A 57,671-nucleotide genomic window follows, 5' to 3' on the forward strand; every position below is an offset into this window, starting at 1 on the left:
ATCAGGTTTCATTAGCAATCGTATTTGGTATGATAAAGCTAATGTAGCGGAAATATGATGTGAACAGGAGAAGATATCGGTAAAGACAAGAGGGAAATTACGAAAACGATGTCGGAGATGAGCAGCGTATTTGCTCCGCAGATACGCTATTAGTCATCTTAGGTATCGTTGCAAAATCCGCTTTGCAGGTGGGCTGATGGCAGCATGAAAGGGACAAAGAATTGGCCATTGAACAGAGGTGTTTTTGCCACAGATGACACAGATTAGCACGGTTGATTTCTACATTGGTTGAGATCGGCGTGATCTGCAGCAGAGATCCCGCTATCCGCCGAAGGTGCGTATCATCACCCTCGGCGCCTCTGCGTTTGCTTTATTGATACGGAAGCTGAAGCTAAGCATGAAATACCTGTTAAGCACATTGAAACGGCTGTCTTCGATATAGTTCTGGTTGCCGCTGCTGCTGATACCGATATTCTGGTTCAGCAGGTCAAATGCGCTGAATTTGATCTCTCCGCGGTTATTCTTCAGGAAACTTTTTGCCAATGAAGCGTTCCAGTAGGCCGCTTTCGTATTGAATCCTGCCGATCTGCCGGTGTTGATGGTATAATTGAAGGTATTGTTCAGCACGATACCGGCGGGCAGGTAATTGGTCATATCCAGTCCGTATACCTGCTGCTGGTAATTGGTATTCAATACAGGCTGCAGTGTATATTTTATTTTGCTGAAATTTACCCTGGCAGTAGCCATGATATCCAGTTTGCCATCGAGCGAAAAGTTATAGCTCAGGTTAGGGCTGAAACTGAAATTGTTGATCTCATTCCTGTTGCCATTAACGAAACTGATATTGTGCAGCAGGTTGGATCCGATACCCGCATCCACCCGAGATTTTAGTTTCCTGATCGGAAATCCCGCATTTATATTCGAGAAGACCGTATAGTTGCCATTGACATTCACCGGCGAAGAAGACCGCGAACTGTTGGCATTGATCACATCCGAATTCACGATCGCATTATTGGTTTTGGTAAGCGCAACAAAAGCAAATACATTCCGCTGGGTATAGATATTCGTTGAGAAATAATTCAGACTTACCGAATGCTGGTAGCTGCGTTTCAGGTTGGGATTACCGGTATAGGTGTTCAATGGATCGCTTACATCCGCCACAGGCTGCAACTGGTAAGTGCTGGGCTGGTTCGTGGTGGTTGTATAGTTCACACTCAGCGAGCGCGTCTGGTTCATCCGGTATTGGATATTGGCGTTAGGTAACCAATCTGTAAATGTCTGTGCGATCCTGTTACCATTGGTATTATTGGTGCTGTATAAACTGGCAGATTGCAAAGCACTGCCGAATGTAAAGCTCATTTTTTTTCGGTTGGTGCGCAAACTGATGCTTCCGCCTGTATAGTTGTACCCGCTTTTGAAATCATTGCTGAGTTTTGCATTCGGTCTATCGTGTTTACCGGAACTGCCGTTGTAGTCGTAGGTATCCCGCTTGCTGTCACCCACGCTGGTATTGTAGAAAGCGCTGAACTCGAGCAGCGACCGTTTACCGAGGGGTTCCGTATAAATAATATTGCCGCCAAGACTGCGTGTAACCGCCTCACGGCTGTTGCGCTGGTTCTGTACAGAGTCCGGCAGGGGTATGCCTGCGTTGTAAAATGTGTTGCGTGTATACAACATACCGTTCTGCTTACTGTCGTTATAGGTAAGACTGAGATTGGATGAAATGGTTCTTCCCTTCCTGGCAAGCCGCTTACGGAACTGCGCATTACCGCCAAAATTGAACGCATCTGAATGCGAGCTGCTGCTGGTATTACCATCGCTCAGTTTCAATTCTTTTGCATCGACGGACTGGTAATCGCTGACAGATTTTGAATCGGATTGCTGAAAAGTGATCTGTGGAACAAATTTCAGTGAAGTAAGGCTGTCGAACCTATGGTCTAAGGTGACATTGAAACGTTGCTGGTCATTCTTTCTTGCAGAATTGCTGTTAGACTGATAGATAAAGTTATTGCCCGGCAACACATTTCTCCGGTTGGTGCTTCTGTCGGTGCGCAGGTCTACATCGCTCGCCATGGCACTCGCATTGAAATCGGTTTTTTTATTGTTCCAGAGATCGTTGAAATTAAGTCCGCCTGCGATCGTTGTGGCAACGCCCGGCTGCCCCGGTCCCTGTCCCGTAACCGGCAATCCCAGATCATCCTGTCCACCCGTTCTGATGGTAATCCCACCGCCGTTGCGCATGCCTCTTGCCAGTTCGCCCGTAAAGTTCATTACATCGCTTATCGAGAATCCCTGTTTGTTCGTGTTATTTGCCATCGCAATAAGCGAGGTTTGCTGATCGCCACGGAATTTATTAAGATTGGTCTGGCCATCATACCGCTCATTGGTACCGCCTCCAGCGGTGAGCCTCCCGAACAGGGCATTGTTCCGGTCCTTTTTCAGTTTCAGGTTGATTGCTTTTTCACTTTGGCCATCGTCTACCCCGGTAAATTCGGATCGGTCGCTTTTTTTATCAAATACCTGCACTTTGTCGACTGCATCGGCATCAAGGTTTTTGGTGGCCATACGCGCATCTCCGGTAAAGAATTCCCTCCCGTTCACCAGCACACGGTTAATACGCTGACCATTCATGCGTACGGCGCCATCGTTGTCTACCGTAACACCGGGCAGCTTCTTCAACAGGTCCTCGACTACCGCGTTGGGCTGTGTTTTAAAATTCTCCGTGTTAAATTCCACCGTATCGTTGTTGATCGTAACAGGTGCCCGCCTGGCGATAACGGTTACATCGCCCGAATGCACGATATCTGTCATGGTGATATTGCCCAGCGAGAGCTCCACTCCTTCTGTCAGTTCTATGGTCTTCCAGACAGGCACGTATCCCACATAAGATGCAGACAGCAGGTATTTACCTTCACTTATCGACGGTATTCTAAACCGGCCGGCAGAATCAGCGCGCGCAAAAGTGATCAGTGTGGAATCCTTTGCATTGACAACAGAAATAGTGGCGTATGACAGACCTCTCCGGGACAGGCTGTCGAAAACAACGCCTTTTACACTGGCGGGCGTTCTCTGTGCCTGTAGAAAAAAGGGTGCATTGATCAGTAAAAGCAGTGCAACGATCCGGTACATGGTTTGGTTTTTAGGCAATCGAAATTATACCGGTGTCACGCCGAAAGCGGTTAATGAACTTTGGGGAAAGGTTAATAAAGGTTAAAGAATGGGAGGGATTGGTGGATTGCGGATTACGGATCGGTCGTATTGCTCTGCGAAACTCCGCCCCTTCTGCGTCTCCGCGGCGAAACAGAACTTACTCCCAAACAAAAGCCCCGCAGTTGCGGGGCTTTTGTAAAATAATTTGACTGACTACTCCTTGATATCCAGCAGTTCCACCTCGAACACAAGCAGTGAACCGGGCTGGATAATTCCGGGAGGAGGGTTGTCGCCATAACCCAGGTCTGCCGGAATCCAAATCCTCCATTTACTGCCTACGGTCATTTGGGTGATCGCCTGCTGCCAGCCAACGATCACGCGTTTGAGCGGGAACGTAGCAGCACCGCCATGATCCTCCGAAGCATCGAATTTTTCGCCGCTGAGCAATGTGCCTTTGTAATTGCATTTTACGGTGCTGTCCAGGGTCGGTTTCAGGTCACTGGTTCCTTTTTGCAAAACCTCGTACTGAATACCGCTTGGCAATGTTGTCACACCGGCGCGTTTGCCATTGGTGGCAAGAAATGCCTCGGCTTCTTTACGATTGACAGCGGCTTTGGCCGCGTTGGCCGCATTGGCTTTTTCCGATTCCGCATTTTTTGCCTCGCCCAGCTTCTGCTGCAAAACACCCAAACAGGCGCCGATGGCAGCATCATCCAATGCCGGTTTTTTCTTCTGCTGCATATCGGCAAGGGCTTTGTGCAAAAGCGCAATATTGATATTGCCCAAACCGTCTCTCTCAAAATTTCGGTAAAGACTTACGCCGATGGCATAACTGGCGCTGTCGATATTATTTTTGAATACAGTAGTAGCGGGTTTTGCCGCCGCTGATTTGGCAGCCGCAGGCTTTGTTGCCGTTGCCGGTTTCTTTGTTTGCGCACCGGCGGCTATTACCGCGGTACAAAGACCTATTGACAGGATCGTCTTTTTCATGAAAGTATTTATTTGAGGGGCCAAAGAAACGATATTTTGAGGTTGAGGAATCTAAAATAGGGTTAAAATCGGTGCGCCTGTTTACCTGTAAAAGGTGAACGGCCGACCCGCCTGCTATTTTCCCAGTAATGCATTCAGCGCAACATCCGTTTTTCCGAATGAAAAACCATCCAGTGCCTTTTGCATCATTTCCCCGATTGCCTGGGTTTGCAGGTTGCCGATGCTTCCTTCATGGGTATGCTGCAGTTTTGTATCGTAGGTAAACTGTCCCGCTTCGATAGCCATACCCACCTGCCTGTATGCATCGCGGAATGGAATGCCCTGCAGCACCAGTTTATTTACTTCCTCCACGCTAAAGAGGTACTGGTATTTTTTATCGGACAGCAGGTCTTCCTTAATATTTATATTCGACAGCATCAGCGATGCCATCGACAGGCAGTCTTTCAACGCCTGGAACGCCGGGAATAAGTGTTCTTTTAACAATTGCAGATCGCGGTGATAACCCGAGGACAGGTTGGTGGTCATCAGCATGATCTCATTGGGCAATGCCTTGATACGGTTGCTATGCGAACGGATAAGTTCGAATACATCGGGGTTCTTTTTATGCGGCATAATACTTGAACCTGTTGTCAGTTCTGCGGGAAAACTGATAAAATCGAAATTCTGATTCAGGTACAGACAGGCATCCATGCTGAGCTTTGCCAGTGTATCTGCTATATTGGCCAGGGCCATTGCCGTGATGCGTTCTGCCTTGCCGCGTCCCATCTGCGCATAAACCACATTATAATTCAGGTTGCCAAAACCCAACAGCGCCGTTGTCATGGTTCGGTTGATCGGAAAAGAAGAGCCATATCCCGCAGCTGATCCCAGCGGGTTTTTATTAACCACCTGGTAAGCCCCCTGTAAGGTGATCATATCATCCACCAGGCTTTCTGCATAGGCGCCGAACCAAAGACCGAATGAGGATGGCATGGCCAGTTGCAGGTGTGTGTAGCCGGGAAACAGGTGGGCTTTGTATTTCTCACTTTGCTGCTGCAGCAATCCGAAAAAGGGCTGCACCGCTTCGGCAAGCTCCCTGATTTCGTTACGGAGAAAAAGCTTGATATCTACCAGCACCTGGTCGTTGCGGCTGCGGGCAGAATGTATTTTCTTACCGGTATCACCCAGTTTCTGTGTAAGCAGCAGCTCTACCTGGGAATGTATGTCCTCTACATTTTCATCGATGGTAAACGGGCCTTTTTCGATCTGCGTATATATTGTACGCAATTCCGCTACGAGCGAGCTGCATTCATTTTCTGTCAGCAACCCCACCGAAGCCAGCATTTTTGCATGTGCGATGGAACCCAGCACATCAAAGGGTGCCAGCATCAGGTCAAACTCCCGGTCCCTGCCCACTGTGAACTGTTCTACCGCTGAAGAAACCGTCGTATTTTTTTGCCAGAGTTTCATGTTGCTTATCGGCGCCGCTACAGCAGCTGGTTTAATAGTTGAATATACAAATCAATCCCGTCCCGGATCTCACCGAGGTGGATGTATTCATCGGCTGTATGACTCCTGGCGCTGTCGCCGGGACCCATTTTCAGTGTGGGAAAAGGCATCAATGCCTTATCGCTGGTTGTGGGTGAGCCGTAATAGGTACGATTCAGCGCCAGTCCGGCTTTCACCAGCGGGTGATCCATCGGTATGGAGGTTGAACGCAGCCGGGTGCTCCTCGGCGTCACTTCGCCGGCAACATGCGATTGAATGGTACTTAACACTTCTTCGAATGTATACAGTTCATTCACCCGTGTATCCACTACAAAATGACATTGAGACGGCACCACGTTATGCGCTTTATTCTCCGTATCGATCACCGTTACGGTCATTTTCACTTCGCCGAGTAATGGCGATACTTTTTCAAACCGATGATTCCGGAACCATTCGATATCGGACAGTGCTTTGTACAGTGCGTTCTCGCCCTCTTCGCGTGCCGCATGACCGGCTTTGCCTGTTGCCGTTACATCCAGTACCAGTAACCCTCTTTCGGCAATAGCCATCTGCATAAGGGTAGGTTCGCCAACAATGCCGCAGGCGATGGCAGGCAGTTCATGCACCAGTTTTTCAATGCCATTCAAACCGGATATCTCTTCTTCCGCTGTAGCTGCGAGCACCACGTTATAGGCAAGATCGTTCCGGTTGTAATAATGCAGGAAAACGGCAATCAATGAAACCAGGCAGCCACCGGCATCGTTGCTGCCAAGGCCGAATAATTTGTCGTCCTTCTCTATCGGTGAGAACGGATCGAGCGTATAGGCTTTGTTGGGTTTAACGGTATCGTGGTGCGAATTCAGCAGCAAAGACGGCTTGCTTTCGTCAAAATACCTGTTAACCGCCCATACATTGTTCAGGTACCTTTGTGCAGTAACACCTTTTTCCGCCAGGTATGTCTGCAATATCGTGGCGGTTGCATCTTCCTCTTTACTGAAAGAAGGCGTGCTGATGAGTTTATGCAGCAATGTAAGCGCTTCCTTCTTCAGTATGGTCAGTTGGTCATTCATTGGGTTATGGTTGTGCCGGTTGTACCCGCGATCAGTTCGTGTAATTCTTCCGCCTTGCCGATTATCACTTTATCAACACCGTTCTGCAATGCCGAAAAAGCGTTATCGAGTTTGGGTATCATACCCGCAAAAATGCGCTGCTGCTGTTTGAGCGCAGCGTAGGCGTCAGGGTCTATCCGGGATACGACAGAGTTATCGTCTTCCACATCCAGCAGCACGCCTTTTTTCTCGAAGGAATAAATCAGCTGTACGCGGTAGCTCGTACTCATCGCTTTTGCGATCTCCTGTGCAATGGTATCTGCATTTGTATTCAGCAAAATTCCGTTGCCATCATGTGTAATAGGTGCCGCTACCACTACCAGGTCCTGCTCGAGAACGCTGCGAAGAAATTTTTCGTTCACGGTATCAATATCGCCCACAAAACCGTAGTCGATCGAGGGATGCTGGCGTTTGTGTGCCCTGATCAGGTTGGCATCTGCACCGGAAAGACCGATGGCGTTTGCGCCGTTTGCCTGTAAACGGGCTACGATATTTTTATTGATGTACCCGGCGTAAACCATCGTTACGATCCGGAGGGTTTCGGCATCGGTGATCCTTCTTCCATCCACCATCTGCTGTTCAACACCCATTTTCTGCGCAAGCTGTGTGGCCAGTTTGCCGCCGCCGTGCACCAGTATTTTTTTGCCGGGCAGACTGGCAAACGAGGCAAGGAATGCATGCAAAGCCTCTTCCCTGTCAATGATGTTGCCGCCGATCTTTATAATATACAGTGTTTCCAAGTTTGCTTATTTATGTTTCAGTATTTCGCTCAATACCGCCTGCGCCGCCCATACGCGGTTGCCTGCCTGTTTGGTTACCAGGCTGTGCGCACTGTCCAGCACCTCATCGCTTAATTCCACATTTCGCCTTACGGGCAGACAATGCATGACTTTTGCGTTGTTGGTGAGTTTCAGTTTTTCTTCTGTCAGCATCCATTCCGGGTCGTTCTCGTACACTTTACCATAATCGGTAAAGGTGCTCCAGTTCTTTACATAGATAAAATCAGCATCTTTCAATGCAGCGTCCTGATCGTGTGTAATGAAAGCCCCTTTGGTAAACACTTCCGAGAGTTCATAGTCCTGCGGGTGGGTGATCACAAAATCCGCTTCGCCCCAGGCGTTGATCCATTGTGCAAAGCTGTTGGCAACGCATTGCGGCAATGCTTTTATATGCGGCGCCCAGGTAAGAACGATCTTCGGTTTCGATTTGCCCCTAAGCGTTCTCTGCTGCAGCGCTTCGGTGATGGTAACAATATCCGTAAGGGACTGCAGGGGATGCAGTGTAGCGCTTTCGAGGCTCACCACCGGCACTCCTGCATACCTGATAAACTGGTTAATAAACATTTCGCTGTAGTCGTCTTCCTTATTCTTTAACGAGGGGAATGTACGTATGCAGAGAATGTCGAAATACTGACCCAGTATCGGCGCTGCATCTTTTACGTGTTCCACGGTATTGCCGCTCATAATGGCGCCTTCCTCGAATTCCAGCGCCCATCCCTCTTTGTCCACGTTGAAAACGATGGCTTCCATACCCAGGTTCTTCGCCGCCACCTGCGTGCTCAGACGCGTGCGCAGACTGGGGTTCAGGAACAGCAACCCGATCCGCTTATCGGCGCCAAGCTGCCTGTCTGCAAAGGGGTTGGCCTTATACATCAATGCCTTCTTTGCGAGCGCATTGATATCGGTAACGTCTTTTACGGAGATAAACTGGTTCATGGTAATGTAACATTCAAAAGTAAAAATTCAAAAAACAGTTGATAAACTATTCCAGCTGCGGTTCCGGTCGCTGTGTCCATTGCTGCAACCACTGCCGTTTTTTTTAGACATCGTCTTCCGTAGCTGCTCAGGTGTTGGCATTAAGCCCTACACTTTCTGCCCTGAGCGACACAATGGCTTCCTGCAATGCCTCGAGGAAACTGTCTATCTGCTCGCGGGTGACGGCAAGTGATGGCAGCAGCCGGATAACATTGGGTTTGGCTTCGCCTGTGAATATCCTGTATTCGGTCAGCAGTGTTTTTCTCAGGTTCTTCAATTCCTCGGTGGTATCGAACCCGATCATCAGGCCTTTGCCGCGCACGTTCTGAATACCGTCTATATGTCTCAGGCTTTCCATAAGGTAGTTACCCAGTTCTTTTGCCGTTTCTATCAGTTTTTCATCTTCGATCACTTCCAGTACAGCAAGCGCGGCCGCACAGGCGAGCTGGTTACCGCCGAATGTAGTGCCAAGCATACCGAATTTTGGTTTGATATGCGGAGCGATCAGTATGCCTGCAACAGGAAACCCGTTACCCATACCTTTTGCCATGGTATAAATGTCTGCATTCACGCCGGCATGATCGTGCGAAAAGAATTCACCGCTCCTGCCATAACCGCATTGCACGCTGTCGGCAATAAATACCGCGCCATGCTGGTCGCATAGCTGCCTGATCAGCTTCAGGAATGAGTCAGCGGCAACATTGATGCCGCCCACGCCCTGTATGCCTTCAATGATCACAGATGAAATCCCATTGCCCTGCTTCTCAAAACATTCCTGCAATGCCTGTTCATCATTAAAGGGAAGGAAGATTATATTATCCGTTTGGTTAACGGGCGCCACTATCGCGGGATTATCGGTTGCAGCCACTGCGAGGGAAGTTCTTCCGTGAAAAGACTTACTGAATGCAATGATCTTTTTTCTTCCGTTGCAGAAAGAAGCCAGTTTCAGTGCGTTTTCATTGGCTTCTGCGCCGCTGTTGCATAGAAAAAGCTGGTAATCGGCTTTGCCGCTTACTTTGCCGAGTTTGTCGGCCAGTTCTTTCTGTATCGGTATGATCACCGAATTGGAATAGAATGCGATCTTCTCCAGCTGGTCTTCGATGCGTTTTACCCATCGCGGATGTGTATGGCCGATACTGATCACTGCGTGACCGCCATACATATCCAGGTACTGCGTACCATTTTCATCCCATACATAAGAGCCTTTGGCCTTTGTGATGGCGATGTTGTTGAGTGGATAAACGTCGAAGAGTTTCATGTTCGCTATTATTGGTGTTTGTTATTTTTTATTGCCGCTGTTGGTCGCCCGACCAACAGCTATGCCGCATAAATCTTTTCAAATTCTGTTCGCTTGCCGACGCATCCAGGTTGTTGGTCCGGCGACCAACAGCTATGCCGATAACCCTTTTCAAATTCAGTTGGCTTACCGCCGCACCCTGGTTTGCTGGTCGGGCGACCAGCAACGGCAGCGACCAACAACGGCGGGACTGCCTCTAAAAAGCGGCCGGTTTCAAACGCAATCCCGTGGTCTCATCAAAGCCAAACAGGAGATTCATGTTCTGCACGGCCTGGCCGCTGGCTCCTTTCAGCAGGTTGTCTATCGCCGAATGAATTGCCAGTTTATCGCCCTGTTTTTCTATATGAATCAGGCATTTGTTGGTATTCACCACCTGTTTCAGGTCGATCATTTTATCAAGTACATGGGTAAATGCCTGACCTGCATAAAACAGTTCATACATACTTTGCAGTTCGGCCACATCCAATGCACAATGCACGATAGAGGTAACATAAATACCGCGTGCAAAATCTCCTCTCCAGGGCACAAAATGCACATGCGCCTTTGTATCCTCCTGCAACTGCCGCAGGCTCTGGTGTATCTCGTTGATGTGCTGATGCTGCAGTGTTTTGTATGCCTGTACATTGTTGGCTCGCCAGCTGAAATGAGATGTGGCGTTCAATCCCTGTCCCGCACCTGTTGAACCGGTAATGCCTGTTGTGTACACTTCGCCCAGGATGCCTCTTTTGGCAAGCGGTAACAGCCCAAGCTGGATTGCGGTGGCAAAACAACCGGGATTGGCAATATTTTTTGCGTCCCTGATGGCTTCCCGGTTCAGTTCGGGCAGACCGTATACAAATTTTCTGTTTTCACCCGAGGTATCGCGGCTCTTCAGGCGAAAATCCTGCGAAAGATCGATCACTTTCACATTGTCTGCCACAGGGTTCTGGTCAAGGAATTTTTTTGCATCGCCATGACCAACACAGAGGAACAGCACATCGATATCATTACTGAGTTTGTCGGTGAACAGCATATCCGTATCGCCGGCAAGATCTGCATGTATCCTGGTCACAGGATTGCCTGCGTTACTGCTGCTGTTGATGAATGCGATCTCTGCCTGCGGGTGATTGATCAGTAACCTGATCATTTCTCCGCCCGTATAACCTGCACCGCCTACAATACCTGCTTTGATCTTTTTCATCTTTTGTCTTTTTTGCATTTGCCGCCGGAATCGCTTCCGGTGAACTTAGCTTCTCAAGCGATTCTTATAACTATATATTGTATCTGTCACCAGCAGCCGAAGGCTGCGATGCCAGTATGAATTCAATATCCGTTTGTGTATGATTGATGATCCGGTGTTTTGTGCCGGGTTCTATGTGCAAGCCTTCGTTTTCCTTAACCAGGATATGTTTTTCTTCCACTTCAAAACTGGCTTCCCCTTTCAGCAGAAAGAAGAACTGCTGCGCGTGCCGGTGATAATGCAATGCTTCCGCCGTGCCGGCTGGCATTCTCTCCTGTTTTACCGATAAGGCCGGACTGTCTACAAAGTTCCACCCGTCGCAACCATTACCCCATTGGTAATGCTTCAGCGGCTGATCTTTGGAAACAGTTATCATTTTTCCGTTTCTTTAATGTTGTGATAGATCGATGTCTGGTTACCGAATATCTTGGAGAATCCTCTCACATCCTCACCGCTCCAGCCACTGTTCATTTCGCCGTATTTTCCGAATTTGCTGCTCATCAGGTCAAATTTCGATTCGATGCCGATTACCTGGAAACGGTAGGGATAGAGCTGTACAAATACCTCGCCGGTTACGTTTTCCTGCGAGTTGGCAAGGAATGCTTCGATGTCGCGCATTACCGGGTCGAGTATCTGTCCTTCGTGCAGCCAGTTACCGTAGAACTGCGCCAGCTGGTCCTTCCAGCCCAGCTGCCATTTGGTGAGCACATGTTTTTCCAATGCATGGTGTGCCTTCAGTATCACCATCGGCGCCGCAGCTTCAAAACCTACCCGGCCTTTGATACCGATGATCGTATCGCCCACATGAATATCCCTGCCGATGCCATAAGGGCCTGCAATGGTCTGGAGGTGCTGGATCGCTTTGGCAGGGTGATCAAAGGACTGGTCGTTTACCGATACCAGTTCTCCTTTATGAAACCCGAGTTTCAGTTCTTCCGTTCCTGTTTTGGTTACCTGCGTAGGCCATGCTTCTTCGGGCAGCATGCCTTTGGACTGCAATGTTTCCCTTCCGCCAACGCTGGTGCCCCAGAGCCCCTTATTGATGGAATAGGCCGCTTTTGCGAAGTTCATATCCACTCCTTTTTTCTTCAGGTACTCGATCTCCGCTTCGCGGCTCAGTTTCAGATCGCGTATGGGAGTAATGATCTCCACGCCCGGTATCATGATATGAAAAATCATATCGAACCTTACTTGGTCGTTACCTGCACCGGTGCTGCCGTGCGCCACGGCGATGGCGTTCAGTTTTTTGGCGTGTTCTGCAATATGCAGCGCCTGGCTCAGTCTTTCAGCGCTTACGCTTAGCGGGTAGGTATTGTTCTTAAGTACATTGCCGTATACCAGGTATTTGATGATACTGTCGTAATACGACTGTACCGCGTTAACGGTGGTATGTGTTTTTACGCCCAGTGCATAGGCATGTTTCTCCACCTGCACCAGTTCTTCCTCGCTGAAACCGCCGGTATTGACGATCACGCTATGCACTTCATAGCCTTTATCTTCTGTCAGGTATTTTACACAAAATGAAGTATCCAGTCCGCCGCTGAACCCCAGCACTACCACACCGCCCTGTTTGTTGTCCGCCATAAATAGTCAGTTTATCAAAAATGAAAAATGGAATGAAACAATGATTTTTTTCCGCTGCCGTTGCCACCGTTGCCTTCTGCATCTTTTTTAAAAAACCATTTCAGCAGTTTGCTCTGCTTCGCTTTCATGAAACGTTCATACAGTTTTGAATTCTGCTTGAATTCCGCAGAAGTCTCATGCGGCTCGTAATGATCCGCAGGGTCGTACAGCATCGCCGTACACATACAGTTCTTCCTCTCTTTGCTCATCAGTATATCGTAATTCACGCAGCTTTTACAGCCTGCCCAGAACTCGTCGTCATCTGTGAGCTGGCTGTAGGTAACCGGTTCATAGCCCAGGTCGCTGTTGATCTTCATCACGGCGAGCCCTGTTGTTAACCCGAATATTTTTGCGCTGGGGTATTTCTGACGTGAAAGATTGAAGATGGTCTGTTTGATTTTTTTCGCGATACCGCTTTTACGGAACGGGGGAGATACGATCAAACCGCTGTTAGCCACGAACTCTTCATGTCCCCACACCTCGATATAACAAAAGCCAACCCAGGTTCCATCGGGCATATGGGCTATCACCGCTTTGCCTTCATTCATTTTCTGCGCCACGTAATCCGGACTGCGTTTGGCAATGCCTGTGCCACGGGCCTTGGCTGAAGACTCCATTTCATCGGTTATGGTCTGTGCATAATGGGCGTCGCCACTATTCGCTACACGAACAATAATCTGATCTTCCAACTTGTAATGATTAATAAATGTGTGAAAAGAATAACACCAGCGTGTTTGTACCGATCCGGGAGAATTTCCACTGATAGGGGCAATTGCCAGTTGCTCGTCCTATCAGAACCCGCGTCGAGGTCGCGGCAAACTATTAGCCATCACTTCTTCTGCAGTTTGAGAAGCGCTAAACCTTTGATTGATATGGACGAATGTCTGTTTCACTGTACAGTTCATCTGTAAATGGGATGTAAAATTATCATTCTTTATACTATTTCGCGGTTTTTTTTATAAATTTTTCGTTAACGACTGTTAGCTATGCACATAAAAAAGCCGTTTTACCTCTGTAAAACGGCTTTTTTGTGCACGGTTATTTCTGCCGGCATTATCCCCCGCCGCCCCTTCTGAACTCGCCGCCGCCAAAGTTTCCGCCGCCCATGCGCATACCGGGCATCATTCCCGGAGGCATGTTACCGCGCTGTTGCTGGCCACCCAGCAGCGAACGCAGGTTATACGTAAACGTGAGCAGGAAATAACGGGTAAGCGTGTTGGTTCTTGTATTGATGTTCTGCGTACCGCTGATGCTGCTGCTGATCGATGTGTTCTGTTTGAAGATGTCGAAACAGGTCAGGCGCAGCTCTCCGGCCTTGTTCTTCAGGAACTGCTTTGCGATGGAGGGCGTTACCAGGAAGGCAGTTGTGTTGTATCCCGGGGCGCGGTTGCCATAATGGGTATAATCAAAATCGCTTGCCAGCAGCCAGCCATTGTTCGAATACAGGGTGAAATCGGCACCCAGGGTCTGCGTGGTATAGTTTGAATTCTGTGTTGGCGTCAGCGTGTTCCTCACGGGGTTATACATGAAAGTATAATTCAGGTTCATATCAAAATGATTGGCCAGGTTGGTGGTCCATTTGATGCTTTCCGATACCTGTGTGCTGCGGGAGTAACTGCTGGCGCTGTTGTACTTGGCATTGGTAAGCAGCGACTGCTGCTGCGAATACGACAGGTTGGTGGTGAACTGCAGGTTTGATTTTGGCGACTTGATCGGGAACCCGTACATAAAAGTGCCCTGCAGGTTGTAGGTGCCGTTCAGGTTCACATAGGTGGTTGTTTTGCCGCCGTTTGCCGCCTGTACAACGGAAGACTGTATATCGTTCTGCACCATGCTGGCATTTACCGTGGCAAAGATGATGCGCTGGGTAAACGGATCGAACGAGTTATACAGCACGCGGAGGGAGTGGGTGAACTGCGGTTTCAGGTTGGGATTACCCTGCTGGAAATTGATGGAATCCGATGTGGTCAGTATCGGCTGCAATTGCGCGGTACTGGGCTGACCGGTACGGCCGTTGTAGAACACGCGCAGCGCATGCGTACGGCTGAAATTATACATAAAATTAACCGTAGGCGTAAAGTTCACAAAGCTGCGGTCTACAATCACATGCTTCGTGGTATTGTTGCTTAACAGGCTCATAAACTGCAGGCCCGTGCCTATGTTGAAATTGAATTTCGTTCCCTGCAAACGGTAACTCAGGTTTGCATTATTGGAGTTGGCTGTATAATCGTACGAATTGCTGAACAGGCTGTCGAAACGCGAGAACTTACCGGATGTGTTGTCGAAACGGTATGTTTTGTTGATGGAATTGTTCTCATTATAGGAATAGGAATACCTGAATTCAAGCATCGAGTTTCTTGAGAGCGGTTCGGTATAGGACAGCGTTGGGTTAAATGCAAACGACCGGGATGAATCAACATAGAACTGGTTGATGGTATCGGTTTTTACAAAGGGCTGGTAAAATGAGTTGATGGCATAGTTATACCCTTCGCCATTGGTATGGCCTGCTGAGAAACCGAGATCGAGTGAAATGGTGCGCCCTCTTTTTGCAAACCGGTGACGCAACTGCAGGTTGGCGCCATTGATATTGAAGCCGTTTGACCTGCTCTGCGTATTGTTAACCGATCGGTTGATCGCTACACCGTTCTTGCCGCCGATCATAGAGGTGGAAGAACTGGATGCGGGCGTACTGTTCTGCAGGGTAAGATTGGGACGGAAGATCAGCGAGTTCATCGAATCGAACCTGGCCTCCATGTTGAAATTGAACGTATGCGTTTCTGTTCTGTTTAGCGATGAAGACAGCTGGTCGTTGACCGTGCTGGAATCGGGAGTGACCGTATTCACGATATTGCTTCTTGTTTCAATGGCGGCATGTGGCTTTTCATATTTGTAACTGCCGTATACCTCTACATTTTTGCCCCATACATCGCGGTAGTTCACAGCGCCCGCCCAGTTTTCGGTGATGCCCGAGCTGCTGGCGCCGCCACCACCAAAACCACCGCCGCCGCGGTTACCGCCGCCGAAGCCACCGCCGGCAAAATTACCGCCGCGTGCACCTCCTCCGAGGATATCACGTCCGCTGAAATTGGTTTTGTTGATATTGTTCCCCTGCCCCACCAGCGTGATCTGCTGATCGCCGTTCATATTGGTCAGGTTCATGCTTTCGTCGTACACACCATCCGTGCCCGCACCCGCTACAAATTTGCCGAAACGGCCTTTGCGCACATCCCTTCTGGTGGTGATATTGATCGTCTTTACCCGGTTTCCGTCGTCAAACCCGGAAAATTTGGACTGGTCGCTGAGGTCATCAAACACCTGTATCTTATCGATCACATCCGGCGGCAGGTTGCGCGTGGCCAGTTTGGGATCATCGCCCATAAAACGTTTTCCGTTAACCAGTATCCGCTGTACTGCTTCGCCACCCGATTTGATGGAACCATCTTTGGCCACTTCCATGCCCGGCATTTTTTTCAGCAGGTCTTCCGCAACCGCATTGGGCTTTGTCTTGAACGCGGAAGCGGACATCTCCAGCGTATCTTTTTTCATCTGTATCACCGACTGCCTGACCGTAACATTGCCCAGGTCTTCTGCTTCCGGTGTCATATAAATAGCCCCGAGGTCGAGACTGGCATTGGTCTTTGAAAAACTGATCTTACGTGAGATCAATGCATAACCCTGGAATTTTATCTGCAGAAGGCGTTCGCCAAAAGATATATTACTGATAGAGAAACTGCCGTCGGCCTTGGCCAGGCCAAATACTTCCAGCGTTGAATCCTGCGCATCAAGTACGGTTACCGTTGCATCTTTCAGCGATTGTTTGCTCGTAGAATCGATTAACTTTCCTTTAACAGTGGCGGTATTTTGCGCAGCAACGGAACCGCCGAGAAAAATGACTGTTAAAAGAGCAAAAATTTTTGTCATAAAGGGCCATATATGTGTTTACGAAAGTATCGGGCCTTCGCTTTGGGATTCAGTGTTTTGAAGACAAACGGAAAGCTAATATGATAGCTGGGCTTGTTCATTTTTTAATCGGTGAATATCTACGGCTCATAGGTAGGGTTTTGCGTATTCGGTGAACACTGGTTTTCTCCGGATTATTGGGGATTATTAACAAACCCTATTGTTATACGCTAAGCGATTCCATTAATTTTGGGCAACTAATTATATCCTAGCTTATGAAACATTTTTCAACCCACCCCGCTTTATTGATCGCTGCCGTATTTGGCACTGCCGTGTTTATCGCATGTTCTTCGGCCCGGCCAAAAGAAGAAGAAAAGCCGGTAAAAGACACCCTGACCATGAAAACAGACACCATCCTTTTCGATCACCTGCTGGTTGATAATAAAAAGGATCCTGCCTGCGGCATGCCTGTGTCTGCCGGTATTTCAGACACCGCGCATTACAAAAACCATGTACTGGGTTTCTGCTCGAAAGAGTGCAAGGAAAGTTTTGCAAAGAATCCCGATGCGCTGATAGCGGCGGCAGAGCTTACACATAAATAAACTGGTGGAGTAATTGCCAATGGTCAATTGCCAGTTGAAATTGGGGTTGGGACCTCCGTATATGGAGTGAACAAAACATCAACTGACAATCGGCTATTGAAGAATTATGAAAACAGGTATTCCACGTCTTCCCTTGTCAGGCTCTTTACGAAGCCTTCGTCGTCGGTGATCAGGTCTTTGGCAAGGCTGCGTTTGCGTTCCTGCAGTTTGAGTATTTTATCTTCTACCGTATCGGTGCAGATCATACGGTATGCAAAAATGTTTTTTGTCTGGCCGATGCGATGCGTTCTGTCGATGGCCTGCTGCTCCACGGCGGGGTTCCACCAGGGGTCTACGATGTACACATAGTCTGCGGCGGTAAGGTTCAGACCCACACCACCTGCTTTGAGTGAGATCAGGAATACACGGCAATTATCATCGTTCTGGAAACGCGTGATGGCTTTTTCTCTTTCTGCCACGGTACTGCTGCCGTCAAAATATTCGTAGTCAACACCCAGTTCTTTCATCTTTTCCTTGATCAGCGCCAGCATACCCAGGAACTGCGAGAACACAAGCGCTTTGTGGTTGCTGATATTCTCGGTGATCTCCCTGCCGATCTCTTCCAGTTTGACAGATGCGTTCGGAAATTTTTCATCATCCTTCATGATCGCCGGACTGTCGCATATCTGTCTCAGCTTCATCAGGCCCTGCAGGATGGTAAGTTGTGATTTCTGTATCCCCTGCTCTTCCACCACACCCATTATCTTATCGCGGTAGTCGTTGCGGTAAGCGTCGTAAATCTTGCGCTGCTCGTCGCCCATTTCGCAAAACAATACCATCTCCTGTTTTTCGGGAAGGTCTTTTGCCACCTGTTCCTTTGTACGGCGAAGGATGAACGGGTACAGCAGTTTGCGCAAATGGTCTTTCTGCTCTTTCTCGCCGAACTTATCTATCGGGATCGAAAACTCCTGTTTGAAGAACTCTACACTTCCCAGCATGCCCGGGTTGAGAAAGTTCATCTGTGCAAAAATATCAAAGGTGTTGTTCTGCAACGGTGTGCCGCTCAGGCAAAGCCTGTTCTTTGCTTTCAGCAGACCCGCGGCGCGGGTTACTTTGCTCGATGGGTTCTTGATCGCCTGGCTTTCATCCAGTATCACATAATCAAACGGAACCTCCACAAACTGCTTGATATCGCTCCGTAAGGTTCCGTACGTGGTGATGATTACATCCCATGAACCGTTGGCCAGCGAATCCCTCGAGCGCGCGCCACCATGGTGTACATAATACCGTATGGCGGGTGTGAATTTCTCGATCTCATTCTGCCAGTTAAACATCAGCGTGGTAGGACAAACCACCAGCGCTTTCAGGTTCCCGTTCTCTTCTTTCAGGTGATGCAGGAAGCTCAGCGCCTGTACGGTTTTACCCAAACCCATATCATCGGCCAGTATACCGCCCCACTGCACTTCGCGCAGGTAGTTAAGCCACTGGAAACCGCTTTCCTGGTAAGGACGCAGTATGGCTTTGAGGTGTGCGGGTGCCGGAATGGGTTTGATCGAATGGTTGTCTTTGATGCGCTCGTATTTTTCCTCGAGCTGAAAGAAAAGCTCTTCCTCGTCGCGCTGCATGTATAGTTCTTCGATGACGCTGAAATGATACTTGCTCAGCTTCATGTTGCCCGCCTTCCCGTCTCCCACGCGGAACAGCAACGAATATTTCTTGATCCATTCTTCGGGGAGGATACCCAGCGTACCATCGTCGAGCTGCACAAACTGCTGTTTATTGCTCAGGGCTTTCTTCACTTCCTCCACCGTTACTTTCTGTTCGCCGAACTGTATCTCGATCTTTGCATCGAACCAGTCGGTATTGCTGCTGATAAATATCCGGGTTGAGGGTTTGGCCGTGTTGAAACGGAAATTTTTCAATGCCTCGAACCCGTATACCGGTATGTTCATTTCCTTCACCGCATCAACAAACAGGAAAAACCAGTTGTTCTTTAACACATCTGCGCCTTTCAGCGCAAGTACATTGCCTTCCACAGGTCGTACAAAACCCGAGTGCAGTGATTCTATCTTTCGTATGAAATCTTTCTCCAGCTCCAGGTTGCGCTGTATCACCAGCAGTTTATCCGCAACCGGCAGGATGATCTTTTCCTTGTCCAGCATACGTATATCATACCCGCGGTAACTGAACACAGGCTGAAACAGCAGGTAATCGCCTTTTTCCTTCAGCATCACTTTTACCTCGGGCTTTATATCCTTCACCTCCTCCTTCTGCACATTGGTGAAATGCACCTGGTATTCTTTCGACAGGGGCAGCAGGAACTGCTGTAACTGCGCCGCCCAGTCATCCGCCGCTATAGTGATCTTGCCGGTGGGCAGGAATTTTTCGACCAGCATGATATCTTCCGGCCGCTGCCAGGTAAAGAACTGGTCGTGGTAACGGAACAAAAGGGTAGACCCGCATTCGTTCTCCGAAATATTGAGATCGGCCAGCGGCAGCTTTACGCGGCAGTCCACTTCGTAATGGCCACCGGTATAGTTTACTTCAAACTCCGGACTGATAAAATTCCGGACCAGTTCCGCTTTCTGCAGGTTGGCTGTGGTGAAATTCTTTTTCGGTGGCAGGTAAAAAACAAAGGGTGTGCCTGCGAGCTCGGAAAATATTTTCTGGAACTTGGGATGCAGGTATTCGTTGATCAGGTGCCTTGTTTCTTCCGGAAGCTCCTCCGTATGCTGTTGTATGATGTTTTCCCAGATACCGCTGAAAGGGGAATTTCGGTTAAGGTAACGGCTTACCTCTCCGGGCATCAGTTTACGCAACTGCTGCAGCAGCATTTTATCGTCTTCACTAAACACTTCCGTGTTGATGAATTTGGCAAGATCGAGACGAACGGTTTTGCTGATGTATTTTGTCAGCTCTTCGTCTGTTTCTCCCTGTATCGCATCGATCTGTATATACGGGTATTGCTGTTCGTTTTCGAGTACTACAATACCCAGTTTCAATACCGTTTTCTGTATGTCTTCCTCCTCTGTGATCACTTCTGCGGCAACGGGTGCCTCTTCGACCGGTCTGGGTCTTGGTTCGGCGGCGGGGTTTGTGCTTACCCGTTTGATGGAGGTATCCAGCACGCGTAAGAAAGGTTTGCCGTCTGTATAGGTAAATTCAAATTTACCTTTGAGATCATCGCTCAAAGAATAGCCGTACAGCGCCAGCAGTTTGTTCTTTTCCTTGTCCCAGTTACGGATACTGTCGAAATAATTGGCGCCGTAGTTATGAAGCAACTGCAGGAGTACAATATTTTTATGCACGCAGAGCGGATGCTGTGCATCACTTTTGCAGGTGCAGCTGGTATCAAAATTCCGTTCTTCGTTTTTTTGCAGCACCAGTCGGAAAAGATTTCCTTCGTATTCAAGTTCCGCTTTTACTTTTTCGTCTTTGGCTTCGAGTATATTGCTTCTGCCGGTTCTGAGGTAGTTCTCTGCCGCTTCAAAACTCTCGGGTGCAGACAGCATGCGGATAAGTTTCAGGTCAAGCTGTTTCATTTTGACCACGGTATGTTTCTGATCGTATACCGTTTCCTTATCGCCAAGCAGGTTCTTATCCAGCATATCCTGCAGGTAAAACAGGGCGCCGGCTTTATGCCTGCATATTTCGGAGAGATTATACGGGCAGGTACAACGCAGCGACAGTGTTTTCGGATCCTTGAACTGGTTGACATGCACTTTGTAAAAAGTGGCGTACCCATCGTCTTTTACGCGAAAGATCACGTTGCCCATCAGATCGTCGTACTCGATCAGCTCCACGTTACCCAGCGCATGGATCTTTTTTCCGCGGCGTATCACTTCTTCGGTGCCGCTGTTATAGATATGTTTGATCAGGTAAGGTAAAGCCATGGTCGGTACGCAGTTTGAGGCCTGGCATCTGGAGCAGGAGAATATTGGATACAGTTTTGTTTGGCTCCAACAAATACACCCGCTTCAAAAAGGGCAATTTGCAAAAGTAAAGGAAAGCAGGTGGCTTTACGAAACGAAATGAGAAATAGTAATCAATAAATTGTTAACAGGACGGCACCTGGAACCGGATGGTTACGCTGTAAACCTGTCCGCACCGGTCCTCTCCAGAGAAAACAAGGGTTTGGAATCATGCGCCAAACCTCAGGCCGGCTGACTGCATACCAGGTCGCCGTTTTTGTACACCGGCAGTACATTGGCCACATCGGGAGACACACAGTATTCGAGGTCTTTTTCGAGGCCATAGGATGCCAGTCGGTGCCAGTGTGTGGTGCGGCGGATAAATTGCTGCATATCGTTTTTATGCAGGCTGTAGAGATCGGCAGCCATCAGGCTGCTGTCGCAATGAATGGTAAAATGTTCCTGTATGCGATCGATAACGGCGCCGGCGAACAGCGCGTCTTCGAGGTTAAAACGGTCTTTCCAGGCAGAGCAGCCCAGTACCACATTCCTGTTCTGCTGCAGCAGGTGGTTGCATACCGCGGAGAGGTTGGGAAATGAGCCCGTGATCACTTCAGAAGCACCGCAGTTCAATGCCTTATGCAGCAGCCGTGTACCGTTGGTAGTGGTCAGCACCAGTGTTTTGCCTTCGATAAAAGACCTGGGATATTCGGCGGGTGAATTGCCAAAGCCCAGCCCTTCTATCACCTTACCATCTCTTTCGCCTGCCGTGATGCCGCCTGTTGTTTTTCCCAGCTGGATACACTGTTCCACACTGTCTACAGGAATAACCCTGGCGGCGCCGTTGTACAATGCCGTGGCAATGGTGGAAGTGGCGCGGAACACATCAATGACCACTACCACACTGTTCGTTATATCGTATATATCCAGTAACCGCGGTGAGATCACGGTATGAAGGGTTGGCTTGCTCATGCGGGGCAAAGATAAGGGGAAGGAACCACCGCCTATCAGTCTTCCAAAGGATACCGGATGCCCGCATACCAGCCAACCCTTATTTTTTGGTCAGGATCAGCAACTCGTTCGCCTGTATTTCGGTGCTGTAACGTTTGATGCCCTGTTTGTCGGTATAATTCCGGTTCACCAGTTTGCCTTCGATGGCCACTTCAATGCCTTTTACGAGGTATTTCTCGGCAATATCGGCGAGCTTACCCCATGCCACCACATGGTGCCATTGCGTATCCGTCACTTTCTCACCTTTGGCGTTTTTGTAGGTTTCGTTGGTGGCCACGTTGATATTGGCCAGTTTCTTACCGTCTCCGATGGTTTTGATATCGGGATCCTGGCCGAGGTAACCGATAAGCTGCACTTTGTTTTTGATGGCGTTCATAGGATTTGTTTTGAGACAAATATGCATGCGCCGCCAACCGGTTAGCCGTTATCAGGCATTTACATGCAGGTAAAAGTGTTTGTAAATATTTACGGTATAAGATGGTATGGGATGGAAGATGGGTGATATCCGATTGATGACGGGGGCTGGTTTGCCTTTGCTACCTTTGCGTATGACCTTCAGACAAATTGTACTCAAGGCGGTCTATCCCCTGCTTATGCTTTTTGCGAAGAACAGAAAGCAGGCTATTTCCGTGCAAAACAATCCTTCCCAAACGATGCCTCCTGTATCTTTTTATTCGATGAATATAACAGCCAATGACGGCACGGCGGTTTCGCTTGCTGCTTTCAGCGGGAAAAAGATCCTGATCTGCAATACCGCCAGCGACTGCGGGTATACCGCTCAGTACGCCGATCTTGAAACCTTGTACCGGCAATACGGGGATACACTGGTGGTGATCGGGTTTCCGGCAAACGATTTCAAAGGGCAGGAACCGCTCGATGATGCAGGCATTGCGCAGTTCTGCCAGTTGCATTTTGGTGTAAGTTTTCCGCTGGCGCAAAAATCGCAGGTGGTGAAGGGGCCGGGGCAGCATCCGGTGTTCAAATGGCTGACGGATCCCAAACAGAACGGCTGGTGCAGCCAGGAGCCCACCTGGAATTTCTGCAAATACCTTATCAGCGAAACAGGCATGCTCGAGGCCTTCTTTGCGCAGAACGTTTCGCCGCTCAGCGATGAGGTTATCGGCGCCGTTGTAAAATAACAGATCCCACACACGACTATCTTTGTCATTCAACCCATCACCTTGACTATCCATTGCTTTCAGCATGTGTCTTTCGAAACACCGGGTACCATTCTCGAATGGGCTTCGGCACAGGGGCATACCATCCGTTTTACTTATTTCTTCGAAGACGGTTTCCGGCTTCCCGAACCCGGTTCTTTCGATTGCCTGCTGGTCATGGGCGGGTATATGAATGTGGATGAAGAAGACCGGTTTCCCTGGCTGAAACAGGAAAAAGCGTTTATTGGGGAATGCATACGGGCCGGTAAGTGCTGGGCATCTGCCTGGGCTCACAGCTGATTGCTTCGGCAATGGGCGCCGCCGTGTACAAAGGCAGGGAAAAAGAGATCGGTTTTTTTCCGGTGCAGTTTTCCAACGCAGCATTGACACATCGTTGTTTCAGTCATTTCACCGGAACCTATACCCTGTTTCACTGGCATGGCGATACATTTGACCTGCCCGGCAACGCAATACCTATCGCTTCTTCCGGTGTTTGTCCGAACCAGGCTTTTATGATCGGTGACAATGCACTGGCCCTCCAGTTTCACCCCGAGATGACTACCGCATCGATCGAACAGATGCTGCTGCACGACGGCGGGGAGCTTGAAGAAAACGGCCCCTTCATTCAATCGAAAGAAACCATTGCCGGCCATTATCACCTGCTGGATCAAAACAGAAAAGACCTGTTCCTGCTGCTGGATGCATTTTTTTGTTAAACAGAAACCGGCTGAGCGGATGGCGTTGTGCCGCATACCCCGGCACTAACCATTAGACCGGGCATTTTTCGTGGTAGTTGATGATCTCTATCGGTGTTCTCTCTATTACAAAGCCCTCGTAGTTCTGTTGTACCTCGTCAAGCACGGCCTCCACTTCTTCCATCGTCTTTAGCGTAACCAGCCTGTTGCGGTATTCCTTGATATTGGGGAGACCTTTCAGGTAGTTTGCGTAATGGCGGCGCATTTCGTTGATACCTACAACAGGGCCTTTCCATTCGAGGGATTTACGCAGGTGTTTGCGGCATACTTCCACGCGTTCTTCCAGCGTGGGCGGGGGCAGTGTCTCGCCGGTATTTATATAGTGTTTGATCTCGCGGAATATCCATGGGTAACCGATCGCCGCCCTGCCGATCATGATGCCATCCACACCGTAACGTTCCTTGTATGCCAGCGCTTTCTGCGGGCTGTCGATATCCCCGTTACCAAAAACGGGTATGCGGATGCGCGGATTGTTTTTCACTTTCGCGATCAGCGTCCAGTCGGCCTCACCCTTGTACATCTGCGCACGGGTGCGGCCATGAATGGCAAGTGCTTTTATTCCCACGTCCTGCAGGCGTTCGGCCACTTCCTCGATATTCCTGGAATTATCGTCCCAGCCCAGCCTGGTCTTTACGGTCACCGGCAGACTGGTGCTTTTTACCACGGCCTCGGTCAGGCGCACCATCAGGTCAATATCTTTCAGCACACCGGCGCCGGCGCCCTTGGTAACCACTTTTTTTACCGGGCACCCGAAATTGATATCGAGCAGATCGGGGTTTACCGTCTCCACGATCCTGGCGCTGAGCGCCATCGCCTCTTCGTCGCCGCCGAATATCTGTATGCCTATCGGCCGTTCGTAGTCGAAAATATCCAGCTTATGCCTGCTTTTGATTGCGTCGCGGATCAGTCCCTCGCTGCTGATGAACTCGGTGTACATAAGATCGGCGCCGTTGTCTTTGCATACGGCACGGAACGGCGGGTCACTCACATCTTCCATAGGTGCGAGCAATAATGGAAAATCAGGTAGTTCTATCTGGTCTATTTTTACCATATTGCGTCCGGGATTTACCCTTTCCTTTGGGCGGAGCCGTTTAAAGGAAGCTGCAAATTTACAACCTTATTTGCCAATCGCATGAACCAAAAAACCCCGCTCAGTTATTTTCTGCAGTTTGCGATATTACTCGGTTTATTTGGCTGCTTCCTGGTCATCGGCAATATGCTGGCCGCTGTTATGAGCAGTATTATCCTGCAAAAACCCTTGTTGGATGCCGTTAATGCATTAAGCAACCCCGTTAATGCAAATGTTGCACGCCTGTTAAACACCGTTGCCGCGTTTATCAGTTTTTTTGTCCCGGCGGTATTGTTTGCAATGATCATCGGGCGAAAACCGTTTACCTATTTACAATTCTCGAAGAAAATCAGCGGTAAACAGGTGATGCTGATCTTTATCATTACCATCGGCAGTATGGTATTGAGCGGTGCCCTGGGTGAACTGAATGAAAAGATCCCGCTTCCGGCAGATCTCTACGAAAAAGCGAGAAAAATGGAAGAGCTGTATAAAAAGGCCATGCTGGCCATGGCTTCCATGCATTCTGTCAGCGATTACCTGATGGCGCTGGCGGTCATAGCGGCGGCCCCCGCCCTGTTTGAAGAGGTTTTTTTCCGGGGCACACTGCAGCAGCTGATGGTTGGCTGGACAAAAAACAAATGGGCCGGCATCATCGTCACCAGTATTCTTTTCAGCGCTTTTCATTTTTCCTATTTTGGTTTTTTACCAAGGTTGGCCCTGGGTATAGTGCTGGGGTTGATCTTCCATAACAGCCGCAACATCTGGCTTAACATCGTACTCCATTTTCTCAACAATGCGATCGTTGTCACGCAGCTGTATGCCGTGTCGAGGCAGGGAAAATCGATCGAGAAAACGCTCGATGAAAGCATGCCCATGTGGTGGGGTCTCATAGCGGTTATTTTGCTGGTGATCGCTTTCAGGCCATTCAACAAAGAATGCAAACGCGTGGCAGCGGCTGCCGTACGCACGGATTCCTTACCTGACAAACCGGTTAACTGATGCCAAGCTGGATTAAATTATACGTAACCCGCAATACAACAGAGGCCAGCATCATACAGGGTATGCTGGAAGAGAACGAGATACCCGTGCAGGTCATGAACAAACAGGACAGCAGTTATCTCAATTTCGGCGATATCGAGCTGTATGTGCCCGAGCACCTGCTGCTGACCGCCAGCCGGCTGCTGGACCAAAGTATGCTGAACTAATTCCTACATTCGTACCCTAACCCTTACCTATTATGGCCTTACACCTCCAGACATTCAGGACCCGCGCGCTTTCCGCCATCGTTTTTGTGGCGGTGATGCTGGCAGGCTTGTTATGGAACCAATGGAGTTTTTTGGCTTTGTTCTCCCTGATACATTTTGGTTGCTGGGTGGAATACCAGAAACTGGTAACGCGGATCGATCCGGAATACAAATACATCAATGCAGGTCACAGATACGGGGTGATGCTGCTTGGCTGGGGTTTTATGCTGTGGATGACCAATGCCGACTACCGCATCGGCGATTACCTGCTTGCCGCATGGGGCTGGGAACTGATGTGGATAGGCGCGATCGTTTTTTTGCTGACCGTGATCATCGCGCCCAAATTCAACCATCCGAAATTACTGGCGCATTCGCTGCTGGGGTTGTTATACCTCTCGCTGAGCTGGGGCCTGATGATGCGTTTGTGGAATAATATGAGCCAGTCGGTATTTACCGGTCGGCCCTGGATCATGCCCGTAGTACTGATCGCATCTATCTGGATCAATGATACGATGGCATATATCGTAGGCTCGTTTATCGGCAGAACACCGTTTTCGGCCATCTCTCCCAAAAAAACCTGGGAAGGCACCATCGGCGGCGCCTTGCTGGCGGTGGCGGCGGTTAGCCTGATCGGTTATTACACATGCGGGTTCCCCGTGAGAGCGCTTATACTCATCAGTTCTGTGGCCGCGGTGTTTGGTACGGCGGGTGATCTGTTTGAGAGTAAACTGAAACGGCTCGCCGGCGTAAAAGACAGCGGCAGTATCATGCCCGGCCACGGAGGCTTTCTTGACAGGTTCGACTCCCTGCTGTTTGCCACCACGGCAACCTGGCTGCTGTTTACGCTGCTATGAGCGTGGGGGCTTCCGGTCAGCCGGCCGCAGTCAGGGGCAGTACATATTTTCTCCCTGTTTGTCTTTTCCCTTTTCACTTTAATTACCTTTGCCGTTCAATTATCAGCCATGACCATTCACCGGGAAGGATATAAAACGATCGCGATTACGGCGCTTTTATTCGGGATATTCAATCTTATCTCATTTACCTTTTTAAGCAGCACGCTTTCCTGGCTGGCGATGGCCTTGTTTGTACTCACGCTCGGACTGTTCTTGTTCATCGTTTCGTTTTTCCGCATACCGGAGCGCGCACTCAGTACCGGCGAAGAAAAGATCATCTGCCCGGCAGACGGAAAAGTGGTGGTGATAGAAGAAGTGGTGGACGAAGAGTATTTTAAAGACAGGCGCATCCAGGTGAGCATATTCATGAGTCCTGCCAATGTTCACGTAAACCGCAACCCCGTCAGCGGGGAAGTGGTGTATAACCAGTACCACAAAGGAAAATACCTGGTGGCCTGGCATCCCAAATCGTCTACCGAAAATGAGCGCTGGAGCGTGGTTACCCGCAATACGCACGGCGAGATCCTGTACAAACAGATTGCGGGGGCACTGGCCAAGCGTATCTGTAATTATACCAAAGTAGGCCAGCAGGTGCTGCAGGGAGACGAATACGGCTTTATCAAATTCGGCAGCCGCGTAGACATTCTTTTACCGGTCGGTACCAGAATCGATGTACAGCTTAACCAGGCGGTACAGGGTGGGGTAACCGTGCTGGGGCGCTGGTAAACCGCCGCTGGTACATTTTAACATTTGCGATAGGCATATCTGCTTATTTTCAGTACCAATAAAACACAACGACATATGAAAAAACTGTTTACACTGGCCACTGCCGCAATGCTGATGACAGGCTTCGCTTTTGCACACGAAGGAGACAAGGACAAGAAAAAAGACAAATGCTGCAAAGACGGAAAGGAATGTAAAAAAGACGAAAAGAAAGAAGCGAAAGAGTCGGCAAAAACGGTAAAGGCAACAGCCAAACCGACAGCCAAAAAAGCTTAAATAACGATCCCGCCTCCCGGCGGGATTTTTTTTGTTCCATACGTTTATCGCGGACGTCAACACCCGGCCCGGACCGCTTGGTCCCGGATAGCCGCAACACTATAATATCTGCTCCAGCTCCCGCAAATGATACACCGTGTAGGTGGGCTTTATATGCGGCTCTATGTTGAGATGGTTTACAAAAATGGTATCCATTCCTGCGTTGATGCCTCCCTGTATATCCGCATCCAGGTTATCGCCGATCATGATGCTTTCTTCGATCCTGGCGCCGGTTTTCATGATCGCGTAATCGAAAATGGCTTTATGGGGTTTCAGGCTGTTGCAACCTTCTGATGTGATCACTTCCCCGAAGAAACCATCGATGTTCGCATTCCTGATCTTGTGGTGCTGGATCTGTTCAAAACCATTGGTGACAAGGTGCATCCTGTACTGTTTGTTCCGCAGGTAGGTAAGTATTTCCAGGGTATAGGGAAAAAGGTTTTTCCGCATGGGCAGGTGGTCGAGGAACTGAACAGACATCTTCCGCGCCAGCGGTTCATCCGCCAGTTTGAAATCGAGCATGGCCAGCCACATCCTTTTCCAACGCAACTCATCCTGTTTGATAAAGCCTTTTGTATACCTGTCCCACAACCGTTCGTTATGATGGCTGTACCGCTCGAAAAAAGCCCCGAAATCGCCGATGCCTTTTTCGTTCAGCGCATTCTGCTCATACAGCGTGGCCAGCGTTTCTTTTGCATTCGTTTCAAAATCCCAAAGCGTATGATCGAGGTCGAAGAATAAGTGGCGGTATTTCATGGGTGCAAAGTAAGGATTAATGATTAGGGATTAGGATTAGCGGATTGGTGGATTATGGATTAGCGGATTAGGGATGCTGTTTTGCCGGCCTATTTTCCGTCTCATTTGGCGGTTGAAAATCTGTGAAATCCACAATCCGCCAATCCGTAATCCCCCCATCGGGCCGAGTCGGTAAAATTGGCTTACTTCGCATATCATCATTATTATATCCGGATGAATATTGTTATTACCGGCGCATCAAAAGGAATCGGGTTGGCTGTGGCGGAAGTTTTTGCCGCAGAGGGGCATACGCTTTTACTCTGCAGCCGGGGTGAAAAGAACCTGTATGATGCAGTGGCAGGACTGCAATTCGGTTATCCGCAGTGCACCGTAAAAGCCAGGCCTGCCGATATGAGCGATGCTGGCGAGGCAAAAGTTTTTGGCGAATGGTGCCTGGAACAGGGAACTCCGGATATCCTCGTCAACAATGCCGGCCAGTTTCTTCCCGGCAGCATTTACAGTGAAACGGAAGGCACACTGGAAACCATGATGGCCGCCAATGTGTACAGCGCCTATCGTCTTACCCGCCTGCTGCTGCCATCCATGATGGCAGCAGGAAAGGGACATATTTTCAATATCTGTTCCATTGCTTCCCTGCATGCCTATGCAAACGGCGGCAGTTACAGCATCAGCAAATTTGCCCTGCTGGGCTTCAGCAAAAACCTGCGCGAAGAACTGAAACCGCATCATATTAAGGTAACAGCGGTTTGTCCGGGTGCCACCATGACGGCCAGCTGGGATGGCGCGGGCATTGATCCGGCGCGTATCATGGAAGCAGCCGATATTGCCCGCATGATCCATGCAGCTGCCAGCCTTTCTCCGATGGCTGATGTGGAAGACATCATTATGCGGCCGCAGCTCGGGGATCTTTAAGGGTTGAACCGAGCATCTGCCGCCGGCTTACCAATTCTTTAACAGTTTAGCCCGTCAATCTTCTCCCGGATACATAGTTTCATATTACGATAACACTGTCCTAACATTCGCTTCATATTGGGGTTTGAGCTTTGCTAAACCCCATAGACCATGGAAAGAAGACAAGTGGATGTTGTGGTGATGAGCGATCTGCATCTGGGTACCTACGGATGCCATGCGCGTGAGATCGTTAACTATCTCAAAAGTATACAGCCCCAGATACTGGTGCTGAACGGGGATATCATCGATATCTGGCAGTTCAGCAAACGCTATTTTCCCGTATCGCATATGCAGGTGCTGAAAGAGATCATGCACCTGCTCAGCAAAGGCACGCGTGTTATCTACATTACCGGCAACCATGATGAAGCCCTGCGTCGCTACAGCGATATGAACATGGGCAATTTTCAGCTTACAGACAAACTGGTGATGGAGATCAACGGCAAGATGACGTGGATCTTTCATGGCGATGTATTCGATGCCACCACAAAGGGCAGCGCCAAACTGCTGGCCAAACTGGGCGGACATGGCTACGACCTGCTTATACTGATCAACAGCTGCATCAACCGCATACTGAAACTGATGGGCAGGGAGAAAATGAGCTTCAGCAAAAAAGTGAAGAACAGCGTGAAAAAAGCGGTTGCCTGGATCGGTGATTTTGAACAGACCGCTGCCGAACTGGCCATCGAAAAGAAATACGATTATGTGATCTGCGGGCATATTCACCAGCCGCAAAAAAGAGAGGTGGTAACCGGGGACGGTAGCGTGGTATACCTGAACAGCGGCGACTGGATCGAGAACCTCACTTCGCTCGAATACAGCAACAACGAATGGACCATATTCCAGTACGAAGAGAAAGACTTTGTGAAAGCGGCCGCACCCGTGGTAATGATGGAGAAAAAACTGCCGCAGCTGAACGTGGTAACCGATGAGGTTTCCCTATTTCTTCACTCACTTGTTATGCATTCATGAAAATACTGTACTCCATACAGGCCACAGGTAACGGGCATATTGCCCGCGCCATGGAACTGATGCCCTACCTGCAGCAGTACGGGCAGGTGGATGTGTTTCTCAGTGGAAGCAACAGCAACCTGCAGCCCGATCTTCCTGTGAAGTACCGCAGCAGGGGTGTCAGTCTTTTCTACGGCAATACCGGCGGACTGGATTATCTCCGCATGTGGAAAGAATTCAGCCTGAAACGCATCTGGAAAGAAGCAAAGGACCTGCCGGTTGAACAATACGATATTGTGCTGAACGATTTTGAGAGCATCACCGCACTGGCCTGCAGGCTGAAAAAAGTTCCGAGCGTGGGCTTTGGACACCAGGCCAGTTTCCGCAGCAGGTTTACACCCAGGTCTGCTAAAAAAGATATGGCCGGTGAGATCGTATTACAGCACTACGCAACGGCTTCAGACTATGTAGGACTGCATTTTAAGTCGTACGATTCGTTTATCGTGTCGCCTGTTATCAAGCAGCAGATACTCCAGGCCGATGCCGCCGATAAAGGACATATCACTGTCTACCTGTCACATTACAGCGATGAAGTGGTGATAAAAGCGCTGCAGAAAATAAAGGAAATCCGGTTTGAAGTGTTTTCCAAAAAAGTGCGGGCGATAACCGCGCATGGAAATATTACATTGATCCCCGTAAGCAATGACGCGTTTACCCGCAGCCTGATCCATTCACATGGCGTGATCACCGGCGCGGGCTTTGAAACGCCTGCGGAAGCATTGTATCTTGGCAAACAGCTGCTTTGCCTGCCGATCAAAGGTCAGTATGAGCAACTGTGTAATGCGGCTGCCCTGAAGGATTTCAATGTAACCGTTGTTGATAAGATCGATGAATCATTTGCGGCGCATGTGCAACACTGGCTGCAGCATTCAGCCGTTACCCCGCTGGCACTGGCACAGGATACCAGGCAGATCGTTCAGCTGGCAATGGATAAAGGAAGGGAGTTAAAACACCAGTTCACCGTACATGAACCGTTACTTACCGAAGAGGATTTGGCGGTGATGTATCCATGAGTTTCGCCACAGATTACACAGATTTTCACAGATGAGTTGCTCAGGCGTTTTCGCCGGTCAGCAGTACCTGCCAGGCCTCGTTTATTTTTCCCTGGCTCAGGAGGGCTGCGGCATATTTATGGAGTTCTTTTTCCATTTCTGCAGGGTTTACAGAATAGTACTGGATGATCTCCTGCAGGTGTTTGTCTTCAAAAGAGGGATCAACTACAGGCACTTCATGTACATTGCCCAGCATGCCCAGATGATTGCCGGTCAGCAATAAGCTGTTACGTATACTGGCAGGCAGACAATCCACACCGATTCCGACCTGGGTATTGGGTTTAGGCACTTTAAAAAGACTGGATTCATCCACCCTGCAATACCAGTCGCCGCCGAGCCGCGCCACCAGCTGCAGTTTTCGCTGGTCGATCATTTTTCGTTCTTCATCGAGAATACTGTCATCCACATGCATACAGAGCACTTCGGCAATAACCAGGTTACCTGCCCCGCCTTCATTGCCCAGGCTTTTTACTTCATTAATCCGGCATTCGAGTTTGATCTTGGCCTCTTTGACCATGGGCGGTTTTACCATCGAAGCCGGCTCCCGGGTAAATCCTGCTTTTATAAACTCGTCCACGTTCTTCGGAAACTCGCAGCTTGCCAGGCTGGTTTGCTGCACCATGGAATAATCCACCATATTAATCACACATTCCGGCACCTGCAGGATGTTCTCCAGCGTGTGTTTGGTGGTATTGTCGCGCATACGTCTCGAGGGAGAAAATACCACAATGGGCGGCCTGGCAGAAAAAAGATTGAAAAAACTGAATGGACTCAGGTTCACATTGCCGGCCTCATCAACCGTACTCGCAAAACAGATAGGCCTCGGCGCCACAGCGTGCTGGAGCCATTGTTGGGTTTCACTTCCCGGAATATCCTGAAAACGAATTGTCATTGATTACGGATTTGCGGATTATGGATTCGCGGATTTTTTTAAATACTGGATAAATCCACCGATCTTCTTACCGATACGCAGAGAACGGTTGCTAAAATACTCATAAGTGGGCTGAACGATCATTCCGGCCTTACTTAGTATTGTGAACTGGTTAAACAACTCTCCGGAAGAACCTTTGGCATACAGCAGGAATCTTATAAAGATCCGGTTGTTCTGATATTCAAACCCTTCCGCAATATTGTTTGAAATAGAGGCCACGGCCGCTCTTATCTGATCCTTCATGCGATAATCTGTCCGCAGCTTTCCAACCTCACAGAATTTGTACACTTCGGTGGCAAAGTCAACGGCTTCAAGCCAAAGCGGCATGTCTCTAAATGATAGATATCGTGTCATAAACAAATTCAATCCGCGAATCCATAATCCGTAAATCCGTGAATTTGTTTTCTAAAATAGGCAACAATACGCTGCTGGCATCAGGTATTTATACCCTACTTCTTCCTGCTCAGGATGGAGAAATCGCTTTCTTCACGGACGATGGTGTTGTGCAGGATACCGAGGGCTTCTATTTCCATTTCTACGGTGTCTCCTTCCTGCAGCCATTGCTCCTGGTAATTGGGATCGGTGAGTTTGCCCGTGCCGTTGAGCTCGAGAAAACAACCGGTGCCAACCGTTCCGCTGCCGATCACATCGCCCGGATAAATATCTGCCCCATACGCACAACGTTCTATGATCTCGGCAAAGGTCCAGTCCATATCCGCCAGGTTACCCCTGCTTACCTGTATGCCGTTCACTTTACAGGTCATGGGCAGGTTCCAGTTCTTACCGGTATGTCCTTCCCTGCAGGAAACTTCAAAGGGTTCCAGTTCATCAAGCGTAACCAGGCAGGGACCCACGGCGGTTGCAAAATCTTTTCCTTTGGCCGGGCCCAGGTTCAGCAGCATCTCCTCCATCTGCAGTGTTCTTGCGCTCATATCGTTCATGATCATCAGTCCGCCGATAAAAGCATCCGCTTCTTCTGCGCGGATATTCCTTCCGTGTTTGCAGATCACAACAGCAGCTTCGAGCTCAAAATCGAGTTTGGCAAAATGATCCGGCATGCATTTTACATCGCCGGCGCCCTGTATGCTGTGGTGGTTTGTAAAATAAAAGATAGGGTACTGATCAAACTCCGGTATCATATCCAGTTTACGGTTCCTGCGCGCCGCAGCCACATGCTGGCGAAACGCGTAGCCATCCCGGCAGGAAGAAGGAAAAGGAACCGGCGACAGCAGGGGCAGTCCCTCTATGGCGATGCCGTTGTCCTTACTCGTTCTCCCGTTTCTGATCGCCTCGTTTACCTTCTGCGCCACGGGGAACATATCGTCCCAGTAGTGCAGGAACATATTCATGCTGTTCGGCAATTCCGGGTGAACCAGGTCGCAGTCGTACAGCAGGCCATCCACCAAAAACGCAAGCTGGTCGCGGCCATCATTGAGATAAGAAACAAGCCTCATAAAAATATTTGTGGCGAAAATAAGAAGATGGGGGTGAATGGGAAAAGTGAAATACCCGGACAGGCAACCGGCTGCCATTTGTTCACCAACGTTCCTCCTCCGGTATTTCACTGTCAGGCCGGAAAGCTTCCCTGGCCAACCGGCTTTGCTGCATGCGTTCGATCAGCAGCGCCGCTATCATGGTGCCCGCATCCGATGCGGGATTTTCGGTAAGTGCGTGTTTGATTTTTTCCTCGCTTACATCCAGCCGGTAAAGAAGCTGTACCAGTTGCGAGAAATCCTTTTCGATCAGCTCATTCACAAACTCAGCCAGCTGCTCGGGCGAGCGTTTCTCCAGTGCAAGCAATTCATTATCAGGCTCCATACCTAAATTTACGGATCCCCCAAGAAACCTGCGGGTCTTTTCCAACCTTTTTGCGGTGGCGGTCTCTTATACCCGTGTCAGGAACACAAACCAGGTCCGCCATGCGTAAGTTGCACACCCTTGTATCGTTTGCCATCATGATCGCCATAACACTGGTGGTGCTGGGTATGTTCCGGAGCCACCGGTCAAACCGCGGTGAAACCCGTTTCCCCGCTTCCGTAAGCCTGTACACCGAAACCGCGGGCCGGGTATTTTTAAGTATCTGAAAATTGGCTATTTTTAAGCCGACACCCCCGCAATAAAACCGTTCCCATCACCGGTTACCGGTTTCCACTACCGCTTATGAACAAAATGATCCTTTTGGGGTGTCTGCTTCTGCTCGGCATATCGGCTTATGCGCAGCACGGCAGCGTCAGCGGCAGGATCACAGACAGCACCGGCAAAAACCCGCTGGCACTGGGTACCGTCAGCATTTTTAAAGCAAAAGATACCGTACTGGTCACCTACCGCCTCAGCAACGACAAAGGCGAATTCAGCATAGGCACACTTCCGGCCAATATACCGCTTCGCCTGCTGGTAAGTTTTGCGGGTTACGAACCCTGGCGCAAAGAGTTTACACTTGCCAAAAACGGTGTATTGAACCTGGGTAATATTAAAATGGTGAGTTCGGCGCTGCAGCTGGATGAAGTGATCGTGATAGCCGAAAGACCGCCTATTGTGGTAAGAAAAGACACGGTTGAATTCAATGCAGCCTCTTTCAAAACATTGCCCAATGCCGTGGTGGAAGACCTGCTGAAAAAATTACCGGGTGTATAGATCGATCAGGAAGGGAATATTCTGGTGAACGGCAAACGCGTAAACAGGATATTGGTTGACGGAAAAAGTTTTTTTGGCAGCGACACCAGGATGGCCACCAAAAACCTTCCCAGCGAATTCATCGACAAAGTGCAGGTGACCGATGACAAAGACGAAATAGCCCGCAACAACGACGGCGACCTGAGCAATGCGGGCAAGGTCATCAACCTTACCATGAAAAAACATATAAAACGCAAATGGTTCGGAAAACTGTCGGGCGGACTCGGCACCGACGAACGTTATACACTCAATGCCAGTATGAATATTCTGCGGGATACTTTCCAGTTGAATATGCTGGGGAGCGCCAATAATTTCAGCGGCAACGGACAGGGTTTTACGCCCGCCACGAACCAGAATGCCTCGGTGAATTTCAATTACACACGATCAAAATCCCTTTCTTTCTCCGGGCAGTATGCTTACCGGGCCAACAGCAGCGACCTGTTTTCGAGGAACGAGACACAGCGTTTTATCGGCGATACCGTTGTGATCACGCATAGCCAGAGCCAGTCGCTCAACAGCGGCGGTTCACACAATGTTTCTCTTGGCGGCAACTGGCGGGCAGACAGTCTTACCAATCTGGATTTCAGGATATCGTATGGCCGTAATGAAAACAGTTACCGCACCACTTCGCAGGTGCTTATCGACAACAATTTTCTCGGCAGCCTCAGCAGGGGTAATAACCTGAACAGGAATGGGTCAACAGGCGAGAACATCAATCAAACCGCTTCGATCAGTTACCGTTTCCGGAAACACCGGGGAAGATCGGTTTCGTTCTCGGAATCGTTTTCCTATAACTATTATCCCTCCGATATGCTTACCGAAAGCAATAACGAGCTTTACTATCCCGCCGCCACCACTAAAATCATCAACCAGCTGCGCAGCACCAATTCGCCTTCCACCCTGTTTAGTGCAACCGGCACTTACAGCGACCAGCTGACAAAAAAATGGACCTTGCGCGCCAATTCGCGTTTTGAATACAGCAAGCGCCTGCAGGACCTGCTTACCTATGCCCGGGGCAACAGCAATAAATACGACAGTCTCGACAACCTGCTCAGCAACAGTCTTAACCGCGAGCATATGCTGTGGAGCAATATGGTGGGCCTGGGATACCGCATCAACAAAGTAACGGTAAGCCTGAACGGAACATGGACACAGCAGTGGGTGGATAACCATTTTGGCATTGGCGGATTGTATTCGGCGAGGCAGTATTATTCCAACCTTTTTCCCTCGCTGACAGTGAACTGGGCGCGTATTAATTTTACAATATCACAAAACCTGAGTGTGCCGAATATCGGCCAGCTGACCCCGGTTCCGGATAATTCAAACCCGTACTATATACGTTATGGCAACCCCGATCTGCTGCCAACCAAACAGACCTCTTTTAACCTGAACGGAAGTATTTACAATGTGAAAACGAGTTTCAATGTATCCGGCAACCTCAATGCCTCTTTTACCAACGATGCGGTTATACAGAAATCAGTGCTCAGCAGCAGCGGTGTGCAGACCAGTATACCGGTAAACGCAGACGGGTTGTTCAGCTCGTATGCCTACCTGATGGCTTCGAAACAATTTCGCTCCAAACAAAAATTCTTCCTGACACTTAGCGGATCACTGTCCGCCAATATCAGTCGTTCGCCGATTTATTTCAATGGTGTGCAAACGATCGCCGATAACCTGAATATCGGTCCTTCGCTGACGGTGGCGCTCGACTGGAACGAACGAGTGCTGTTCAATCCCAGGTATACCATAAACGTCAATAAGAGCAGCTATTCCAGCCAGCAGTTCAACAAAGTGAGCATCGTTACCCATGATGTTGGCGGTGATATTACGCTCAGGCCCACCAAAAAGATCATCCTGCAATCCAATGCCAGTTACCGGTACAACGGGCAGTTTGCATCGGGCAGCAACAGGAGCATCATAAACTGGAATGCCTCCGTAAGCACCCTTTTGTTCAAAGAAAGCCAGGCGCAGCTCAAACTGGATATTTATGATGTGCTGAACAACAGCAGCAATTTCTACAGTTTTATCAGTGCCAATTCGATCGTAAAAGGACAATCAACGGTTTTGCAGCGGTTCTTTATGCTTTCGTTCGTATACAATATCAAACCTGTTACCGCAGCCCGGCCCGGGCGCGCCTTACCCGGCCCGGTGACGATGATGCATGCCTATTGATTTTCGCCGGTTGAAAGATCACGTCAGTTACTGTAAAGGCCGTTACCTGTATTTCTCCATCACCCCCAGCCCGAACAGGGCAAAATCGTATTTGACAGGGTCGGCTGCGTCAAGTGTGCGCAGGCAGGCAGTGAGTTCAACGGCGGCCTGCCAGTTAAGCTGGTTACGCTGCAGCAGACCGAAGTGTTTTGCCACTCTGGCCACATGCAGGTCGATGGGACAGATCAGCTGTGCGGGATGTATCTTTTTCCAGATACCGAAATCAACGCCTTGTTTGTCCCGGCGCACCATCCAGCGCAGGTACATGTTCAGGCGTTTGCAGGTAGAGCCTTTATAGGGCGTGGAGATATGTTTCTTTGTTCTCGCGGGTGCGTCTTCCAGCGAAAAAAAATATTCATGGAAATGAATCAGCGAGGTTTCCATGAACCGGTCCGCATCTCCGGCAGGCGCTCTCAGAAATGCCGGTTCAAGCGATGTATGGGCACCGTAATGGTGTTTGAGGAAGGCGATAAAATACAACAGGTCTGTTGCGTTAAAGGTACGGTGCCTGAAAGCAAGCAGTTTTTTGAGGTCATCCGCAGAATGATGCAGACAGAAATCGTAGGGCGCATCATCCATCAACTTCATCAGTTCTCTTGTCTTATTGATGATCGTGGTACGGTTACCCCAGGCAAATACCGCCGCAAACAAACCGCTGATCTCGATATCCTGTTTCCCGGTAAAAAGATGCGGTATGCAAACAGGGTCGTCCTTGATAAAGGCAGGGCGGTTGTATTGGGCCGCTTTCTTATCAAGAAACGAACGAAGTTGCGAAGAACGGTACATACGATGCGCGGTTTCCGGTTGGCGATTACGGGTTGTGTACGATACATGCGCGTACTGCTTACTGCCTGCTGCTTACCCGATCGCGCGGTTCAGATCCTCTATCAGGTCTTCCGCATCTTCCACGCCTACGCTGAGACGGATAAGACTGTCGCTAAGACCGTTTTTGATCCGTTCTTCCCGGGGTATGGACGCATGTGTCATGGATGCGGGATGGTTGATCAGCGATTCCACACCGCCAAGGCTCTCGGCAAGGGCAAATACGCGGGTTGACGATAATACGCGTTTTGCATTGTCAACGCTGTCGTCTTTCAGCGTAAAACTCATCATACCACCGAAGCCGCGCATCTGTTTGCTGGCAACGGCGTAGCCGGGATGATCCTCAAAACCGCACCAGTATACCCTGCCCACTTTGGGATGGTTACGCAGGAAATGCGCCACCTTCTCACCATTTTCGCAATGCCGTTGCATACGCAGGTGCAGGGTTTTGATACCGCGCAGCACCAGAAAACAATCCATAGGCCCCGGAACGGCGCCGCAGCTTTTCTGGATAAAATACAGTTGTTCGCGAAGGTCTGCATCATTCATCACCAGGCAGCCCTGTATCACATCGCTGTGACCGCCGAGGTATTTGGTGGCGGAATGCATTACGATATCCGCGCCGAGGTCAAGTGGATTCTGCAGGTAGGGAGAGGCAAAGGTATTGTCTACGCAAAGCCATACGCTGTTCTTTTTGGCAATGGCGGCCACCGCGGCAATATCGGTGATATTCATCAGCGGGTTGGTGGGTGTTTCTATCCACAGCAGCCTGGTTTGTTTGGAAATGGCTTTCTCCACTTCCGCCAGGTTGCTGGTATTCACATAGGTGAACCGGATGCCGTATTTGGCAAACACTTTTGTAAACAGGCGATAGGTGCCGCCGTACATATCATTGGCCGCGATCACTTCGTCGCCGGGCGATAACAATTTGATCACCGCATCGGTGGCGGCAACACCGCTGCCGAACGCGAGTCCGAATTTTCCATTTTCTATCTGCGCATAGGCATCTTCCAGGGCCTTGCGGGTGGGGTTCTGGCTGCGTGCATATTCAAATCCTTTGTTCACACCCGGTGCTTCCTGCACATAGGTAGAGGTCTGGTAGATGGGTGTCATGATTGCACCGGTGGAAGGATCGGGTTCCGTACCGGCATGAATGTATTTGGTGCCAAGTTTCATAGTATATGATTAAAGCGTGAGGTCAATCAGTTTTTTTCCTGCCGCCTTTTACGGGCGCAGCAGGCTCTTCCGGAGCAATGGACAGCGGCATGGATGCTTTGACATCATCCCACAGAAAGACCATATTCGCGCCGCTTTTTGTTTCTTCAAAATAAATGGTGAAGGCATCAGCGGGCTCGGTCAGTTTTTCCACATCGATATCGGTGCGAAGCTGGTCTTTTTTTACATCGTAGGTAAAACTGCCCCAGCAGAAATTGTCTTTGTTGACGATCATCGTCCATTTGTTTTCCGAAGGAATGCAGTATAATGTGTACCGGCCCCTGGCCACGGTCCTGCCTGCAACACGCACATTCTGGAAAAACTCCACTTCGGTGGCTTCGTTGGCTCCCAGCCGCCAGAGATCGTTATAGCGTATGATGCCGCCGAAAATATTACGGCCGTTCTTCAGCGGTCTTCCGTAAATGACCCTTGCCACCGGTGTGCCTTTTGCCTTACCGCTCATTTTAAGCAGCGGGTAATTGGCGGGCCAGTAGCTCATATCCATAGGAGATTTATCAAGTTCGGTGGGCTTTTGCTGCGCTTTCGCGAATACACAGGAGACCAACAATGCCAGGCTAAAGATCGCTTTCATGCAAATTCATTTATCGGTTACAAAGATAGAAGCCTACAGGATTGCCCGTTCAGTTAAATGTGTTAAGGCCATGTTTTTAACACCGGGGAAAAAATCCCCATACAATGTCTTCAAAGCGTCGTAATGTTCCTGGAACGCATCAAAAGGCCGCGCGGCATCGCTCAGGTACTGCGCCCTGCGTACCAGTCCGCGGAAGCTGTTCTCGATACCCTGCCGGTAGCGGTAATTGAACAGCCAATCCTGCTGGTGCATATAGGGAAACATGGTGGCAAACCGATGGGGCAGCAGCTGCTTGCTGTCTGAAAGCATGGCATACACTTCCGAAGAAAACAGCTTCCAGCCGGTTTCGGAAAGTTCCGCGGTATCGAGCGCCAGGAAATGGTCGTAGACAATATCCACAAAAGCGCCGGCATACAAACCCACGGCCGGTTTGAAATACTGTTTTGCCTCACGGGTTACGGGATGTTCATCGGTATACGCATCGATCGCGCGGTGCAGCCGTATGCCTTCCTGTACCGGTAAGGGATAATCGAACTGTTTTCTTCCCTTGATAAAATCGCTGATCATATTACCCACCAGTACGGATGGCTGGCGGAATGACAACCAGGCATGTGCGAGATAGTTCATAGAAGCATTAAAAATAAAAATTCAACAGTAATGAGTCAAAAACGTCCGGATTTTTAACATCCCGATGCGCTTTTTACCTGCCGGCTATTCCTGTTCCCAAAAAACACATCATTTACAACGCCATTTAGGATTTTGTTAAGAAAACCGGTAAAACCCTTGCTGGTATTACCTTATAGCCGAATGCATCGGGTTCGCCCCAGCAACCGCAGCAACCGTTCATACCATGCCGGTCCGGAAAACCCGCTGTTCATCACAATTCAAAACAACCGGGGGCAGGTCTCTCTACTTTTGGTTTGTCAATGCAACGATCGTAACAAAACAGATAATCCTTATTCAAGAGACCTAAAACAAAAACCAATGAAAACATTCTTTATCGCGGCCCTGGCGGCCCTGACCATCGGCGGCAGCGCTTTTGCGGCCGACAAAACTGCGGCGGATGCCAGCAAACTGAACAGCCTGGTGAAAGTGAGCTTTGAAAAACAGTTCCAGGAAGCGGAGAACGTGAGCTGGACGGTTCGTAATTCGTTTATCAAAGCCTCGTTTACCATGCTGGGACAGCAGGTAGAAGCATTCTTCGGGGAAGAAGGCGAACTGATCGGCACTTCGCGTAAGATCGAGTTTGAAAAACTGCCCCTGCTTACCGTAACCAAGATCCGCAAAGACTATGCAGGCTACACCGTGAGCGAAGCAATCGAATTCACCAGGGAAGACGATACCAATTATTATGTATCCCTTTCCAAAGGCGATAAAAAACAGGTGCTTCAGGTAACACCTTACGGCAGTGTAAGTGTTTACCGGAGCGCAAGGCAATAAAAATGGTTGAGGTTGTTAAGCATCGGCCTCTGCGAAAGCAGGGGCCTTTTTGTCTGCGAACCTGCCCATCGAAATAAACTCTCCCTCCGATTTCAGTTCGTATACCAGCCTGGTGAGTTTATTGAACAGCTGTACGCCATCGGGCTTGCGGGTATAGGCCGGTAATGCGTAGCCGTCTATCGAGGTAAATTCCCAGGGGTGAAAATACAGGCATACATACCCGTCTTTTGCCAGGGTCTGCTTTACCAGTTTTTTGAAGATATCGTAGGGAAAATTCTTAAAGCTCAGCCAGAACAGGGGAATGCGGAACTGCGGCGATACAGATGCCGGTATACGCAGCATGCCTTCTTCCCTATACCAGGTTCGCGGCAGGTGCCGGTTATCGTACCGGCCGGGAAGCCAGGTTGGATTGATGGAGGAATCGTAGAGATAGCCGGCTTTCTTCACTTCTTCCATCGATACTTCGCGCATGCGCGGCATACGCAGACCGGTTACTTTTTTGCCCGTGATTTCTTCCAGCTTTGTTCTGGAAGAATGCAGGTGCGCATCCACAAAATGAGAATGAAAAAAGGTATGGGAAGCAATCTCGTGTTTGCCTGACAATGCCCTGACCGGTTCGGGATACTGCATGGCAAAGCTGGCGGTGGTGAACAGGGTTGCCTCCACCGAGCTGTCTTCCAGCAGGGGCATAATGGCATCCAGTCCGGCCTTGCCAACCCGCATCTGCTCGTCAACCGTAACGGGGTATTCGTATTCGAGCGGCATATCGAACTCTTCCACATCAAAGCTTAGCAGTACATAGCGCTCTCTCATACCAGGTTGGATTCTTTTACGATATAATGCGGTCTTTGTTTGCTCTGCATGAAAAGTTTACCCAGGTACATACCGATAATACCCAGTATCATCAGCTGCAGCCCGCCGAAGAACGCGATCGTTGCAATAACAGATGACCAGCCATTGATGACGCGTCCGAAATAAATGCTGTAAATAATATAGGGTATGTACAGCAACGAAAGCAGTGCGAACAGGAATCCGAGGTACACCGCTATATACAGGGGTCTTGTGCTGAAGGATGTGATACCCTGCAGGGCAAAACGCATCATTTTTTTAACGGTGTATTTGGAGCTTCCATGCGTGCGCAAACCCGGGTCGTATTCGATGCCCACCTGTTTGAATCCCATCCATTTTACCAGTCCGCGCATAAACAGATCCGTTTCCTTGAAGGCGCGGAAAACCTCCACCACTTTCCGGTCCATCAGGCGGAAATCGGCGGTGCCGGGTTCAAGTTCTATATCGGAGAGGTTATTGATAAGGTTGTAGAACATCGCGGATGTTTTGCGTTTCATCAGCGGCATTTCCTGGTGGTCTTTCCGGATCGTGTACACCACATCGTAGCCTTTTTCCCATAGGCCGATCATTTCGGGTATCAGGGAAGGCGGGTGCTGCATATCGCCGTCCATCATGATCACACAGTCTCCCTCCGCCATATCGAGGCCGGCTTTCAACGCATTCTGGTGTCCGAAATTCCTGGCGAGGGAAATAAAAAATACATTGGCATGTGCCGATGCGTACTGCCGGATGGCCGCCAGTGTATTGTCGGTGCTGCCATCGTCCACAAAACACAGCGTGTACGTGTAGTCGATTCCGCTAAAAACTTCTTTTACCGCATCGGCAAGAATGGCGATATTCGCTTCTTCGTTGCTGACCGGTACAACCAGTGCAATTCTTTTTTTCATTCGTTTAAGGGGAACATTACAAATGACAAAGTACCGATTTTTTAAGGATTGCGCCGGGGTGTATTTACGGATACCCGTCTGCGGCTGACCAACCCGTTATCGGCTGACCTCCCCATTCGCAAATCGATAATCCACCGATCCGCCATTTTCAGTTAGTTTTGCGGCCTAAATAAAGTCGTATGCAGAAAGGACCTGTTTCCCAATTTATACAGCACCATTACCGCCATTTCAATGCCGCAGCCCTGGTAGATGCTGCCAAAGGCTATGAAACACATTTAGCCGAAGGCGGAAAAATGCTGGTGAGCCTTGCCGGCGCCATGAGTACCGCGGAACTGGGTATCAGTCTTGCAGAAATGATCCGCCAGGATAAAGTGGCCATCATCAGCTGTACCGGCGCCAACCTCGAAGAAGACATCATGAACCTGGTGGCGCACAGTCATTACAAACGCGTTCCCAACTACCGTGATCTGAGCCCGCAGGAAGAATGGGACCTGCTCGAAAACCATTACAACCGTGTAACCGATACCTGTATTCCTGAAGAAGAAGCCTTTCGCAGGCTGCAGAAACATATCCATAAGGTCTGGGCCGATGCCGATCAGAAAGGCGAAAGGTATTTTCCGCATGAATATATGTACCAGATGCTGCTGAGCGGTGTGCTGGAACAGTATTACGAGATCGATCCGAAGAACAGCTGGATGCTGGCCGCTGCGCAGAAGAATATCCCGATCGTGGTACCGGGATGGGAGGACAGCACCATGGGAAATATTTTTGCTTCGTACGTGATCAAGAACGAACTGAAAGCAGTTACCATGAAAAGCGGTATCGAATACATGGTATGGCTGGCCGACTGGTACCGCAACAACAGCAGCGGCAAGGGCGTTGGTTTCTTCCAGATAGGCGGCGGCATTGCGGGCGATTTCCCGATCTGCGTGGTGCCGATGATGTACCAGGACCTGGAGTGGCACGATGTGCCTTTCTGGAGCTATTTCTGCCAGATCAGCGATTCAACCACCTCGTACGGTTCTTATTCCGGTGCGGTTCCCAATGAAAAGATCACCTGGGGCAAACTCGATATTCATACACCCAAATTCATCGTGGAAAGCGATGCCACCATCGTTGTGCCGCTGATCTTCGCGTACCTGCTGGGATGGTAGCAGCCAGGTTGCTGCGGTAGTATATTTTGCCACAGATTGCACAGATTTACACAGAAACACCCATCTGTGTAAATCTGTGGTAATTTTTCCCAGCCCCGTAACCACCCATTTATTCATTACCTTCTGTCAATGCCAGCACCCCGCCATACAGGCTGTACACCCTGTGACCCGGATAAACTGCCCGGTATTTTTCTGCCGCGGCCAGGCTTCGTTTACCACTCTGGCAAATAAACACCGCCGGCTCCTTTGTTGCAGGCGGAAAACGGTCTGCAAACAGTGACACAGGTATGCGCTCATGCGCCAGACCGGATAAGAGAGGCAGTTCATCCGGCTCGCGGATATCGTATACCATAACCGGCTCAAGCAGACACAATGAACGGAACTGGTGTGGCAGGATCTCGAGAGGCGACAGCGGCGCGGGGATGCAGAAAAAGCCGTATTCCCTGCTTTCAAAATCTTCCCTGCTTACAGGAGCAGTTGTGCCGGCTTGCGGCCATGGTTCGATCTGCGTTTCCCAGAATATGTTTTTCATTGCCGAATAGGTCAGCAGCCTGCCCGCCAGCGGCTGTCCCTTTCCCGTTATCCATTTGATGCATTCACCGGCCATCATATGACCGATGATACCCGTAACAAATCCCATTACCCCCGCTTCGCTGCAGCCAGCCACCTCGCCCGGCTTTGGCGGAACAGGAAACAGATCGCGGTAACCGATGTCTCCGGTGAAGACCGCCACCTGTCCTTCCAAACGGGAGACCGCACCAAACACCAATGGTTTACCCAGCAGGCGGCAGGCATCCGACAGCATATACCTGCTTTCAAAATTATCCGTGGCATCTATGATGATATCGTATTGCGACAGGATACCGATCGCATTTCGGTTGGTAAGGGTGGTATCGTAGGTGTGCAGGGTTATATCGGGGTTCAGGGCATGCAATGCATTTTTGGCACAGGCCACTTTCGGCATACCGATGCCGGACATGGTATAGAGGAACTGCCGATGCAGGTTGCTCAGCTCCACCAACCCGTTGTCAACCATACCGATCGTACCCAGGCCTGCGCCGGCCAGGCTCACCAGAACGGGGCAACCCAATCCGCCGGCACCCACTACCAGTGCACTTGCCTTCAGGAGGCGATGCTGTGCTTCTGCACCGAACCCGGGCAGGATCATCTGCCGGTGATAGCGTGTATAAGGTATGTCATCCTTCATGGCGTAGGTATTATCCTCCTGAAAACGGCGGCAGCAGCGCTATCTCCGCATCTGGCTGAATAGATTGTTTGCCGCGAACGATTTTTTTATCGACCGCCAGCAAAAAAGTGGCCGATCGCAAACCCGGGTATTCCGCAAACAATGCGTTTATCAGTTGCTCCGTGTCGTCCACGGCCGGTAGCAGGATGCGATCGCTTTGGGCGATATCACAGAGTTGTCCAAACAGTTGAATGGCGATGCGGTTCATAATAAATCGGGTAAAAGAAGTTTGAATGATGCCACCATAAGCACAACAGCCAGCAGGTACCTGATGGTTCGCTGGCCAAAACGTATGGCACCGAAATACGATCCAAGGAATCCGCCCATGAATGCAAAGCCCACATAGGAAACCATCTGCGAACTGAATACGATCCCTTTTGTCAGCTGTCCCATCAGTCCCGACAATGAATTCACAAAAATAAAAATGGCACTGATAGCGGCCGCCTGCTTCTGGTTTGTCCAGCGCAGCTGCAGCAGTACGGGCGAAAGAATGATACCGCCGCCGATGCCGAGCATACCCGACAGCAAACCGATGGCCGCGCCGATCAACAGCAGCCACCCGATGGGAGGATCGGTGGTTTTTGCAGGTTTGCCGTCACCGAAAAAGAAAAAACGCACCACGGCCAGCAGCAGGAACAGTCCCAGTATTTTTTTATAGATGCCCGGATCGATCGTGATGCTGCCACCGATAAATGCCATGGGTACAGATGCCAGCGCCAGCGGCAGGAACAACCGGATTCTGAAATACTGTTCCCTGTAATAAAAAGTGAAAGAGGTAAGCGATACAAACAGGTTCAGCAGCAGCGCGGTTGGCCGCATCACCGCAACGGATACGCCGTAGAGGGCCATAACGGCGAGGTAGCCACTTGCGCCGCCATGTCCCACCGATGCATACAGGAATGCCATGGCGAGCAACAGGAAGCAGATAAAATACGGTTCGGTCATATGCGTGGTCAAATAATGTTTTTTAAGAACGGTTGCCCTCCTCGTGCCGCATGCCTTTGGCCACCCGGAACAGGTGCAGTACATAGGGAAACAGGGCATCCATGGTTTCTGCCGCTCCCCTGGTAGATCCGGGCAGGGTAATCACCAGGCTATCCCCGATAAACCCGGCCACTCCCCTCGAGAGCATGGCATAAGGTGTTCTTTGCTGGCCGTAGTTACGTGCGGCTTCCATAATGCCCGGCACTTCGCGGGTCAGCAGCGGGTGTATCGCCTCGGGTGTTACATCTCTTGGCGAGAGTCCGGTGCCACCGGTGAATAAAATAAGCTGGTATCCCGCCAAAGCCAGCTGCCCGGCTTTTTCCTGGATCAGTGCAAACTCATCGGGAATGATTTCATACAGTTCTGTGGTAAGCCGGTGCTGCGCCAGTTTTTCCATAACCGCTTTGCCGCTTGCGTCTTCTTTCTTCCCTGCTGATACCGCATCGGAACAAACAATCACCGCGCAGCGGATGCCGGTCATTGTTGATTCGGCAAATGTGGTCTTACCGCCTGTTTTCGATTGTAACCCGATAGCGGCGATTTCAATTTCCTTATCGAGGGGTTTGAGCATATCATACATAGTTAGCGCGGTGATGGCCGCACCGTGCATAGCTTCTACTTCCACACCGGTTTTGTATATCGTATGCACTTCAACGGTAACCAGCACCGTCAGCCCCTGAATGGCAAAACTTATGGCGGCATACTCCACGGGAAGCGGGTGACAGTCGGGTATTACGTCGCTGGTGCGTTTGATGGCCAGCAAACCCGCCGCCCGCGAAAACTCGAATACATCACCCTTGGGCACTGTTCTGTCCTGTATGGCCTGGATGGTTGACTGCTGCGATACGCTGAGTGTGGCCGTGGCCGTGGCCCGCCGCAGGCTGTTTTGTTTTGCTGTGATGTCTACCATATCATTGATTCTTTTTCCATTGATGGGTATCGTCGTTACATAATTCTTTTCCCCAGACCGGCAGTTCGGCCTTGATCCATTCCACCAGTTCGCTGCAGGCGTCTGTTGCCGCTTTTCTGCGGTGTGCAGAGGTGAATACGAACAGACATATCTCACCGGTGGCCACTTTTCCCAGGCTATGCCATACATGCATACAGGTGAGATCGTATTTGGCAAACAGTGCTTCGCGGATAACGCTCATTTTCTCCAGCGCCATGGCTTCATAGCTGGTATAGTCTATGGCAGCCACGGTTTTTTCGCCGATCCTGTCTGCCCGCACCTGTCCAAGAAAAATACTGTGCGCACCGATGCCGGTTTTATCCTGGTGGGCCTGTATCTTTTCCGCGATAAATGCAGCGCTGATCGCTCCCTGCACAAAAAGGTTCTTATGTTTTTTTTGCCCGCTCATATCTTGCATCATTACTCATTGCATTTCTATCAGGTGCAGGTTAACCACATTGCCTTCTTCACAGTGCACAGTCTCTGCGGCTATTTCCACCAGGCAATTTGCTTCGCTGAATGACTGCATCCGGTACGATTCCTGTGCGCCGAGCAGTTTTACGTTCCGGCCGTCGTAATATCCTTTCAGAAAATGCGTGAGACCGGTCTTCTTGCAGTAGTCATCCAACAAAGGCGCCTGTACAACGGGAAGCGACAGCCTGCGTTTGCTTGCGATACCGATGGCTTCCAGTACATACAGATAAAAACAGGTAAGCACCGAAGAGGGGTTGCCGGGTAAACCGAATACCGGTTTGTTTTGCCTGGCGCCAAAATACAAAGGCTTGCCGGGCTTCTGCTGTACTTTGTGAAAAACCGTTTCAACCCCGCAGGCCGCCGCCGCCGCTGTTACAAAATCGTATTTGCCCACGCTCACACCGCCCGTAAGCAATACCATATCCGCCTGCTGTAAGGCCGCCTGCAAAATGTCTGTAAGCGCATCCAGATCGTCCTTAACCTGATATATACATGTATCTCCGATGCCCAGCTGCTGCAGGGCTGCCATCAATGCGTATGAATTGGATTCATACACCTGGCCATACTGCAGCGGACAGCCTGCGGCCTGCAGTTCATCGCCTGTAATGACCAGGGCTATGACCGGGTTTGGATATACAATTACTTCCGCTATACCGATGCCGGCAAGAAACCCGATCGCCGCGGGTGTAAGCAGTGTGCCGCTTTTCATGGCCAGTGCGCCTGCCTGAACCTCAGATGCCCTGGGCCGCACATTGGCGCCCGCAAGCAAGTGTTCATCCAGCAGCATGACCCGTTCATTGCCGGTTTCCGTTTTTTCCTGCATAATCACGGTATCGGCTCCCGGGGGAACGGGCGCGCCGGTGAAAATCCGGACTATTTTCCCCCGTTCCAGCTGTATTGCTTCGCTGGCGCCCGCGCGCAGTTCGCCGGCCAGCGGCATAGGTTTTCCGGGCTGCCAGTCTTCAAAGGCAAATGCATACCCATCCATTGCCGACTGCGGAAACGCGGGAATATCGCATGGCGCATAGCAGTCCCTGGCCAGCATTTTGCCGGCCGCCTCGGGTAAGCGCATGCTTACCGGCTGCAATGCCGATACGTGCTGGGCTATTTTCTGTCTGGCTTCGGATACCGTTATCATTCAAATTTTTTTATCAGCCGCCGATGGCGATCATACTCCGGTTTTGAATACTCCCGGCGGAAACATGTGCCAGGTCTGCACTGAATTGTCCGCCCAGTTCTTTTTGCTTATTCCAAACCGATCTTTCTATCAGCGGCACAATTGGCTCTCCTGCGCGCAGTGCGGCGAGCAGGTCCGTTTCTTCTTTTGAAAACAGGCAATTCTTCATTTTGCCGTCAGCGGTAAGCCGCATCCTGTTGCAGCTGCTGCAGAAGGGTGCGCTCATGGTGCTGATCACGGCAAAGCTGCCGATATACCCGTTTACCCGGTAGGTTTTGGCGGTTTCATTCGGCATTGATGTCAACGGCATGAATGCATACGACTGCCCTGCGGTATGCATGATCTCCTGCCAGGTAACCACTTTGTTACTGCTCCACCGGTTGCCGGTAAAGGGCATGAATTCTATAAACCTGATCTGTACGGGCAGGTCTTTTGTCCATGCAATGAAATCAGGTATTTCCGCATCGTTAAGCCCTTTCATTACCACTACGTTGATCTTTACGCCAAACCCCCTGTTCAGCAACAGGTCGATATTGTTTTTTACTTTCCGGAACTCGTCCCTGCGGGTGATAAAAAGAAATTTATCCGGCGACAGCGTGTCGAGGCTGATATTGACGGAACCTATCCCCGCATCTTTCATCAGGTTAATAAACCGGTGCACAAGCGTTCCATTGGTGGTAAGGGTAAGTTCAACAGGCAATTCCGATAACGCCTCCAATATGGCCGGGGCGTCTTTTCGCACCAGCGGCTCTCCACCGGTAAGCCGTATTTTTTTGACACCCAGCTCCACAAAAATACCTGCCAGCTGCCGGATTTCCTGCGTCTGCATCAGTTTGTACGACGGGGAGAACAGGTAATTTTCGTCCGGCATACAATAAAAGCAACGCAGGTTGCAGTTATCGGTCAGCGATATCCGCAGGTAATCATGAGAACGGTTGTATTGATCTGTCAATTGCTGCATCTTTTCTCCCGCACATTGATTTTTTAGTAAATTTACACAGACGGTTAAGTTACACTTTACCTTCCGCATCCAAAGTATGAAACCATCCATCGTTATCAGTTATTGTCCCAAATGCAAGTGGCTGTTAAGAGCCGCTTATATTGCCCAGGAGCTGCTCACCACGTTTGAAGCAGAGCTCAGATCCGTGGCGCTTGAACCGAGTGACACCAGCGGTGATTTTTACATCAGCCTCGACAATGAGAAGATCTTTGACCGCAGGGAATACGGTGGTTTTCCCGAGATAAAAGAACTGAAGCAGGCCGTGCGCGACCGCGTGAGCCCCGGAAAAGACCTGGGTCATGCCGATACCAGGCCTCATCACAATCATTCCCTTTAACCCATCAGCTATGACCGGGCTTGTTTTATGCGGCGGTAAAAGTTCCAGGATGGGCAGCGATAAAGGGCTGCTCAGGCTGGAAGCCAGAACCTGGGCACAAACAGCCGCCGATAAACTGGTTGCACTCGGGTTACCGGTTAAGCTTTCCGTGAACAAAGAACAATACGGCGATTACGCAGCCGTTTTCTCCGAATCCGATCTTATCACGGATGCCGCGTTGCCGGAGTTGCACGGCCCTTTGCTGGGTGTACTCAGCTGTCATCTGCAATGCCAGAACGAAGACCTGTTTGTTCTTGCCTGCGATATGCCCCTGATGGACGCCGGCCTGCTCAAAGACCTGCTTCACCGGCACCGGCAGCAGCCTTCCGCACAGGCCTGGATCTACACCAACGATGACGAGCCGGAGCCATTGTGCGGCATCTACAGCGCAAAAGGACTTTCCGGAATACTGACCCTGCTTCAACAGGGCCGGCTCGTTAAACACAGCATGAAATACATGCTCGATCACCTGAGCGTATCAACCACCGCCCTGCAGGCCCACCAGAAAACCGCTTTCCGCAATTTCAATGCGCATGCAGAACTAAACGGGATGTAAGTCAAGCCTGCTTTTCTCCGTTTTCCTGTGCCCCTGTTTACCTGCACCGCAAACAGCACAGGCATATGCCTCTGTAATCGATTCAAAAGCGGTCCCCGGTGCAATCCCGCTTTCGGGATCTCCATACATTTCGTCGTACACCGTTAAACAACGGCTGCACTGGTATACCTGCGGGATGGCGGCTTTCTCTTCGGGTTCTTTTTTTTCAGCCTGCAGTTTTTTCTCGCTCACCGCCTGCTTATCGGCCCGGTCGTTATAGAACGCTATCATCAGGCGCCTTAACTGCTCGCCCAGCACGAATTTGGGATTGGCGGTACTGAATTCAAACCCGGTTCGCGCATTCGGATTAAAATCATGCGAACAAAGAATGTCGTATACGTACAGGTATTCCAGTCCGAACAGGCTGATCAGCGGTCTGCGGCGTACCAGGATGCTGCAGAACACTTCGCTTTTCTTCCGTGTTTTGATACCGATGCACATGCCAAAAGTGCGGGTATCGTCGTTGTTCAGCTGCTTTACGATATAATTTTTCAATGCCAGCCCTTCGCTGCAGTTATCCTCTACCTGGAAGTTCAGTTCATTGGCCGCGTGCCGCAGGTTGATCTGGTAGCGGTTCAGCAACTGGTTCCATTTGGGCCGGTCTTTTTCCTCCACGCCTTTTATGATGATCGATTTCCAGGGCGTGGAACAAAGCTGGCCGATCTTGGTATCAAGACAGAGTTTGCACAGCGCTTTCAGAAAATCAACCGGAAACATTTCATCCCTCCGGTAAATGCCTACCCAGTATTTGTCGTTCACCTTGTTCACCCCCTCGTAATAGGAAAGGTTGAAAGCAGGCAGCTCGGCAGGTTTTTCCGCGGGTTTTGTATTGTATTGCTGTTTGCGTATCAGGTGCATCAGGTCATCGCCGCTGGCATCTTCGTTATCGTAAAAAGCTGCCCTGTGCCGCAGTATCAGCGATTCGATCTCTTTGGATATGCCGGGAATATCATTGGTGTATACCATTTCGTTCCACTCGTAAATGCGATTGGTTCTTGGAAAACGAATAAAAAGATGCCAGAAATGCAACGCGGTTGTTGATGCCACCCAGTTGATGTTTCCCGTAAGCATCGGTGTAAAACTTTGCCTGCTGTCTGACACATTGACCTTTAGCTGCGGCTCATAATCCATTCCGTCGAGGATGTCTTTGTATACGCCTTCGCTGAGCCAGGTATCGGTGATGAATATTTCTTCTGCAGGATAGGAGCTGACGATATTGGGATGCGTTTCGTTGTCAAGATCATAGCGGGTGCCGAGTTGCTGCAGGTCTTCTTCCAGTGTTCCGATCAGTTCGGGATCCACGTTCATAAGCAGCTGTTGCCGCAACCCGAAGCTTACCTGCCGCACACCCGATCTCCTTGCCGTAACGAGTATATTGTACAGGTCTCCGGGAGAAATGATCCCGCCTTTGAAATTGATCTTTATGATGCAGTTGCTTTTCACAAAATTTGTTTTATACCTGAACAGGCGCGGCCTGCCTGGCCGCTGTTCCCAGGCAGTTTTCCAGAATGGCTTTTACTTCGGGCCGGCAGCTTCCGCAGCCCATGCCGGCGCCGGTGATCTGGCATAGCTGCAGGTGGTCTTTGCATCCGTCCTTAATCCTGTTCACCAGGTTGCCCTCTCCCACATTGTTACAGCTGCACACCAGTTTGCCGATAACCGGTTCCGCCGCCTTGCCGGAACGCAGCAGCTGCAACCGTTTTTCGCTCAGTTCTATCTTCTGCTCGATCAGGTTCCGGAATTCAAGAAACTCGGATTTATCGCCGATAAGAATGGCACCGATAAGCCGGTCGTTGTGGATAATGCATTTTTTATAGTATCGTTTTGCCTTATCAATAAACACCACTTCCTCGTAGGCAGGGTCGTTCGGACACTCGACCTCACCCAGCGAACAAAGTTCCGTGCCATGCATTTTGAGTATGTTCATGAGCAATGAACCCGTATAATATTTCGAAATATCGCCCGATAAATAAGCGACAACGATCTCTGCCTGCTGCTCCGCCGCTGCGGTGATGCCGTACAGAAACCCTTTGAATTCTGCGATCTCGCCAATGGCAAAAATGTCGGGGTGACTGGTCTGCAGGTATTCATTGACCAGTACACCGCGTTTGCAGGCCAGCTCGCCGGCTTTTGCGATCTCGATATTGGGAACCGTTCCAATGGCAATAACCACTGCCTGGCAATGAACCACCAGACCGCTTTTCAGCCTGATACCCGATATGGTATGGTTACCGAGAAACCGTTCGATCTCGTCGTTATAGTAAATATCAACGCCTTTGTCCGATAACTCTTCGTGCAAGAGCTGACTGCCCAGCGGGTCAAGCTGCCGATCCATCAGCCTGGATATACGCTGTACAATGGTCACTTCCACATGCACCTCGCGCAGCGAGGCCGCCAGTTCAATACCCAGCAACCCGCCGCCAACGATCACCACTTTTCCTCCGGCAGGATCTACATGGTTTTTAAAACTGTCTGCATCATTCCTGCTGCGCATCGTAAAAATGCCTTTCATCGCCGGAATATCCCTGAGCAATGCGGCCCTGCTCCCGGTTGCCATGATCAGTATATCCCATGAATGCAGCCGGCCGCGGTGATCAGTCGCTGTCTTGTTGTTTTTATCAATATGCGTGATACTGACGCCGCGGTGCAGTTGTATGTTGTAGGCATATTCTTCCGCATCCGTCATTTTTACCAGGCTGTTCCAGCCCAGTGTTCCGGAGATATAATCGGGCAGCAGCACACGGTTGTAAAACGGAAAATCCTCTTTGCTGAACACCACTATTTCGTCTTCGGTATTCACTGCCCGGTAGCTTTTCACAAAACCGCAGGCACCGGCACCGGCGCCTATCACGATTATTTTCTGCCTGGCTTTTTTGTACAGCCTCACTTCCACCGCCGAGAATTTAAAATCGGGTTCTTTGCTTTGCGGGTCAACAAGGTTATTGGTGAGGTTATTGGCGCGGTTCAGGTCGCTGTTCAAAATTTTACCCCAGTGTATCGGCAGAAATACAACGCCCTGCTTGATCGTATCGCATATTTTCGCTTTCACCCGCACTTCCCCGCGTGTGTTGACAATCTCCACCAGGTCGCCCTCTTTTATTGCGCGTTGCGCTGCATCTTCCGGGTGTATTTCAATAAAAGCTTCGGCGATATGCTGTTTCAGTTTGTTCACCTTACCGGTTTTGCTCATCGTATGCCATTGGTCGCGTATGCGGCCGGTGGTAAGAATAAGCGGGTAGCCGGCATCCGTTTTTTCCGACAGGTTTTCATCGGGGAAGGAGCGGATAACCGCTTTACGGGAAGCGGTGTAAAACTGTCTGTCTGTGAACAGTCTTGCCGTACCGTAACCATTGAGCGCTTTTGTATACGGCCATTGCACCGAACGTTTTTCTTTCAGCACGGCATGCGTCAGATCGCTGATATCGATATGCGTATCTTTTGTCAGCGCGGCATGTTCGGCAAAAATGTCTGAAGCGTTTGCATAATCGAACCCCGTATAACCCATTTTCTGTGCAAAGCGGCAGATGATCTCCGCATCCGGCAGGGCTTCTCCGGGCGCTTCTTTGATCCTGTTCAGGTAGGTGATACGCCGTTCCGCATTGGTCATGGTTCCTTCTTTTTCTGTCCAGGCTGCGGCGGGCAATATCACGTCTGCATAACCGGTCATACCCGAGCGGTGGCTGATCTCCTGCACCACCACAAACTTTGCCTTGCGCAGGGCGGCTTCTGCCTTGCGTGCATCGGGTAAGCTGGTAAGGGGGTTGGTGCACAGCACCCAGATAGCCTTCAGTTTGCCCTCGTTCAGGGCATCGAACATTTCGGTGGCCGTTAGTCCGGGCGCTGCGGCGATTTTTCCCGGTTCTATCTTCCAGAAACGCTCCACTTCGGCGCGGTGCGCAGGGTTCTGCAGATCACGGTGCGCGGGCAACAGGTTGGATAGGCCGCCCACTTCTCTTCCGCCCATGGCATTGGGCTGGCCTGTCAGTGATAGCGGACCCGAACCAGGCTTACCGATATGCCCGGTGATCAGGTTCAGGTTGATCAGCGAGAGATTCTTATTCACGCCAACCACGCTTTGGTTAAGTCCCATGGTCCACATGGTGATAAATCCGGTTGCGCTGCCAATCAGGCTTGCCGCCAGGCGGATATCGTTTTCTTCCAGGCCGCAGATCAGGGCGGCTTCCGCTGTCGTGCGTTCAAAAACAACATGGCGGTAGGCTTCAAACCCTTCTGTATGCCGCGCGATAAAAGCGGTGTCGATCTCTCCCTGTTCGATCAATGCCCTGCCGATGGCATGATGCAGCGTGATATCCGTTCCGGGATGCAGTTGCAGGTGAAGATCGGCGAGGGCGCAGCTTTGTGTTTTGCGCGGGTCACTGACAATGATTTTCAAACCCGGGTTTTTCTCTTTGGCTTTCTCGATACGCTGCCATAAAATGGGATGACACCATGCCGGGTTGGCGCCGGCAACAAAAATAAGATCGGCCAGTTCCAGGTCGTCATAGCAAACAGGAACGCAGTCTTCGCCAAGACTCATTTTATACCCCGTTACCGCACTGCTCATGCAGAGGCGTGAATTGGTATCGATGTTATTTGTACCGATGAATCCTTTCACCAGTTTATTGATCACATAGTACTCTTCGGTAAGGCATTGACCGGAAGCATAAAATGCAACCGAATCGGGACCGTACTGATCGATGAAAGTGCGGAATACGGCGGCGGTCCTTTCCAGTGCCTGGTTCCAGGAAACCCTTTGCCTGGGCAAATGCCTTCCGTACCGCATTTCAGGATACAGGATGCGGTCGCTGGTATCGTTCACCGTATAATGCAGGTTCCTGCCCTTGCTGCAGAGGCTGCCCCTGTTAACGGGATGATGCGGATCTCCCGCAACGGTGATCCTTCCGAGTTTATCGGTATCCACTACGATACCGCAGCCTACCCCGCAATAACAGCAGGTGGTTGTTTTTTTTCCGGTAGTATCTGGTATGGTTCCGTTCAAGACAATAGGTTAAAAAGGCAGCAATCGAAAAGCAAACAATCGAAGAAGGCCGGATACGGTTATCCGATGGCCACTTTTATGCGGACACGCCGTTCCGCTTTTGAAAAACGCGTTACCAGTATGATCAGCGACACGCCGATAACGATCATGCCTATATAGCTGAATGCATCGGCATAGGTAATGCCCCTGGCTTTGAACAGGAACCCGAACAGCATACCGCCCACATTTCCGCCGGCGCCAACGATACCGCTTACCAGTCCAACATTTTTTTCATCGATAAAAGGGGTGATGGCGTAGGTGGCGCCGTTGGCCATTTTCAGGAACAGGGCAAACAGGATCATAAAAAAAATAGCGGCCCCGAAAGAACCGGATTTGGCAAACAGGATCAGGCCGAATCCTTCCAGCAACAATACCAGCGCCAATAAAATGCCTTTACCCCATAACCCGTACAGTTTGCCGATCTTATCGGCAAAAATACCACCCAGCGCACGTGCAAACAGGTTCATAAAGCCGAATAGACCGGCACAGAAACCTGCGGTGGCCAGACTCAGTTTGTATTCCTGTACAAAATGCAGCGCCGCCACATTGTCGAAAGTGATTTCCATCCCGAAACAAACAGCATATGCCAGCGACAGCGCCCACACACGCCAGTCTTTGAGCACACCGTAATTGGTTTTTTTTCTGCCGTTGGTCCGTTCCATCTCGCTGAAATTACCGGCAGGCGTATCTTTTGTAAACCGCCAGTACAGAAAAGCGGCGATAAGCATGAGCATACCCGGAAAGACCATGGCATAGCGCCATGCCTCGGGTTTGGTATAACCCGCCGCAACCATAGCGGCAAATATCAGCGGCATGGTCATATTGGTAATACCGCCGCCAAGGTTACCCCAGCCGCCGGCCACGGCATTGGCCGTGCCTTTGATCTGCGGGGCAAACATCATGGAAGTATGGAACTGCGTGATCACAAACGATGCGCCGATGATGCTGATGGCGAGCCGGAACAACAAAAACGAAGTGTAGTCGTGTGCCAGTCCCACGCACATAACAGGAATGGCGCCTGCCAGCAGCAGGGCCGTATAGGTTTTCCGGGGCCCCCAGGTATCGCAAAGCCTGCCGATCAGCAAACGTGCGATCACCGTTCCCGATACAGAGGCTATAACGA

56 protein-coding genes (1 of these 56 cut by a window edge) are annotated in these 57,671 nt (G+C 50.1%); 19 read left to right on the top strand and 37 right to left on the bottom strand.

The window, feature by feature from the left end:
- Nucleotides 1–321 precede the first annotated feature (321 nt).
- The 12 genes from GWC94_RS13380 to GWC94_RS13435 form a co-directional block, all read right to left on the bottom strand.
- The gene (locus GWC94_RS13380; protein WP_161835516.1) at nt 322–3,129 is read right to left on the bottom strand and encodes an outer membrane beta-barrel protein; all 2,808 of its coding nucleotides are present in this window, start codon (nt 3,127–3,129) and stop codon (nt 322–324) included.
- A 234-nt stretch (nt 3,130–3,363) separates the two neighbouring features.
- Entirely contained in the window at nt 3,364–4,140 is a 777-nt protein-coding gene (locus GWC94_RS13385) for an FKBP-type peptidyl-prolyl cis-trans isomerase (protein ID WP_161835517.1), read from the bottom strand.
- Between the two features lie 114 nt (nt 4,141–4,254).
- On the bottom strand, nt 4,255–5,589 hold the full coding sequence (gene argH / locus GWC94_RS13390) for an argininosuccinate lyase (RefSeq protein ID WP_161835518.1): 1,335 nt from the start codon (nt 5,587–5,589) through the stop codon (nt 4,255–4,257).
- Between the two features lie 17 nt (nt 5,590–5,606).
- Nucleotides 5,607–6,677, bottom strand: a complete 1,071-nt coding sequence (locus GWC94_RS13395; protein ID WP_161835519.1) for a M20 family metallo-hydrolase — start codon at nt 6,675–6,677, stop codon at nt 5,607–5,609.
- Nucleotides 6,674–7,456: an acetylglutamate kinase gene (argB, locus tag GWC94_RS13400; protein ID WP_161835520.1), complete on the bottom strand. Its 783-nt coding sequence runs from the start codon at nt 7,454–7,456 to the stop codon at nt 6,674–6,676. The genes GWC94_RS13395 and argB overlap by 4 nt, the downstream gene beginning before the upstream one ends.
- A gap of 6 nt (nt 7,457–7,462) precedes the next feature.
- Nucleotides 7,463–8,431, bottom strand: coding sequence for a Rossmann-fold NAD(P)-binding domain-containing protein (locus GWC94_RS13405; protein WP_161835521.1), 969 nt, complete (start codon nt 8,429–8,431; stop codon nt 7,463–7,465).
- 127 nt (nt 8,432–8,558) lie between these two features.
- On the bottom strand, nt 8,559–9,728 hold the full coding sequence (locus GWC94_RS13410; RefSeq protein ID WP_161835522.1) for an aspartate aminotransferase family protein: 1,170 nt from the start codon (nt 9,726–9,728) through the stop codon (nt 8,559–8,561).
- A 235-nt stretch (nt 9,729–9,963) separates the two neighbouring features.
- Nucleotides 9,964–10,947 (bottom strand): N-acetyl-gamma-glutamyl-phosphate reductase, encoded by a 984-nt coding sequence (gene argC, locus GWC94_RS13415; protein ID WP_161835523.1) that lies wholly within the window; start codon nt 10,945–10,947, stop codon nt 9,964–9,966.
- A gap of 70 nt (nt 10,948–11,017) precedes the next feature.
- On the bottom strand, nt 11,018–11,362 hold the full coding sequence (locus GWC94_RS13420) for a cupin domain-containing protein (protein WP_161835524.1): 345 nt from the start codon (nt 11,360–11,362) through the stop codon (nt 11,018–11,020).
- Nucleotides 11,359–12,570, bottom strand: a complete 1,212-nt coding sequence (argG, locus tag GWC94_RS13425) for an argininosuccinate synthase (protein ID WP_161835525.1) — start codon at nt 12,568–12,570, stop codon at nt 11,359–11,361. Before argG ends, GWC94_RS13420 begins: the two co-directional genes overlap by 4 nt.
- A gap of 14 nt (nt 12,571–12,584) precedes the next feature.
- Entirely contained in the window at nt 12,585–13,298 is a 714-nt protein-coding gene (locus tag GWC94_RS13430) for a GNAT family N-acetyltransferase (RefSeq protein WP_161835526.1), read from the bottom strand.
- Nucleotides 13,299–13,662: 364 nt separating this feature from the next.
- Complete coding sequence (locus GWC94_RS13435; protein ID WP_161835527.1) at nt 13,663–16,530, bottom strand: outer membrane beta-barrel family protein; 2,868 nt, start codon at nt 16,528–16,530, stop codon at nt 13,663–13,665.
- A 254-nt stretch (nt 16,531–16,784) separates the two neighbouring features.
- Here GWC94_RS13435 and GWC94_RS13440 point away from each other — a divergent pair, with 254 nt between their 5' ends.
- Nucleotides 16,785–17,111 (top strand): YHS domain-containing protein, encoded by a 327-nt coding sequence (locus GWC94_RS13440; protein WP_161835528.1) that lies wholly within the window; start codon nt 16,785–16,787, stop codon nt 17,109–17,111.
- A 104-nt stretch (nt 17,112–17,215) separates the two neighbouring features.
- On the opposite strand, the gene GWC94_RS13445 is transcribed toward GWC94_RS13440, so the two are convergent.
- The 3 genes from GWC94_RS13445 to GWC94_RS13455 all read right to left on the bottom strand — a co-directional run bounded on the left by GWC94_RS13445 (nt 17,216) and on the right by GWC94_RS13455 (nt 22,388).
- Entirely contained in the window at nt 17,216–20,983 is a 3,768-nt protein-coding gene (locus GWC94_RS13445; protein ID WP_161835529.1) for a DEAD/DEAH box helicase, read from the bottom strand.
- 261 nt (nt 20,984–21,244) lie between these two features.
- Nucleotides 21,245–21,973 (bottom strand): 2-phosphosulfolactate phosphatase, encoded by a 729-nt coding sequence (locus GWC94_RS13450; RefSeq protein WP_161835530.1) that lies wholly within the window; start codon nt 21,971–21,973, stop codon nt 21,245–21,247.
- Between the two features lie 79 nt (nt 21,974–22,052).
- Nucleotides 22,053–22,388 carry a single-stranded DNA-binding protein gene (locus tag GWC94_RS13455; protein WP_161835531.1) on the bottom strand — a complete coding sequence of 112 codons (336 nt, stop codon included), beginning with the start codon at nt 22,386–22,388 and terminating at the stop codon, nt 22,053–22,055.
- A 172-nt stretch (nt 22,389–22,560) separates the two neighbouring features.
- On the opposite strand from GWC94_RS13455, the gene GWC94_RS13460 reads away from it, so the two are divergent.
- The 3 genes from GWC94_RS13460 to GWC94_RS13470 are packed head-to-tail and all read left to right on the top strand — an operon-like array spanning nt 22,561 to nt 23,885.
- Nucleotides 22,561–23,151 (top strand): glutathione peroxidase, encoded by a 591-nt coding sequence (locus GWC94_RS13460; protein ID WP_202628764.1) that lies wholly within the window; start codon nt 22,561–22,563, stop codon nt 23,149–23,151.
- A gap of 42 nt (nt 23,152–23,193) precedes the next feature.
- On the top strand, nt 23,194–23,469 hold the full coding sequence (locus GWC94_RS13465; RefSeq protein ID WP_161835532.1) for a type 1 glutamine amidotransferase family protein: 276 nt from the start codon (nt 23,194–23,196) through the stop codon (nt 23,467–23,469).
- The gene (locus GWC94_RS13470; protein WP_161835533.1) at nt 23,439–23,885 is read left to right on the top strand and encodes a glutamine amidotransferase-related protein; all 447 of its coding nucleotides are present in this window, start codon (nt 23,439–23,441) and stop codon (nt 23,883–23,885) included. The genes GWC94_RS13465 and GWC94_RS13470 overlap by 31 nt, the downstream gene beginning before the upstream one ends.
- A gap of 52 nt (nt 23,886–23,937) precedes the next feature.
- Here GWC94_RS13470 and dusB read toward each other — a convergent pair whose 3' ends face one another.
- Nucleotides 23,938–24,975, bottom strand: coding sequence for a tRNA dihydrouridine synthase DusB (gene dusB, locus GWC94_RS13475; protein ID WP_161835534.1), 1,038 nt, complete (start codon nt 24,973–24,975; stop codon nt 23,938–23,940).
- 81 nt (nt 24,976–25,056) lie between these two features.
- Between dusB and GWC94_RS13480 the strand changes: the two genes are divergently transcribed.
- From GWC94_RS13480 to GWC94_RS13500, 5 genes are all read left to right on the top strand, one after another.
- Nucleotides 25,057–25,992, top strand: coding sequence for a CPBP family intramembrane glutamic endopeptidase (locus GWC94_RS13480; protein ID WP_161835535.1), 936 nt, complete (start codon nt 25,057–25,059; stop codon nt 25,990–25,992).
- The gene (locus tag GWC94_RS13485) at nt 25,992–26,198 is read left to right on the top strand and encodes a putative signal transducing protein (RefSeq protein ID WP_161835536.1); all 207 of its coding nucleotides are present in this window, start codon (nt 25,992–25,994) and stop codon (nt 26,196–26,198) included. Before GWC94_RS13480 ends, GWC94_RS13485 begins: the two co-directional genes overlap by 1 nt.
- Nucleotides 26,199–26,230: 32 nt before the next feature.
- On the top strand, nt 26,231–27,091 hold the full coding sequence (locus GWC94_RS13490; RefSeq protein WP_161835537.1) for a phosphatidate cytidylyltransferase: 861 nt from the start codon (nt 26,231–26,233) through the stop codon (nt 27,089–27,091).
- A gap of 108 nt (nt 27,092–27,199) precedes the next feature.
- The gene (locus GWC94_RS13495; RefSeq protein ID WP_161835538.1) at nt 27,200–27,856 is read left to right on the top strand and encodes a phosphatidylserine decarboxylase family protein; all 657 of its coding nucleotides are present in this window, start codon (nt 27,200–27,202) and stop codon (nt 27,854–27,856) included.
- 75 nt (nt 27,857–27,931) lie between these two features.
- Complete coding sequence (locus tag GWC94_RS13500) at nt 27,932–28,129, top strand: hypothetical protein (protein WP_161835539.1); 198 nt, start codon at nt 27,932–27,934, stop codon at nt 28,127–28,129.
- Between the two features lie 99 nt (nt 28,130–28,228).
- Here the strand turns inward: GWC94_RS13500 and GWC94_RS13505 are convergent, their stop codons facing one another.
- On the bottom strand, nt 28,229–28,924 hold the full coding sequence (locus GWC94_RS13505) for a YjjG family noncanonical pyrimidine nucleotidase (RefSeq protein WP_161835540.1): 696 nt from the start codon (nt 28,922–28,924) through the stop codon (nt 28,229–28,231).
- A 213-nt stretch (nt 28,925–29,137) separates the two neighbouring features.
- Between GWC94_RS13505 and GWC94_RS13510 the strand changes: the two genes are divergently transcribed.
- The 3 genes from GWC94_RS13510 (at nt 29,138) to GWC94_RS13520 (ending at nt 31,896) form a co-directional block, all read left to right on the top strand.
- The gene (locus GWC94_RS13510) at nt 29,138–29,836 is read left to right on the top strand and encodes an SDR family oxidoreductase (RefSeq protein WP_161835541.1); all 699 of its coding nucleotides are present in this window, start codon (nt 29,138–29,140) and stop codon (nt 29,834–29,836) included.
- Nucleotides 29,837–29,986: 150 nt separating this feature from the next.
- Entirely contained in the window at nt 29,987–30,844 is an 858-nt protein-coding gene (locus tag GWC94_RS13515) for a UDP-2,3-diacylglucosamine diphosphatase (RefSeq protein WP_161835542.1), read from the top strand.
- Nucleotides 30,841–31,896 (top strand): glycosyltransferase family protein, encoded by a 1,056-nt coding sequence (locus tag GWC94_RS13520; protein ID WP_161835543.1) that lies wholly within the window; start codon nt 30,841–30,843, stop codon nt 31,894–31,896. Before GWC94_RS13515 ends, GWC94_RS13520 begins: the two co-directional genes overlap by 4 nt.
- A 40-nt stretch (nt 31,897–31,936) precedes the next feature.
- On the opposite strand, the gene GWC94_RS13525 is transcribed toward GWC94_RS13520, so the two are convergent.
- The 4 genes from GWC94_RS13525 to GWC94_RS13540 form a co-directional block, all read right to left on the bottom strand.
- Nucleotides 31,937–32,827: a flavin reductase family protein gene (locus GWC94_RS13525; protein ID WP_161835544.1), complete on the bottom strand. Its 891-nt coding sequence runs from the start codon at nt 32,825–32,827 to the stop codon at nt 31,937–31,939.
- Nucleotides 32,828–32,845: 18 nt separating this feature from the next.
- The gene (locus tag GWC94_RS13530; protein WP_161835545.1) at nt 32,846–33,193 is read right to left on the bottom strand and encodes a four helix bundle protein; all 348 of its coding nucleotides are present in this window, start codon (nt 33,191–33,193) and stop codon (nt 32,846–32,848) included.
- A 122-nt stretch (nt 33,194–33,315) separates the two neighbouring features.
- A complete protein-coding gene (locus GWC94_RS13535) occupies nt 33,316–34,320 on the bottom strand; it encodes a fumarylacetoacetate hydrolase family protein (protein WP_161835546.1) in 1,005 nt (334 codons plus the stop codon).
- 82 nt (nt 34,321–34,402) lie between these two features.
- Nucleotides 34,403–34,684 carry a hypothetical protein gene (locus tag GWC94_RS13540; RefSeq protein ID WP_161835547.1) on the bottom strand — a complete coding sequence of 94 codons (282 nt, stop codon included), beginning with the start codon at nt 34,682–34,684 and terminating at the stop codon, nt 34,403–34,405.
- Nucleotides 34,685–34,785: 101 nt separating this feature from the next.
- Here GWC94_RS13540 and GWC94_RS13545 point away from each other — a divergent pair, with 101 nt between their 5' ends.
- The 3 genes from GWC94_RS13545 (at nt 34,786) to GWC94_RS16875 (ending at nt 37,711) form a co-directional block, all read left to right on the top strand.
- Nucleotides 34,786–34,950, top strand: coding sequence for a hypothetical protein (locus GWC94_RS13545; RefSeq protein ID WP_161835548.1), 165 nt, complete (start codon nt 34,786–34,788; stop codon nt 34,948–34,950).
- Between the two features lie 94 nt (nt 34,951–35,044).
- Nucleotides 35,045–35,500 carry a carboxypeptidase-like regulatory domain-containing protein gene (locus GWC94_RS13550; protein WP_161835549.1) on the top strand — a complete coding sequence of 152 codons (456 nt, stop codon included), beginning with the start codon at nt 35,045–35,047 and terminating at the stop codon, nt 35,498–35,500.
- Nucleotides 35,501–35,524: 24 nt separating this feature from the next.
- Nucleotides 35,525–37,711 (top strand): outer membrane beta-barrel protein, encoded by a 2,187-nt coding sequence (locus GWC94_RS16875; protein ID WP_161835550.1) that lies wholly within the window; start codon nt 35,525–35,527, stop codon nt 37,709–37,711.
- A 42-nt stretch (nt 37,712–37,753) separates the two neighbouring features.
- On the opposite strand, the gene GWC94_RS13560 is transcribed toward GWC94_RS16875, so the two are convergent.
- The 4 genes from GWC94_RS13560 to GWC94_RS13575 form a co-directional block, all read right to left on the bottom strand.
- Nucleotides 37,754–38,536, bottom strand: coding sequence for a TIGR02757 family protein (locus GWC94_RS13560; RefSeq protein WP_161835551.1), 783 nt, complete (start codon nt 38,534–38,536; stop codon nt 37,754–37,756).
- 72 nt (nt 38,537–38,608) lie between these two features.
- On the bottom strand, nt 38,609–39,748 hold the full coding sequence (locus tag GWC94_RS13565) for a cystathionine gamma-synthase (protein ID WP_161835552.1): 1,140 nt from the start codon (nt 39,746–39,748) through the stop codon (nt 38,609–38,611).
- A 22-nt stretch (nt 39,749–39,770) separates the two neighbouring features.
- A complete protein-coding gene (locus tag GWC94_RS13570; RefSeq protein WP_161835553.1) occupies nt 39,771–40,379 on the bottom strand; it encodes a DUF2911 domain-containing protein in 609 nt (202 codons plus the stop codon).
- 33 nt (nt 40,380–40,412) lie between these two features.
- Nucleotides 40,413–41,006 (bottom strand): acyl carrier protein phosphodiesterase, encoded by a 594-nt coding sequence (locus GWC94_RS13575; RefSeq protein WP_161835554.1) that lies wholly within the window; start codon nt 41,004–41,006, stop codon nt 40,413–40,415.
- A 357-nt stretch (nt 41,007–41,363) separates the two neighbouring features.
- Here GWC94_RS13575 and GWC94_RS13580 point away from each other — a divergent pair, with 357 nt between their 5' ends.
- Nucleotides 41,364–41,819, top strand: a complete 456-nt coding sequence (locus GWC94_RS13580; protein WP_161835555.1) for a hypothetical protein — start codon at nt 41,364–41,366, stop codon at nt 41,817–41,819.
- A gap of 15 nt (nt 41,820–41,834) precedes the next feature.
- Here GWC94_RS13580 and GWC94_RS13585 read toward each other — a convergent pair whose 3' ends face one another.
- Nucleotides 41,835–42,632: a polysaccharide deacetylase family protein gene (locus GWC94_RS13585; RefSeq protein WP_161835556.1), complete on the bottom strand. Its 798-nt coding sequence runs from the start codon at nt 42,630–42,632 to the stop codon at nt 41,835–41,837.
- A complete protein-coding gene (locus GWC94_RS13590; RefSeq protein WP_161835557.1) occupies nt 42,629–43,555 on the bottom strand; it encodes a glycosyltransferase family 2 protein in 927 nt (308 codons plus the stop codon). The genes GWC94_RS13585 and GWC94_RS13590 overlap by 4 nt, the downstream gene beginning before the upstream one ends.
- A gap of 179 nt (nt 43,556–43,734) precedes the next feature.
- On the opposite strand from GWC94_RS13590, the gene GWC94_RS13595 reads away from it, so the two are divergent.
- On the top strand, nt 43,735–44,709 hold the full coding sequence (locus tag GWC94_RS13595; RefSeq protein ID WP_161835558.1) for a deoxyhypusine synthase family protein: 975 nt from the start codon (nt 43,735–43,737) through the stop codon (nt 44,707–44,709).
- A 109-nt stretch (nt 44,710–44,818) separates the two neighbouring features.
- On the opposite strand, the gene GWC94_RS13600 is transcribed toward GWC94_RS13595, so the two are convergent.
- The 7 genes from GWC94_RS13600 to moaA are packed head-to-tail and all read right to left on the bottom strand — an operon-like array spanning nt 44,819 to nt 50,500.
- The gene (locus GWC94_RS13600; RefSeq protein ID WP_161835559.1) at nt 44,819–45,916 is read right to left on the bottom strand and encodes a HesA/MoeB/ThiF family protein; all 1,098 of its coding nucleotides are present in this window, start codon (nt 45,914–45,916) and stop codon (nt 44,819–44,821) included.
- A gap of 10 nt (nt 45,917–45,926) precedes the next feature.
- The gene (locus tag GWC94_RS13605) at nt 45,927–46,163 is read right to left on the bottom strand and encodes a MoaD/ThiS family protein (RefSeq protein WP_161835560.1); all 237 of its coding nucleotides are present in this window, start codon (nt 46,161–46,163) and stop codon (nt 45,927–45,929) included.
- Entirely contained in the window at nt 46,160–46,912 is a 753-nt protein-coding gene (locus tag GWC94_RS13610; protein WP_235918535.1) for a sulfite exporter TauE/SafE family protein, read from the bottom strand. The genes GWC94_RS13605 and GWC94_RS13610 overlap by 4 nt, the downstream gene beginning before the upstream one ends.
- Nucleotides 46,913–46,922: 10 nt before the next feature.
- Entirely contained in the window at nt 46,923–47,849 is a 927-nt protein-coding gene (gene moaCB, locus GWC94_RS13615) for a bifunctional molybdenum cofactor biosynthesis protein MoaC/MoaB (RefSeq protein ID WP_161835561.1), read from the bottom strand.
- 1 nt (nt 47,850) lies between these two features.
- Nucleotides 47,851–48,297, bottom strand: coding sequence for a molybdenum cofactor biosynthesis protein MoaE (locus tag GWC94_RS13620; protein WP_161835562.1), 447 nt, complete (start codon nt 48,295–48,297; stop codon nt 47,851–47,853).
- A gap of 15 nt (nt 48,298–48,312) precedes the next feature.
- A complete protein-coding gene (locus GWC94_RS13625) occupies nt 48,313–49,500 on the bottom strand; it encodes a molybdopterin molybdotransferase MoeA (RefSeq protein ID WP_161835563.1) in 1,188 nt (395 codons plus the stop codon).
- A gap of 13 nt (nt 49,501–49,513) precedes the next feature.
- The gene (gene moaA, locus GWC94_RS13630; protein WP_161835564.1) at nt 49,514–50,500 is read right to left on the bottom strand and encodes a GTP 3',8-cyclase MoaA; all 987 of its coding nucleotides are present in this window, start codon (nt 50,498–50,500) and stop codon (nt 49,514–49,516) included.
- Nucleotides 50,501–50,576: 76 nt separating this feature from the next.
- Between moaA and GWC94_RS13635 the strand changes: the two genes are divergently transcribed.
- Entirely contained in the window at nt 50,577–50,876 is a 300-nt protein-coding gene (locus tag GWC94_RS13635) for a SelT/SelW/SelH family protein (protein ID WP_161835565.1), read from the top strand.
- A gap of 10 nt (nt 50,877–50,886) precedes the next feature.
- Nucleotides 50,887–51,471: a molybdenum cofactor guanylyltransferase gene (gene mobA, locus GWC94_RS13640; RefSeq protein ID WP_161835566.1), complete on the top strand. Its 585-nt coding sequence runs from the start codon at nt 50,887–50,889 to the stop codon at nt 51,469–51,471.
- Here mobA and GWC94_RS17025 read toward each other — a convergent pair.
- The 3 genes in view from GWC94_RS17025 to GWC94_RS13655 are tightly spaced (at most 59 nt apart) and all read right to left on the bottom strand, a layout consistent with a single transcriptional unit that may run on beyond the window.
- The gene (locus GWC94_RS17025; protein WP_161835567.1) at nt 51,457–52,953 is read right to left on the bottom strand and encodes a rubredoxin; all 1,497 of its coding nucleotides are present in this window, start codon (nt 52,951–52,953) and stop codon (nt 51,457–51,459) included. The genes mobA and GWC94_RS17025 overlap by 15 nt on opposite strands.
- 10 nt (nt 52,954–52,963) lie before the next feature.
- Nucleotides 52,964–56,509 (bottom strand): nitrate reductase, encoded by a 3,546-nt coding sequence (locus tag GWC94_RS13650; protein ID WP_202628765.1) that lies wholly within the window; start codon nt 56,507–56,509, stop codon nt 52,964–52,966.
- Between the two features lie 59 nt (nt 56,510–56,568).
- A protein-coding gene (locus tag GWC94_RS13655) for an MFS transporter (RefSeq protein ID WP_202628766.1) crosses the window boundary here: on the bottom strand, nt 56,569–57,671 show its 3' portion. 187 nt of this gene lie beyond the right edge of the window; the window shows 1,103 of its 1,290 coding nt (coding positions 188–1,290); its start codon lies off the right edge, out of view; it ends in the stop codon at nt 56,569–56,571.

It is taken from the genome of Sediminibacterium soli (assembly GCF_009939225.1).
GTDB classification, from domain to species: Bacteria; Bacteroidota; Bacteroidia; order Chitinophagales; family Chitinophagaceae; genus Sediminibacterium; species Sediminibacterium soli.

Bases quoted from the DNA above. Each gene is read 5' to 3' on its own strand.
- GWC94_RS13535 (WP_161835546.1), bottom strand. From the start codon at position 34,320: ATGAGGCTTGTTTCTTATCTCAATGATGGCCGCGACCAGCTTGCGTTT.
- GWC94_RS13565 (WP_161835552.1), bottom strand. From the start codon at position 39,748: ATGAAACTTGGCACCAAATACATTCATGCCGGTACGGAACCCGATCCT.
- argG (WP_161835525.1), bottom strand. From the start codon at position 12,570: ATGGCGGACAACAAACAGGGCGGTGTGGTAGTGCTGGGGTTCAGCGGC.
- GWC94_RS13420 (WP_161835524.1), bottom strand. From the start codon at position 11,362: ATGATAACTGTTTCCAAAGATCAGCCGCTGAAGCATTACCAATGGGGT.
- GWC94_RS13585 (WP_161835556.1), bottom strand. From the start codon at position 42,632: ATGAGAGAGCGCTATGTACTGCTAAGCTTTGATGTGGAAGAGTTCGAT.
- GWC94_RS13525 (WP_161835544.1), bottom strand. From the start codon at position 32,827: ATGACAATTCGTTTTCAGGATATTCCGGGAAGTGAAACCCAACAATGG.
- mobA (WP_161835566.1), top strand. From the start codon at position 50,887: ATGACCGGGCTTGTTTTATGCGGCGGTAAAAGTTCCAGGATGGGCAGC.
- GWC94_RS13570 (WP_161835553.1), bottom strand. From the start codon at position 40,379: ATGAAAGCGATCTTTAGCCTGGCATTGTTGGTCTCCTGTGTATTCGCG.
- GWC94_RS13460 (WP_202628764.1), top strand. From the start codon at position 22,561: ATGACCTTCAGACAAATTGTACTCAAGGCGGTCTATCCCCTGCTTATG.
- GWC94_RS13455 (WP_161835531.1), bottom strand. From the start codon at position 22,388: ATGAACGCCATCAAAAACAAAGTGCAGCTTATCGGTTACCTCGGCCAG.
- GWC94_RS13625 (WP_161835563.1), bottom strand. From the start codon at position 49,500: ATGATAACGGTATCCGAAGCCAGACAGAAAATAGCCCAGCACGTATCG.
- GWC94_RS13600 (WP_161835559.1), bottom strand. From the start codon at position 45,916: ATGAAGGATGACATACCTTATACACGCTATCACCGGCAGATGATCCTG.
- GWC94_RS13515 (WP_161835542.1), top strand. From the start codon at position 29,987: ATGGAAAGAAGACAAGTGGATGTTGTGGTGATGAGCGATCTGCATCTG.
- GWC94_RS13560 (WP_161835551.1), bottom strand. From the start codon at position 38,536: ATGTACCGTTCTTCGCAACTTCGTTCGTTTCTTGATAAGAAAGCGGCC.
- GWC94_RS13505 (WP_161835540.1), bottom strand. From the start codon at position 28,924: ATGAAATACCGCCACTTATTCTTCGACCTCGATCATACGCTTTGGGAT.
- moaA (WP_161835564.1), bottom strand. From the start codon at position 50,500: ATGCAGCAATTGACAGATCAATACAACCGTTCTCATGATTACCTGCGG.
- GWC94_RS13545 (WP_161835548.1), top strand. From the start codon at position 34,786: ATGCGTAAGTTGCACACCCTTGTATCGTTTGCCATCATGATCGCCATA.
- argH (WP_161835518.1), bottom strand. From the start codon at position 5,589: ATGAAACTCTGGCAAAAAAATACGACGGTTTCTTCAGCGGTAGAACAG.
- GWC94_RS13520 (WP_161835543.1), top strand. From the start codon at position 30,841: ATGAAAATACTGTACTCCATACAGGCCACAGGTAACGGGCATATTGCC.
- GWC94_RS13605 (WP_161835560.1), bottom strand. From the start codon at position 46,163: ATGAACCGCATCGCCATTCAACTGTTTGGACAACTCTGTGATATCGCC.
- GWC94_RS13635 (WP_161835565.1), top strand. From the start codon at position 50,577: ATGAAACCATCCATCGTTATCAGTTATTGTCCCAAATGCAAGTGGCTG.
- GWC94_RS13480 (WP_161835535.1), top strand. From the start codon at position 25,057: ATGAACCAAAAAACCCCGCTCAGTTATTTTCTGCAGTTTGCGATATTA.
- GWC94_RS13485 (WP_161835536.1), top strand. From the start codon at position 25,992: ATGCCAAGCTGGATTAAATTATACGTAACCCGCAATACAACAGAGGCC.
- GWC94_RS13445 (WP_161835529.1), bottom strand. From the start codon at position 20,983: ATGGCTTTACCTTACCTGATCAAACATATCTATAACAGCGGCACCGAA.
- argC (WP_161835523.1), bottom strand. From the start codon at position 10,947: ATGAAAAAGATCAAAGCAGGTATTGTAGGCGGTGCAGGTTATACGGGC.
- GWC94_RS13450 (WP_161835530.1), bottom strand. From the start codon at position 21,973: ATGAGCAAGCCAACCCTTCATACCGTGATCTCACCGCGGTTACTGGAT.
- GWC94_RS13435 (WP_161835527.1), bottom strand. From the start codon at position 16,530: ATGACAAAAATTTTTGCTCTTTTAACAGTCATTTTTCTCGGCGGTTCC.
- GWC94_RS13540 (WP_161835547.1), bottom strand. From the start codon at position 34,684: ATGGAGCCTGATAATGAATTGCTTGCACTGGAGAAACGCTCGCCCGAG.
- GWC94_RS13580 (WP_161835555.1), top strand. From the start codon at position 41,364: ATGAAAACATTCTTTATCGCGGCCCTGGCGGCCCTGACCATCGGCGGC.
- GWC94_RS13575 (WP_161835554.1), bottom strand. From the start codon at position 41,006: ATGAACTATCTCGCACATGCCTGGTTGTCATTCCGCCAGCCATCCGTA.
- GWC94_RS13410 (WP_161835522.1), bottom strand. From the start codon at position 9,728: ATGAAACTCTTCGACGTTTATCCACTCAACAACATCGCCATCACAAAG.
- dusB (WP_161835534.1), bottom strand. From the start codon at position 24,975: ATGGTAAAAATAGACCAGATAGAACTACCTGATTTTCCATTATTGCTC.
- GWC94_RS13380 (WP_161835516.1), bottom strand. From the start codon at position 3,129: ATGTACCGGATCGTTGCACTGCTTTTACTGATCAATGCACCCTTTTTT.
- GWC94_RS13510 (WP_161835541.1), top strand. From the start codon at position 29,138: ATGAATATTGTTATTACCGGCGCATCAAAAGGAATCGGGTTGGCTGTG.
- GWC94_RS13590 (WP_161835557.1), bottom strand. From the start codon at position 43,555: ATGAAAAAAAGAATTGCACTGGTTGTACCGGTCAGCAACGAAGAAGCG.
- GWC94_RS13500 (WP_161835539.1), top strand. From the start codon at position 27,932: ATGAAAAAACTGTTTACACTGGCCACTGCCGCAATGCTGATGACAGGC.
- GWC94_RS13530 (WP_161835545.1), bottom strand. From the start codon at position 33,193: ATGCCGCTTTGGCTTGAAGCCGTTGACTTTGCCACCGAAGTGTACAAA.
- GWC94_RS13595 (WP_161835558.1), top strand. From the start codon at position 43,735: ATGCAGAAAGGACCTGTTTCCCAATTTATACAGCACCATTACCGCCAT.
- GWC94_RS13440 (WP_161835528.1), top strand. From the start codon at position 16,785: ATGAAACATTTTTCAACCCACCCCGCTTTATTGATCGCTGCCGTATTT.
- GWC94_RS13490 (WP_161835537.1), top strand. From the start codon at position 26,231: ATGGCCTTACACCTCCAGACATTCAGGACCCGCGCGCTTTCCGCCATC.
- GWC94_RS13620 (WP_161835562.1), bottom strand. From the start codon at position 48,297: ATGAGCGGGCAAAAAAAACATAAGAACCTTTTTGTGCAGGGAGCGATC.
- GWC94_RS13395 (WP_161835519.1), bottom strand. From the start codon at position 6,677: ATGAATGACCAACTGACCATACTGAAGAAGGAAGCGCTTACATTGCTG.
- GWC94_RS13385 (WP_161835517.1), bottom strand. From the start codon at position 4,140: ATGAAAAAGACGATCCTGTCAATAGGTCTTTGTACCGCGGTAATAGCC.
- GWC94_RS13405 (WP_161835521.1), bottom strand. From the start codon at position 8,431: ATGAACCAGTTTATCTCCGTAAAAGACGTTACCGATATCAATGCGCTC.
- GWC94_RS13495 (WP_161835538.1), top strand. From the start codon at position 27,200: ATGACCATTCACCGGGAAGGATATAAAACGATCGCGATTACGGCGCTT.
- moaCB (WP_161835561.1), bottom strand. From the start codon at position 47,849: ATGGTAGACATCACAGCAAAACAAAACAGCCTGCGGCGGGCCACGGCC.